This window comes from Fusobacterium massiliense, from assembly GCF_900095705.1.
In the GTDB taxonomy this organism is placed as follows: domain Bacteria; phylum Fusobacteriota; class Fusobacteriia; order Fusobacteriales; family Fusobacteriaceae; genus Fusobacterium; species Fusobacterium massiliense.
Genome location: NZ_LT608325.1, coordinates 1 through 57,671, shown reverse-complemented (window position 1 = coordinate 57,671; position 57,671 = coordinate 1). Strand labels below are relative to the sequence as shown.

General features: G+C 27.0%; 47 protein-coding genes, 2 pseudogenes and 1 riboswitch (1 of these 50 running past the window's edge). Of the genes and pseudogenes, 7 read left to right on the top strand and 42 right to left on the bottom strand.

Translation table 11 applies throughout. The annotated features are described in order from the left end of the window. The 10 genes from ffh to BQ2505_RS01360 all read right to left on the bottom strand — a co-directional run. Positions 1-736: the 5' portion of a signal recognition particle protein gene (gene ffh, locus BQ2505_RS01405; protein ID WP_074016042.1), read on the bottom strand. 608 nt of this gene lie to the left of the window's left edge; 736 of the gene's 1,344 nt are visible here — the first part of the coding sequence; it begins with the start codon at positions 734-736; the stop codon falls past the left edge of the window. A gap of 12 nt (positions 737-748) precedes the next feature. Beyond that, positions 749-1,060 carry a YlxM family DNA-binding protein gene (gene ylxM, locus BQ2505_RS01400; protein WP_074016041.1) on the bottom strand — a complete coding sequence of 104 codons (312 nt, stop codon included), beginning with the start codon at positions 1,058-1,060 and terminating at the stop codon, positions 749-751. Between the two features lie 89 nt (positions 1,061-1,149). After that, positions 1,150-1,671 (bottom strand): cob(I)yrinic acid a,c-diamide adenosyltransferase, encoded by a 522-nt coding sequence (gene cobO / locus BQ2505_RS01395; RefSeq protein WP_074016040.1) that lies wholly within the window; start codon positions 1,669-1,671, stop codon positions 1,150-1,152. A 12-nt stretch (positions 1,672-1,683) separates the two neighbouring features. After that, positions 1,684-3,036 carry an MATE family efflux transporter gene (locus BQ2505_RS01390; RefSeq protein ID WP_074016039.1) on the bottom strand — a complete coding sequence of 451 codons (1,353 nt, stop codon included), beginning with the start codon at positions 3,034-3,036 and terminating at the stop codon, positions 1,684-1,686. Further along, a complete protein-coding gene (gene ispF / locus BQ2505_RS01385; RefSeq protein ID WP_074016038.1) occupies positions 3,030-3,512 on the bottom strand; it encodes a 2-C-methyl-D-erythritol 2,4-cyclodiphosphate synthase in 483 nt (160 codons plus the stop codon). Before ispF ends, BQ2505_RS01390 begins: the two co-directional genes overlap by 7 nt. Further along, positions 3,506-4,486: a D-glycero-beta-D-manno-heptose-7-phosphate kinase gene (gene rfaE1, locus BQ2505_RS01380; protein ID WP_074016037.1), complete on the bottom strand. Its 981-nt coding sequence runs from the start codon at positions 4,484-4,486 to the stop codon at positions 3,506-3,508. The genes ispF and rfaE1 overlap by 7 nt, the downstream gene beginning before the upstream one ends. Positions 4,487-4,706: 220 nt before the next feature. Continuing rightward, positions 4,707-5,243: a TlpA family protein disulfide reductase gene (locus tag BQ2505_RS01375; protein WP_074016036.1), complete on the bottom strand. Its 537-nt coding sequence runs from the start codon at positions 5,241-5,243 to the stop codon at positions 4,707-4,709. Between the two features lie 24 nt (positions 5,244-5,267). Beyond that, positions 5,268-6,620: an alanine/glycine:cation symporter family protein gene (locus BQ2505_RS01370; RefSeq protein ID WP_074016035.1), complete on the bottom strand. Its 1,353-nt coding sequence runs from the start codon at positions 6,618-6,620 to the stop codon at positions 5,268-5,270. Positions 6,621-6,884: 264 nt separating this feature from the next. Further along, positions 6,885-8,375, bottom strand: coding sequence for a cobyric acid synthase (locus tag BQ2505_RS01365; protein WP_074016034.1), 1,491 nt, complete (start codon positions 8,373-8,375; stop codon positions 6,885-6,887). 58 nt (positions 8,376-8,433) lie between these two features. Further along, on the bottom strand, positions 8,434-9,249 hold the full coding sequence (locus BQ2505_RS01360; protein WP_074016033.1) for a M48 family metallopeptidase: 816 nt from the start codon (positions 9,247-9,249) through the stop codon (positions 8,434-8,436). Between the two features lie 192 nt (positions 9,250-9,441). Here BQ2505_RS01360 and BQ2505_RS01355 point away from each other — a divergent pair, with 192 nt between their 5' ends. The 4 genes from BQ2505_RS01355 (at position 9,442) to dnaE (ending at position 18,182) form a co-directional block, all read left to right on the top strand. After that, positions 9,442-10,155: an MBL fold metallo-hydrolase gene (locus tag BQ2505_RS01355; RefSeq protein ID WP_074016032.1), complete on the top strand. Its 714-nt coding sequence runs from the start codon at positions 9,442-9,444 to the stop codon at positions 10,153-10,155. Next, on the top strand, positions 10,155-12,854 hold the full coding sequence (locus tag BQ2505_RS01350; RefSeq protein WP_074016211.1) for a DEAD/DEAH box helicase: 2,700 nt from the start codon (positions 10,155-10,157) through the stop codon (positions 12,852-12,854). The genes BQ2505_RS01355 and BQ2505_RS01350 overlap by 1 nt, the downstream gene beginning before the upstream one ends. 131 nt (positions 12,855-12,985) lie before the next feature. After that, positions 12,986-14,761, top strand: a complete 1,776-nt coding sequence (locus BQ2505_RS01345) for a hypothetical protein (protein WP_074016031.1) — start codon at positions 12,986-12,988, stop codon at positions 14,759-14,761. Between the two features lie 10 nt (positions 14,762-14,771). Beyond that, complete coding sequence (gene dnaE, locus BQ2505_RS01340; protein ID WP_074016030.1) at positions 14,772-18,182, top strand: DNA polymerase III subunit alpha; 3,411 nt, start codon at positions 14,772-14,774, stop codon at positions 18,180-18,182. Between the two features lie 165 nt (positions 18,183-18,347). Here the strand turns inward: dnaE and rpmF are convergent, their stop codons facing one another. The 26 genes and pseudogenes from rpmF to metK all read right to left on the bottom strand — a co-directional run bounded on the left by rpmF (position 18,348) and on the right by metK (position 47,115). Beyond that, entirely contained in the window at positions 18,348-18,527 is a 180-nt protein-coding gene (gene rpmF / locus BQ2505_RS01335) for a 50S ribosomal protein L32 (protein WP_074016029.1), read from the bottom strand. Positions 18,528-18,757: 230 nt separating this feature from the next. Further along, positions 18,758-19,852 carry a redox-regulated ATPase YchF gene (ychF, locus tag BQ2505_RS01330; protein WP_074016028.1) on the bottom strand — a complete coding sequence of 365 codons (1,095 nt, stop codon included), beginning with the start codon at positions 19,850-19,852 and terminating at the stop codon, positions 18,758-18,760. A gap of 31 nt (positions 19,853-19,883) precedes the next feature. Further along, positions 19,884-20,639 carry a triose-phosphate isomerase gene (gene tpiA, locus BQ2505_RS01325; protein ID WP_074016027.1) on the bottom strand — a complete coding sequence of 252 codons (756 nt, stop codon included), beginning with the start codon at positions 20,637-20,639 and terminating at the stop codon, positions 19,884-19,886. A 25-nt stretch (positions 20,640-20,664) separates the two neighbouring features. After that, positions 20,665-21,267: a chemotaxis protein gene (locus BQ2505_RS01320; RefSeq protein ID WP_074016026.1), complete on the bottom strand. Its 603-nt coding sequence runs from the start codon at positions 21,265-21,267 to the stop codon at positions 20,665-20,667. A 9-nt stretch (positions 21,268-21,276) separates the two neighbouring features. Then, the gene (locus BQ2505_RS01315; protein WP_074016025.1) at positions 21,277-21,918 is read right to left on the bottom strand and encodes a ComF family protein; all 642 of its coding nucleotides are present in this window, start codon (positions 21,916-21,918) and stop codon (positions 21,277-21,279) included. Continuing rightward, the gene (locus BQ2505_RS01310) at positions 21,893-22,120 is read right to left on the bottom strand and encodes a zinc ribbon domain-containing protein (RefSeq protein WP_074016024.1); all 228 of its coding nucleotides are present in this window, start codon (positions 22,118-22,120) and stop codon (positions 21,893-21,895) included. The genes BQ2505_RS01315 and BQ2505_RS01310 overlap by 26 nt, the downstream gene beginning before the upstream one ends. Further along, complete coding sequence (locus tag BQ2505_RS01305; RefSeq protein WP_074016023.1) at positions 22,104-22,463, bottom strand: YraN family protein; 360 nt, start codon at positions 22,461-22,463, stop codon at positions 22,104-22,106. The genes BQ2505_RS01310 and BQ2505_RS01305 overlap by 17 nt, the downstream gene beginning before the upstream one ends. After that, positions 22,460-23,068 carry a ribonuclease HII gene (locus tag BQ2505_RS01300; protein WP_074016022.1) on the bottom strand — a complete coding sequence of 203 codons (609 nt, stop codon included), beginning with the start codon at positions 23,066-23,068 and terminating at the stop codon, positions 22,460-22,462. Before BQ2505_RS01300 ends, BQ2505_RS01305 begins: the two co-directional genes overlap by 4 nt. 25 nt (positions 23,069-23,093) lie before the next feature. Then, on the bottom strand, positions 23,094-24,050 hold the full coding sequence (locus tag BQ2505_RS01295) for an RluA family pseudouridine synthase (RefSeq protein ID WP_074016021.1): 957 nt from the start codon (positions 24,048-24,050) through the stop codon (positions 23,094-23,096). Between the two features lie 65 nt (positions 24,051-24,115). Continuing rightward, a complete protein-coding gene (gene ybaK, locus BQ2505_RS01290; protein WP_074016020.1) occupies positions 24,116-24,601 on the bottom strand; it encodes a Cys-tRNA(Pro) deacylase in 486 nt (161 codons plus the stop codon). A 25-nt stretch (positions 24,602-24,626) separates the two neighbouring features. Continuing rightward, a complete protein-coding gene (locus BQ2505_RS01285; protein ID WP_074016019.1) occupies positions 24,627-25,427 on the bottom strand; it encodes a PrpR N-terminal domain-containing protein in 801 nt (266 codons plus the stop codon). Positions 25,428-25,654: 227 nt separating this feature from the next. Continuing rightward, positions 25,655-26,188 carry a membrane lipoprotein lipid attachment site-containing protein gene (locus BQ2505_RS01280; protein ID WP_074016018.1) on the bottom strand — a complete coding sequence of 178 codons (534 nt, stop codon included), beginning with the start codon at positions 26,186-26,188 and terminating at the stop codon, positions 25,655-25,657. A 3-nt stretch (positions 26,189-26,191) separates the two neighbouring features. Further along, positions 26,192-27,040 (bottom strand): hypothetical protein, encoded by an 849-nt coding sequence (locus BQ2505_RS01275; protein ID WP_074016017.1) that lies wholly within the window; start codon positions 27,038-27,040, stop codon positions 26,192-26,194. A gap of 67 nt (positions 27,041-27,107) precedes the next feature. Next, a complete protein-coding gene (locus BQ2505_RS01270) occupies positions 27,108-27,614 on the bottom strand; it encodes a hypothetical protein (RefSeq protein ID WP_074016016.1) in 507 nt (168 codons plus the stop codon). After that, positions 27,614-28,738, bottom strand: coding sequence for a hypothetical protein (locus BQ2505_RS08790; protein ID WP_074016015.1), 1,125 nt, complete (start codon positions 28,736-28,738; stop codon positions 27,614-27,616). Before BQ2505_RS08790 ends, BQ2505_RS01270 begins: the two co-directional genes overlap by 1 nt. A gap of 685 nt (positions 28,739-29,423) precedes the next feature. Continuing rightward, positions 29,424-30,092, bottom strand: coding sequence for a hypothetical protein (locus tag BQ2505_RS01255; RefSeq protein WP_074016014.1), 669 nt, complete (start codon positions 30,090-30,092; stop codon positions 29,424-29,426). Beyond that, on the bottom strand, positions 30,079-30,309 hold the full coding sequence (locus BQ2505_RS01250) for a hypothetical protein (RefSeq protein ID WP_074016013.1): 231 nt from the start codon (positions 30,307-30,309) through the stop codon (positions 30,079-30,081). Before BQ2505_RS01250 ends, BQ2505_RS01255 begins: the two co-directional genes overlap by 14 nt. 349 nt (positions 30,310-30,658) lie before the next feature. Then, complete coding sequence (locus BQ2505_RS01245; RefSeq protein ID WP_074016012.1) at positions 30,659-31,327, bottom strand: hypothetical protein; 669 nt, start codon at positions 31,325-31,327, stop codon at positions 30,659-30,661. Continuing rightward, positions 31,314-31,808, bottom strand: coding sequence for a hypothetical protein (locus BQ2505_RS01240; RefSeq protein WP_074016011.1), 495 nt, complete (start codon positions 31,806-31,808; stop codon positions 31,314-31,316). Before BQ2505_RS01240 ends, BQ2505_RS01245 begins: the two co-directional genes overlap by 14 nt. A 345-nt stretch (positions 31,809-32,153) precedes the next feature. Continuing rightward, the gene (locus BQ2505_RS01235; protein ID WP_074016010.1) at positions 32,154-32,828 is read right to left on the bottom strand and encodes a hypothetical protein; all 675 of its coding nucleotides are present in this window, start codon (positions 32,826-32,828) and stop codon (positions 32,154-32,156) included. Beyond that, a pseudogene (locus BQ2505_RS09075) lies at positions 32,815-34,779 on the bottom strand (hemagglutinin repeat-containing protein); the annotation flags it as partial. The gene BQ2505_RS01235 and the pseudogene BQ2505_RS09075, both read right to left, overlap by 14 nt. Before the next feature lie 333 nt (positions 34,780-35,112). Next, a pseudogene (locus tag BQ2505_RS09070) lies at positions 35,113-40,196 on the bottom strand (two-partner secretion domain-containing protein); the annotation flags it as partial. Positions 40,197-40,204: 8 nt separating this feature from the next. Beyond that, a complete protein-coding gene (locus BQ2505_RS01215; RefSeq protein WP_074016006.1) occupies positions 40,205-41,809 on the bottom strand; it encodes a ShlB/FhaC/HecB family hemolysin secretion/activation protein in 1,605 nt (534 codons plus the stop codon). Positions 41,810-41,943: 134 nt separating this feature from the next. Further along, the gene (locus tag BQ2505_RS01210; RefSeq protein ID WP_074016005.1) at positions 41,944-43,740 is read right to left on the bottom strand and encodes an ABC transporter ATP-binding protein; all 1,797 of its coding nucleotides are present in this window, start codon (positions 43,738-43,740) and stop codon (positions 41,944-41,946) included. A 10-nt stretch (positions 43,741-43,750) separates the two neighbouring features. Continuing rightward, the gene (locus tag BQ2505_RS01205; protein WP_074016004.1) at positions 43,751-45,490 is read right to left on the bottom strand and encodes an ABC transporter ATP-binding protein; all 1,740 of its coding nucleotides are present in this window, start codon (positions 45,488-45,490) and stop codon (positions 43,751-43,753) included. 470 nt (positions 45,491-45,960) lie between these two features. Next, positions 45,961-47,115 (bottom strand): methionine adenosyltransferase, encoded by a 1,155-nt coding sequence (gene metK / locus BQ2505_RS01200; protein WP_074016003.1) that lies wholly within the window; start codon positions 47,113-47,115, stop codon positions 45,961-45,963. Between the two features lie 181 nt (positions 47,116-47,296). After that, positions 47,297-47,394, bottom strand: a riboswitch (SAM riboswitch). A 133-nt stretch (positions 47,395-47,527) separates the two neighbouring features. On the opposite strand from metK, the gene BQ2505_RS01195 reads away from it, so the two are divergent. Next, positions 47,528-48,373, top strand: coding sequence for a WYL domain-containing protein (locus BQ2505_RS01195; RefSeq protein WP_074016002.1), 846 nt, complete (start codon positions 47,528-47,530; stop codon positions 48,371-48,373). A gap of 181 nt (positions 48,374-48,554) precedes the next feature. Here BQ2505_RS01195 and BQ2505_RS01190 read toward each other — a convergent pair whose 3' ends face one another. Further along, positions 48,555-49,748, bottom strand: coding sequence for a dicarboxylate/amino acid:cation symporter (locus BQ2505_RS01190; RefSeq protein ID WP_074016001.1), 1,194 nt, complete (start codon positions 49,746-49,748; stop codon positions 48,555-48,557). A 360-nt stretch (positions 49,749-50,108) separates the two neighbouring features. On the opposite strand from BQ2505_RS01190, the gene BQ2505_RS01185 reads away from it, so the two are divergent. Then, entirely contained in the window at positions 50,109-51,449 is a 1,341-nt protein-coding gene (locus BQ2505_RS01185; RefSeq protein ID WP_074016000.1) for a glucose-6-phosphate isomerase, read from the top strand. A gap of 279 nt (positions 51,450-51,728) precedes the next feature. Here BQ2505_RS01185 and tuf read toward each other — a convergent pair whose 3' ends face one another. The 5 genes from tuf to BQ2505_RS01160 form a co-directional block, all read right to left on the bottom strand. Next, positions 51,729-52,913 (bottom strand): elongation factor Tu, encoded by a 1,185-nt coding sequence (gene tuf / locus BQ2505_RS01180; RefSeq protein WP_074015999.1) that lies wholly within the window; start codon positions 52,911-52,913, stop codon positions 51,729-51,731. 93 nt (positions 52,914-53,006) lie between these two features. After that, positions 53,007-55,088, bottom strand: a complete 2,082-nt coding sequence (gene fusA, locus BQ2505_RS01175; protein ID WP_074015998.1) for an elongation factor G — start codon at positions 55,086-55,088, stop codon at positions 53,007-53,009. A gap of 40 nt (positions 55,089-55,128) precedes the next feature. Then, positions 55,129-55,599, bottom strand: coding sequence for a 30S ribosomal protein S7 (gene rpsG, locus BQ2505_RS01170; RefSeq protein WP_074015997.1), 471 nt, complete (start codon positions 55,597-55,599; stop codon positions 55,129-55,131). Positions 55,600-55,620: 21 nt separating this feature from the next. Further along, positions 55,621-55,989, bottom strand: coding sequence for a 30S ribosomal protein S12 (gene rpsL, locus BQ2505_RS01165; protein WP_074015996.1), 369 nt, complete (start codon positions 55,987-55,989; stop codon positions 55,621-55,623). A 400-nt stretch (positions 55,990-56,389) separates the two neighbouring features. Then, the gene (locus tag BQ2505_RS01160; protein ID WP_083232309.1) at positions 56,390-56,773 is read right to left on the bottom strand and encodes a cupin domain-containing protein; all 384 of its coding nucleotides are present in this window, start codon (positions 56,771-56,773) and stop codon (positions 56,390-56,392) included. A gap of 173 nt (positions 56,774-56,946) precedes the next feature. On the opposite strand from BQ2505_RS01160, the gene BQ2505_RS01155 reads away from it, so the two are divergent. Beyond that, a complete protein-coding gene (locus BQ2505_RS01155) occupies positions 56,947-57,573 on the top strand; it encodes a transposase zinc-binding domain-containing protein (RefSeq protein ID WP_083232308.1) in 627 nt (208 codons plus the stop codon). Positions 57,574-57,671 lie beyond the last annotated feature (98 nt).

Sequence of the window (57,671 nt, the reverse complement as noted above, 5' to 3'; positions counted from 1 at the left end):
AGATAATCCCGTCAACACTCAAAGCATCGTTGAAAGATTTAGCTAAATTAACTGCATCTTGACCTATCATGGCATCTACAACTAAAAGAATTTCTTGTGGTTTTATAACTTTCTTTAATTCCTTTAATTCTTCCATCAAACTTTCATCTATATGAAGTCTTCCTGCTGTATCTACTATCATATAAGTTGCATTTATTTCTTTTGCTTTTTCTAAAGCTCTAGTAGCTATACCTATTACATCTTTGTTATCTTCTTCAGAATAAACCTCAACTCCAATTTGTTTTCCTAATACTTGTAGTTGTTTTATAGCTGCTGGTCTATAAACATCGACTCCAACTAACAATATTTTTTCATTTTGTTTTTTTAAAAGATTAGCTAATTTTGCTGCAAAAGTTGTCTTCCCTGCTCCCTGTAAACCTGCTAACATAACAATAGTTGGATTTCTAAGCCCCTTTGTTATTTTTGAGCTAGTTCCTCCCAATAATTCAACTAATTCATCATTTACTAACTTTATAAATTGCTGAGCTGGATTAACTCCTCTTATAACCTCTGTCCCTATTGCTTTTTCACTAATCTTATTTGTAAAGTCTTTAACTACTGCATAGTTTACATCAGCCTCTAAAAGAGACATTTTTACTTCTCTTAAAGCTTCTTTTATATTATCTTCACTTAATTTTCCGTGACCTCTTATCTTTTTGAAAATATCTTGAAATCTATTTCCTAAATTTTCTAGCATTCTTACCTCACATTAAAGAAACTCATTTATAATTTTTTCTAAATACTCAGAGCTAAAATTATCTTTCAAACTGTTAAGCTCTTCTAACAATTTCTTTTTTTTCTTATAAAATTGTAATTTATTTTCATATTCATAAAGAATATTTATTCCTCTTTTAATATTATCGTGAATTGCCTGTCTACTAACATTATTATTCTTAGCAATTTCAGAAAGAGATAAATCATTATCAAAATGATCCTCTAAATATTCTCTTTGTCTGTCACTTAAAAGAGATCCATAAATCTCTAAAAGATTAGCAATTTCAATAAATTCATCTAGTATCATAATAATCACCTAGCAATTATATGATATAATCTAAAAAATGTCAAGTATTTTATCTTTACATATTTAAAAACTTGTAAACATCTTTTTTATTATTTTTCTATACCTTTTCTTGCCATAACTCCTTTTTGAAAATAATGTTTAACTTCTTTCATTTCAGTCACTAAATCTGCTAATTCTATAAGCTCATTTGGAGCATTTCTTCCTGTTAATACAAGCTCTGTTGTTTCCGGCTTATTTTTTATTAAAAACTTTATTTCTTCTACTGAAATTAAATCATATCTTAGAGTTCCCAATATTTCATCAGCAATAACGATATCGTAATCTGCAGATAAAAGAGCATTTTTTAATGTTTCATAGCCTTCTCTCATAAGTTTTATATCTTCATCAGTAACAAACTCTTTACTTTTGATAAAAACTCCTCTTCCATACCTTACATGAGTAACCGTTTCAAACTTTTCTAAAGTATGAAGTTCTCCATAATCTCTTCCTTTCAAAAATTGACAGAAAAAAACTTTAAAATTACTTCCAACTGCTCTAGTAATAAGTCCTAAAGCTGCCGTTGTTTTACCTTTTCCATTTCCTGTATATATTTGCACATAACCTTTTTTCATATTTTCTCTTTTCTAATTTAATTCTCTCGTTACATTATTTACCCATTTTTTACTTTTATATCTCCAAATAATAAAAGGTAATTTTATTATTTCATCAGACATTATTAAAAAATATACAAACTTAGTTGGTAGCTTTAAATAAAAAGCTGCAAAAGCTGAAATTAAAACAGAACCACCCCAAAGAGGTACAACATCTGCTACCAAAGCAAATTTAGTATCTCCTCCAGCTCTAAAAACTCCAACAACCAAAACTGCTGATACTCCTTGAATCAATATATAATACAACATAATATTTAGAGTGAAATTTAAATAATCTGCAACTTCTGAGTTAAGACTAAATTTTTCCACTATAAATGATTTTATAAAATAAAGAAGTATAGACCCACTTAAACTTGATAAAAAAGAGTATATCAATAATTTACTAGCATAAATTTTTGCTGTCTTAAAATCCTTTTTTCCAATTTCTTTCCCAACCATAATTGCCGTCGTATTTGCAAGACCAAAAGCAAATACTAAAGCTAATTGTTTTACAACAGAAGTTATAGAATTGGCTGCTACTATCCCATTCCCTAATCTTCCTAAAATAGCAACTCCAGCTGCTGTTCCTCCAGCCCATAAAAGTTCATTCAATATTGTTGGTAAAGAATACCTATAGAAATCTTTTTTTAATATAGGATCTAAACTCCTGATATATTCCCATTTTATTGATACAAAATTATAATTTTTAGAATTATAGTAAATCACAATAGCAAGTTCTATAAGTCTAGCTATCAATGTTCCTATTGCAGCTCCTCTAATTCCCATCTCTGGAAAACCTAATTTTCCAAATATCAAAAAATAGTTTATTAAGAAATTACTTAAAAATGAAGTTGCATAGATTACTGTTGATATGACAACTCTTTCAACACTTCTTATTGTAACTAAATAGACTATGGTTATTGAACTAGTTAGATAAGAAAAACTAACTATTTTTAAGTATTTTACTCCTTCCAGAATAGTAAGCTTATCATTTGTAAATATACTCATTGCTTTCTCTGATAGAAAAAAAGCAAAACTAAAAAAGAATACACTTAAAATAAAAGCTGTTCTTATGCCTATTGCCATAACTTTATCTATAGATTTTATATCCTTTTTCCCCCAATATTGAGCTGTTAAAACTGTGGCACCGGATCCTATTCCAAAAAATAATAAAATTAATATAAACTGAATCTGACTTGCAAGAGATGAAGCTGATAAAGATATCTCATTATATCTTCCCAACATTATTACATCTGTACTTGAAATTGCAACATTTATTAAATTTTGTAATGCCATAGGAAGTAAAAAAGCTAGTACAGTTTTCCTAAATGTTGATGTATCTAACATTCCTTACTCTCCAATAAAACTACACAATAAGATTTAACTCCACTTTCATCACCGGTAAATCCTAATTTTTCCTCTGTTTTTGCTTTAACATTTACAAGTTCTGAATCTATATTTAAAATCTTTGCAATATTTCTTTCTATTTCATCAATATATGGTCTTAATTTTGGTTTTTGCATAACAATAACACTATCTATATTTACTATTTCATATTTTTTATCTTTCATCATTTTATCTATTTTTTTCAATAAAATAGAACTATCTATTCCTTTTAAATTTTCATCATTGTCTGGAAAATGCAATCCTATATCTCCTAAACCTAGAGCTCCTATTATAGCGTCAGTTATAGCATGTAGAAGTACATCTCCATCAGAATGTCCTAAAACTCCTTTTGTATGTGGAATTTCTACTCCACCTAATATTAATTTCCTACCTTCAACCAATCTATGAACATCATAGCCATTTCCTATTCTTAACATTTGCAAGTCCCTCCAACATTATATATACTGTTATATGTTGAAATTAATTCTTCCTTATCTACAATAGAAGTTCCTATTTTCCCAACAACTATTCCTCCAGCAGCATTTGCAATTTTGGCAGCTTCTTCCCAAGTTGCCCCTGCAGCTCTGGCTAGTGTAAATACTGAAATAACTGTATCTCCTGCACCTGTCACATCATAAACTTCCTTTGCATAGGTAGGAATATTATGAATATCTTTATCATATAAGGTCATTCCTTCTTCACTTCTTGTTATTAAGACAGTATCTAAGTTAAATTCTTCTTTTAATTTTTCCCCAACAACATCTATATCTTCTGTTGACATAGCATTTATAGCTGAGTATGCCTCTTTTTTATTTGGAGTAATAGATGATGCTCCTTTAAAATTTTCTATATTCTTAGGCTTAGGATCTACTGTAACTATGACATTATTTTCCTTACATAGTTTTATAATTTTTTGTGAAAGAGTTTTTGTTAGTAAACCCTTATTATAATCAGATAAGATAACTGCATCTAACTTTTTTATTTGCTTTTCTAAATTACTTATTATTTTTTCTTCTTCAACTTCATTTACAGAAAATTCTTCTTCCCAATCCAATCTCAAAAGTTGTTGATGTCCTGCTATAACTCTTTTTTTAACAATAGTTGGTCTATTATCAACTTTTAATATTAAACTACAATCAACATTTTTAGAAAAAGCATTTATTAATTTTTCTGCATTCTTATCATTTCCAACAAGTCCACCACAATAGACATTGGCTCCTAATGCTGCTAAATTATTAATAACATTTGCTGCTCCACCTAACACAAATTTTTCTTCTGTTACTTTTACTACTGGTACTGGAGCTTCTGGAGAAATTCTTTCAACTTTTCCCATTATATATTCATCTAACATCAAATCTCCAATTACAGCAATTTTTATATTTTTAAAATTTTCTATTAAATTTCTTATCATAATAGCCTCCTATTTTAATATGATTTTATTATATCAAAAAAATTATAAATAAAAAAGTCTCTTGATAGCCGTATGAGTTCTACGAGCTCAACGAACACAGGCTCTTCGAACTAATACGGACACCAGAGACTAATTTTCGTTTTTTAATTTTATACTTTTCTATAGATAAAAAAAGTTTTTTATCAAAGTAATGATAAAAAACTTTTTTGAAAGTAAAATTTTATTTTTTTAATGTTTCTTTAAGAGCTTTTCTTAATTGTTCTTCAGAAATTGCTCCTCCAATATATCCTTCTAAATACCCCTTTTTATTTACTACAAAACTTGTTGGGAAAAATCTTATACCGTATTCTTGGAAAGATCTTCCTGTTTCATCAAATAAAACTGGATAAGTAACTTTTTTCTTAGATAAAAATTTAATAATTTCTTCTTTTTTGATATCTACATTTCCTGGATTGTCTTTTGTTTTAGGTCCTGCTACACCTAAGAATATAACATCTTTTTTGTTTTCTCCAAACTCTTTATATAACTTTTCAAAAGCTGGTAATTCTTGAACACAATATCCACACCAAGTTGCCCAGAAGTTAATAAATACAACTTTTCCTTTGTATTCTTCTAAATTATGTTTTTTACCATATTGATCATATAAAACTATATTTGGAACCTTTACATCTTCTTTCTTTTTAGCAGTCTCCGAAAACACACTAAAACTCATAACTATAAAAACTAATACTAATAAAAACTTATTTCTAAATCTCATTTTAAAACCTCCTATATTTTTACTTTATTTTTTTAAAATTTCCTCATAACTTTTCAAAGATTCTAAAGCTGGTTTAGCTATAAAAATAATTGTAATAATATTTATTACAGTCATAATTCCAAGCCCAAAATCAGCTAAAGACCAAATAAACATATCTTGTTTTATTCCACCTATGTATATCATAACTATTAATAAAATTTGATATAGAGCATTCAAGTATTTACTTTCATGTATAAAATAAACTGCACTCCTACCATAGAAAGCCACAGCAAGTATTGTACTTACACAAAAGAAAAACATTAAAATTACTACAAATGGTGCTCCCAAGCTTCCAATATGATGAGTCATCGCTGCTTGGAATAATCCCATTCCAGATAAACCATTTATAGTTTCAGCTGGTACAAGTAAAACTATAAAAGCTGTTGCACTACATATTATTAAAGTATCTATAAACACTCCGAATGCTTGAACCATTCCTTGTTTTGCTGCAATTTCTGTATCAACTGCTGCAGCTGCATAGTTAGAGTTTCCACTTCCTGCTTCATTTGAAAATAGACCTCTTCTAACTCCATTCATAACAATAGCACCAAATGTTCCACCTAAAAATTCTTTTCCTCCAAAAGCTTGATAAAATATATTTCCTATCATCGATGGTATTGCTGTTAAATTTGAAGCAAGTACATATAAAACTGCAAGTATATACATAACTGCCATTATAGGAACTATTTTATTCAATGAATTTATTATTGAGTCTTTTTTACTTTTACTAAAAAATATTATGTATGCTACCATAACAGCAACAATTATTGAAGATAAAGTTTGTATATTTAAACTTCCAATATTATAAGTGTAAACACTTGAAATTGATTCTGTTATAGAATTTGACATAATTTGAGTTACACCAAAATAACACACAACAGAAGCTAAAGCATAAATAACTCCAAGCCATCTCATTTTTAATCTCTCAGCTATAACAAAGGGAGTTCCACCAATGTATGTCCCATCTTCTTGTTTCTTTCTATAAATAACTGCCAAACTTGATTCGATAAAAGCTGTTGCTGAACCTAACATTGCCACAAGCCACATCCAAAATATTGACCCTGGTCCTCCAACAGATATTGCTGCAACGACTCCAGCTATATTTCCAGCTCCTACTCTACAAGCTGTTCCCAAAAAAAATGTTTCAAGGGAACTCACTCCATTTTCTGTTTTATCATTTTTAAATAATACTTTTATAATTTTAGAAAAAAGTCTAAACTGCATGAATTTTGTTCTAAAAGAAAAATAAATTGCTGCTCCTATCAACATAAAAACCAAAATATTCTTTCCCCACAAAATTCCATTTACAGCATCAACTATGCTATTTATACTTTCCATTCCTTCTCCCTATCCTTCTTAATTTTAATTATTTTAGAGTATAACATACTTATTATAAAAAAGTCTATTTTTTTTATCTTATAGGAAAGTATAAAATTAAATAGCAAAATTAGTCTCCGACGTCCGTATTACTCTGAAGAGCATTTCGATGAGCTCGGAAGAGTCATACGGCTGTCAGCAGACTTTATTTATTCATTGAGAAAGATAAATTCAAGTAGTAATATGATATTAGTCTTAATTTCAATACTAATTCATATAGGACTTTTATACATCTCTATTTAAAATAGCATATAAACTTTTCATATCTAAATTATCTCTTATGAGCTTTGCCAATTTCTTATATTCTCTATTTTTAAATTCTGAAAAAGACATTTCCACCTCTCTTAATGGAATATTTTTTTTAGCTCTTATAAGATTTAAAAAATCATTTGTAAACTTTGAATTATCAAAAATCCCATGAATATATGTTGCAAATACATTATCCTTACAAATAATTAGTTCTGTAAAAGTTGATACTCCTTGATGTATTTCATATCCCTCTATCTCATACCCATTGAAATTTTTTAATATTCCACTTTGATTTAAAATATTCTTTTTCACTTGAACTGTTTTTTTGATTTCACCAAAAGTAGTTTCATAATCAAAAAAGTTAAAACCATCTATTTCTGTTACAGAACTTTCCAAACATTTAGGATCATATATTTTTGCCCCCAACATTTGAAGACCACCACAAATTCCAACTATAATTTTCCCTTCTTTTTTTAGTTTTACAATTTTGTCATATAGACCTCTAGCTTTTAAATCTTGTAAATCTGTTATAGTATTCTTACTACCTGGAAAAATTATTATATCTTCGTTTCCCAAATCTTTTTCATCGTAGACATACTTTACTTTCACATCATCATATTGATTAAAGGCATAAAAATCAGTAAAATTCGACATTTTTTTTGTTTTTATAATACTTATCTCAATATATTTTTTATCTTTTTCTATTAAAGATTTTTTCTCGACCGTCATCTCTGTCAAGCTATCTTCTTCTTCTACTTTAAAATCTCCGTAAGGAATAAGTCCCAAAAATTTTATATCTAAACCTTGCTCCTTAAACTTTTTATCCATTATTTCTATTGCAGGTTTTAATAAATCTGAATCTCCTCTAAACTTATTTATTATGTAACCTTTTATTCTTGCTCTATCCTCTTTCTCTAATAACATAACTGTTCCATAAATTGAAGCAAAAACTCCACCTGTATCTATATTTCCTACCAAAACTACTGGGGCATCAACAAGTTCTGCCATACCCATATTCACTAAATCGTATTCTCTTAAATTTATTTCAGCAGGACTTCCTCCACCCTCAAGAACAGCTATATCAAAATTATTTTCTAAAATTTTATAACTTTCTAATGCTATTTGTTTTAATTCTTTTGATTTCGAAAAATAATCCTTAGCATTAGCTGTATAGGCTACTTTTCCATTAATTATAACCTGTGAGTTATTATCTGAATTCGGTTTTAATAAAATTGGGTTCATAAAAGCTCTAGGCACTTCATAAGCTGCCTCAGCTTGAACAACTGTTCCTCTACTCATCTCAAGCCCTTCAATATCAACAAAAGAATTTAATGCCATATTTTGTGACTTAAAAGGAGCTACTCTATAACCATCTTCAGCAAAAATTCTACATAACCCAGCAACAAGAACAGTTTTTCCAACTGAAGAGCCTGTTCCTTGTATCATAATATTTCTATGCTTTAACATTTTTTATTCTCCTTTTGAATAAAATTCTAAAAGCTACTATACTTAGCTAAATAAAAAATTATCTGGCTCTGTAATACTTCATAGCTTCCGGCAAAAATTTCTTTAGCTCTTCCACTCTTTTTTCACTTGAAGGGTGTGTTGATAAAATTTCTAAAGTTTGACCACTTCCACTCATTTTCATCATTCTTTCTTCTGCAATTATAGCTTCTTCTGGATTATACCCTGCCATAGCCATAAATATCATTCCGTATTTATCTGCTTCATACTCTTGTGTTCTATTAAATTTTAAAAGTCCTATTGCCAAACCTTTTTCTGCCAAATCATTGCTTACAAGTCCTGTCAACCCATTTGTTGCACTGTCCAATATTTTTTTACCAGCCATTATATATCCGGCGAAAGTTTGACCACTAGCTCTTTCAGCATGATGACCTCCAATAACATGTCCTATTTCATGCCCCATTACATAAGCAATAGCTCCATCTGTTTGTAAAACTGGTATTATAGCTGTATAGAATGCTATTTTCCCTCCAGGTAAAGCAAATGCATTTATTTGATTACTTTGAATTAAATTATATTCCCACTTTAAATTCTTTAATATATCTTGCATTTGATTTTCTCTTAAATATTCATCTACTGCTCCTGTTACTCTTCTTCCTATTTCAGCAAGTCTACGACCTTCTGCTGTATTGTTAGCAAGTAAATTTTCTTTTTTTAAATCTCCTATCATTTTATTATATTGTGCTGTTGAACTTTCAATAATACTTTCATCACTCACAAACTTTAATTGTTTTCTTCCTGTTAGTGGTGCTGTTGAACAAGCAACAAGTAATAATCCTAGTCCTAATATCAAAAATATATTTATTTTTTTCTTCATATTTTCACTTCCTTTTTTCTAAAATTAAATTATATTTATTTTTCATAAGTATATCATATTTATATACTTTATTGCAAAATTTAAAAATTGCTGAAATATATTTAATAATTAAATAAAAAAATATAAAAACACTTTTAATATTTTGTAAAAAATGATACAATTAAATACTATTTATAATTAAAGAGGTATAATATGATTTACTATATTTATCATAGTGGCTTTGCTATGGAGCTTGATACAAGCATTCTTATTTTTGATTTTTATAAATTTCCAGAAAATAAAATTTCTGAAAAAAAATATTTTTTTGATACTTTTATAAAAAGAACTGATAAAAAAGTATATATTTTTTCTTCACACAGTCATTATGACCATTTTAATAAGGAAATTTTATCTTGGCTAAATATTAATGAAAATATAAAATTTATTCTTAGTGATGATATAAAAACTTACAAACATAAGAATTTCTATTTTACTAAAGATGGTGATAATTTAAAAATAGATAATTTGAACATACATACTTTTGGTTCAACTGACCTAGGGTCGTCTTTTTATATCAATGTTGACAACAAAAATATTTTCCATTCAGGAGATTTACATTTTTGGCATTGGGAAGATGACACTAAAGAAGAAGAACAAACTATGTACAATAACTATATGAAAGAAATAGAAAAAATAAAAGCAATGAACAAAATTGATATTGCATTTGTTCCTGTTGACCCTAGACTTGGAGTTAACACCTTGGAGGGAGTAGAAATTTTTTATAAAAATTTAGAACCAAAAGTAATAGTTCCTATGCATTTTTCTGATAATTATAGTTTTATGGACAAATTAAAAAATATGTTTTCTAATATTGAAAATGTTAGTATTATTGAAATAAAGGAAGATATGAGTGTGATTTTAAAGTGATTGAAAATATAAGATATTATGTTTTAGTGGAAAAAGAAAATGGTCTATTCTTGAATTTATTTGATGAAAATAAAAATATGGTAGATAATTTTTTTAGCTTAAATGAAAATAAAATAAATAACTATATTATAGAATATCAAAATAAAAAAGCATTTTTTATAAGTTGGGACAAGTTTGATGAAGATAAAAATTCCCTGAAAGTTGAGGAAGACTTATTAGAATTACTTTTAGAATCAAGTGATTTAGTTGATGTAAATTTTGAAAAAGTTACTATAGTTGGTCTTAAAAACATTACACTTGTTGCAAGAAACAATCCAAAAAATAATGATAGTATTGATATATTTTTCGAAATAGATGATAATATAATCTCCAAAAATAATATTGTAGGGAATTATATATATTTCAAAGGTTGTTTTTATGAATTAAACATTATAAAAAATACTCTATTTTCTGTAAAAGATATTTTTGAAAATATAGATAAATACGATTTAGAAAGTTATTTTACATTAATTTTAAAGAATTATAAGAATATAAATATAAGATATGAGGATTATGACACAGTTAATATGACTCCTAAAAAAACAATTCCTCAGATTATAATTGAAAAAGTTTCTTTTGATAATAGCCTTTACTTAAAGTTTGACTCAATAGTTTCAACAATGGATTACCTTTTCTTCGAAAAGAATAAAATAGAAAAAGTTGCAACTATAAATGAAATAGAAAAAAAAGTTGAAATTTCAGATTTAAGCTTAGAAACATTAAAGTCTAGTATGCAAGAATTTGTAAAAGTTATAACACAACTACAAAAAAAAGCAGGTTTAAAATCTTCTTTTTATATAGATACTGAAAATTTTATTATCTTAAATGAAGATTTAGCTAAAGAATTTGTTAGAAAAGAATTACTTCAATTAGTTTCTAGATACAGTGTTATTGGAACTGACAAATTAAAAAAATATAATATAAAAGCTGTTAAACCTAAAATTTTTGGTAGCTTCAAATATGGAATTAACTATTTTGAGGGAGAAGTTAAAGTTGAAATCGAAGGAGAAAAAATTTCAATACAAGAACTTTTTAATAAATACAATAAAGATGAATACATTGTCTTAACAGATGGCACTAATGCTTTAGTCAATAAAGAATATATGAAAAAATTACAAAAACTCTTTAAAGATGAAGACGATAAAATTAAAGTTTCCTTTTTTGACTTGCCATTAGTTGAAGAATTATTTGAAAATATTACCTTTGAAAAAGAAAATAGTAACGAACTATTTTTTAAAGGAATAAATGAAATTTCTTACAATGAAAAAGATATTCCTAAATTAAATATCTCGTTGAGAGATTATCAAAAATATGGATATAATTGGTTAAAATACATTACTGACAATAATCTTGGTGCTTGTCTTGCTGATGACATGGGACTTGGAAAAACTATTCAAGCAATTGCTTTAATTACTAAACTTCATGAGAAGAAAAAGAAAAAAACTTTAGTTGTTATGCCTAAAAGTCTTATATTTAACTGGGAAAATGAGATTAAAAAATTTGCCCCTTTTCTAAAAGTCGGGATACATTACGGCTTAAATAGAGAATTTAAAAATTTAAAGTCAGCTGAAGTTATTTTAACTACTTATGGGACAGTTAGAAACGATATTGAAAGTCTTATGAAAGAAAAGTTCGATTTAATTGTTTTAGATGAAAGTCAAAATATTAAGAATGTCAATTCTCAAACTACAAAAGCTATATTATTATTAAATGCTCCTAAAAGAGTGGCTCTAAGTGGTACTCCTATAGAGAATAATTTGTTAGAACTTTATTCGTTATTTAGATTCTTAAATCCATCTATGTTTGGTTCAATCCATGAGTTTCAACAAAATTACATTCAACCAATACAAACTTTTTCAGATAAAAGTTCTATAAAAGAATTAAGAAAAAAGATTTATCCTTTTATTTTGAGAAGAGTTAAAAAAGAAGTTTTAGAAGATTTACCAGACAAAATCGAAAAACTTCTATATATTGATATGTCAGATGAGCACAGAAAAATATACGAAGAAAAAAGAAAACATTTCTATTCTTTATTAGAAAGTAATAAAAATAAAAACGGAGAATTTGATAGTTTTTTCATTATTCAAGCTATTAACGAATTAAGACATATCATAAGTTCTCCTGAATACATAAATAAAAAAGTTTTTTCAGAGAAAAAAGAAATTTTAGTAAACAATGTTACAGAAGCCGTAAAAAATGGACATAAAGTTTTAATATTCGTAAATTACTTATCTTCTGTTGATTCTATTTGTTCTTCACTTACTAAAAATAATATCAAATTTTTAAAAATGACTGGTGAAGTTAAAAATAGACAAGAATTGGTCGAAAAATTTCAAACTGATAACAGATATAAAGCCTTTGTTATGACACTAAAAACTGGAGGTGTCGGTTTAAATCTTGTTGCAGCTGATACTATTTTTATTTATGACCCTTGGTGGAATAAAACTGTTGAAAATCAAGCTATTGATAGGGCTTATAGACTTGGACAAGACAAAACAGTTTTTGCTTATAAAATGATTATGAGAAATACTATTGAAGAAAAAATATTAAAATTGCAAGAAATGAAAAGTAAGTTATTAGATGAGTTAATATCTGAAGATAATTTATATACAAAACATCTTACTCAAAGTGATATTGAATTTATTTTAGGAAATAATTAAAAATAAATAAAGTCTCTTAATAGCCGTATGAATTGAGCTCAATAAACATAGGCTCTTCGAACTAATATAAATATTAGAGACTAATTTTTGCTATTTAAATTTATACTTTCCTATAGAACAAGGAGCAAATAATGATTGATATTAATTATAACTATGAAACCTTAATAAGTCTATATAATAGGTATTTCATAGAATGGATAGCCGATGGTATTATCGGTAAAGACTTAAATATCTTTGATATTTCAAGCATTGGAACTAAAGATGAAAATAGAGAAAAAGATTATGAAACATTAAAGAATTTAATAAATGAGATATTTTCTGATGAAAAAGTATTCAATGTTATATATAAAACTTTTCCTGAAAAAGTTAAAGAAATTTTTTCATATACTGTATGGAAAAAGAACTATCCTATAGACCTTAATGAATTAGAAGTTTATTTTAATATTTCAAATAAATTCGATGCTGCAAGTTTTACACTTAAAGATGAATATCTTTTCTTTAAAGTTCTTAATAACCCTAACAATCAAGGAAAAGAGCTTATTTTAGACTATAAAATAGCAAGACTTTTAAGAAAATATACTGATAAAAAACCTAGTGAATATTTTATTGAAGCAGAAAATAATGAAAATGAAATAAATTTTAAATTTTACAAAGATAATAACGAATATGAATTTATAAACAATATGAATTTTTATCTAGACTTTTTTAACTCTGGAGAAGTTTCAATTGCAAGTAATGGAAAAATTTTAAAAGACTCTAAAAAAAATATGCAAAAGCATTGTGAAATTACTGAATATTATAACGATGTTAAGGGACTTGAGTTTTTAAAAACAGAAACTATTTGCTTATTATTTATTTTATTAAAAAAACAATATAGAGAAAAATCATATTTTAACTCTAAAAATATAAAAAATATAATTGAAGATTTTTTTAATACTAATTTATTTAATACAGAAGATAGTTACATTTATACTAATTTATTTTTAAATTATTTAAAAGGAACAAAAAATATTTGGAAAAATCCTGAGAAAATAAAAGAAACTACTTATACTTTAGTTCAACTTTTAAGAGAATTTCCTGAAAATGGTATTGTCAGTGTTGAAAAAATAATTAGAGCATATATTTTAAGAGAAGAAAACGATTTAATAGCTCCAAAAGATATTACAGATTATATTTATATAAATGAAGCAAACGGCCAAAGAGCTAAGATACAAAATGATATTGATTATGTTAACTATATTATTGAACCATTTGTAAAAAGCTATCTTTTCTTACTTTCAATTTTTGGAGTATTTGAAATTTTTTATGAAAAACCTTTTTTTAGAAAAGGACTTTTTTTAAAAAATAATTATCTTTCAAAATATGATGGCTTAAAATATATAAGATTAACTGATTTAGGTAAATATATTCTTGGTTATAAAGAGAATTTTGAAATACTTGATAAAAAAGAGAAGGTAGAAATTCACCTTGATGATAAAAGACAATTTATAACTATTGTTGGAGAAGCTCCTGCTAGAGTTATGTTTTTTGAAAAAATATCTATAAAAATTAAAGGAAATATGTTTAAATTTACCTATGATAGTTTTCTAAAAGGAATAAAAACTTATGAAGAACTTATTGATAGGATTGAGAAATTTAAAGAAAACACTACAAGAGAACTTCCTTTAAACTGGCAGGAATTTTTTGAAAATTTAGAGAAAAAATTCAATTCTATTAAATTAATATCTGATTATGTTGTTTTAAAATTAGATGATAATAAGGAGTTAATACAATTAGTATTAAAAGATTCAAGAATAAAGAAAATATGCTTAAAAGCTGAAGATTATCATCTTATTGTTAGCAAAGAAAATTTAAAAGAACTTGTAAAAATATTTGGAGAATATGGTTATTACTTAATTACTGATTAAAGGTGAGATTATGAGTACATCAAATTTTGTTCATTTGAATTTACATACTGAATACAGTCTTCAAAATGGAGTAAACAGTATTGATAGCTTTTTAGACAAAGCTGAAAAACTTGGTATGAAAGCTCTAGCTATAACAGATTATGCCAATATGTTTGGTGCTATTGAATTTTATCAAAAAGCAAGAAAAAAAAATATTAAGCCAATTATAGGTATTGAAGTTCCTCTTTACTATTCAGAACAAGGTGAAATCTATACCTTAACTTTACTTACAAAAAATTTTAATGGTTATAGAAATTTAGTAAAAATTTCTTCTGAAATATATAAAAATAGTTCTAATGGAAACCTAAAAGTAAATATTGATATTCTAAAAAAATATAATCAAGATATTATAGCACTCTCATCTTCTTTAAGTGGAGAAATTTCACAAGCCATATTAAAAAAATTACCTGATGAAACACTAATAAAAATTATTGAAAATTACCAAAATATCTATGGTAATGAAAATTTTTTCTTAGAAGTTCAATCTAATGAACATGAAGAGCAAAAAATAGTTAATGAAAAATTATTTGATATTGCTTCAAACAATAATATTAACTTAGTTGCTACAAATAATGTTTACTATATAGAAAAAAATGGATATGAATTACAAGATATAATTATATGTATCCAATCTGGAGTTAAAGTTAAAGATAGAAATAGAAAAAGATTTTTTTCAAAAGAACAATACTTTAAATCTGAAGAAGATATGAAAAATTCTTTTGATGATAAATTTCTAACTGCTATTAAAAATACAGTTATGATTGCTGAACTATGTAATTTAGAAATAGAATTTGGGCACTTACAATTTCCTTATTATATTGTTCCTAATGAATATAAAAATATGGACGATTTTTTAAGTAAACTTTGTCATAGTAATCTAAAAAATATCTATAAAGAAAATCTTACTAAAGAAATTGAAGAGAGATTAGAGTATGAACTTTCAGTAATATTTAAAATGGGATACTCTGGATACTTTATTGTTGTTTGGGATTTTATTAAATATGCAAAAGAAACTGGAATCCCTATTGGACCTGGTAGAGGTTCTGCTGCTGGTAGTTTAGTTGCTTATTGTCTAGGTATAACTATGATAGACCCTATAAAATATAATTTACTCTTTGAAAGATTTTTAAATCCTGAAAGAATATCTATGCCAGATATAGATATAGATATTTGTCGGGAAAGAAGGGGAGAACTTATAGAATATGTAACTAATAAATATGGTCGAAATAGAGTTGCTCATATTATAACTTTTGGTAGAATGAAAGCTAAAGCTGCCATAAGAGATGTAGGAAGAGTTCTTGATGTAGATTTAAAAAAAATTGATAAACTTGCCAAACTTCTTCCTGCTAATCAGGCTTTGGAAAAATCTTTAAAAGAGGAAGTTGAAGTAGCTAAACTTTATACTACGGATATTGAATTACAAAAAGTTATAGATATCTCTATAAAAATAGAAAATAAAGTTCGACACACATCTACTCATGCTGCTGGAATATTAATCACAAAAGAAAATCTTGATGAAACTGTTCCAATTTATTTAGATGAAAAAGAAGGAGTTATTGCAACTCAATTTCAGATGAAGGAATTGGAAGAACTAGGGCTTTTAAAAATAGATTTTCTAGGATTAAAAAATTTAACAAATATACAAAGAACTGTTGACTATATAAAAAAATATAAAGATGAAAATTTTAGCCTATACGATGTTCCAATAGATGATAAAAAGGTATACGATATGCTAAGTTTAGGAGATACAACTGGTGTTTTTCAATTGGAATCTAATGGTTTGAGAGCAATAATTCAAAGATTAAAACCTAATAAATTTGAAGATATTGTTGCACTTTTATCTTTATACAGACCTGGACCTCTTCAATCTGGAATGGTCGATGATTTCATTGATCGTAAAAATGGGATTGAAATAATTGAATATCCTCATAAGAACCTAGAATTTATTTTAAAAGAAACTTATGGGGTTATTCTTTATCAAGAACAAGTTATGAAGATTGCAAGTTTCATGGCTAATTATAGCTTGGGAGAAGCTGATCTTTTAAGAAGAGCCATGGGAAAAAAGAATTTTGAAATAATGCATGAAAATAGAAATAAATTTGTATTAAGATCTGTTGAAAATGGTTATAGTAAAGAAAAAGCCGAAGAAATTTTTGATTTAATTGATAAGTTTGCAGGTTATGGCTTTAATAAATCTCACTCTGTTTCTTATGCTATGATTTCATATTGGACAGCATACTTTAAAGCTCATTATCCTCATTATTATTATGCTGCTCTTTTAACTTCTGAAATTTCTGAAACAGGAAATATTGCATATTATTTTAACGATGCTAAAGAGCATAAAGTTAGAATATTTCCACCTAATGTTAATAGACCTAGTATTTATTTTGACATTGCAGATGATGGTATTACCTTTTCTTTAGCTGCAATTAAAAACTTAGGAATCAATATAGTTAAAAGAATAGTTGAAGATTTTGAGAAAAATGGAAAATATACAACTCTTGATGAATTTGTTAGAAGAAACAAAAAAAACTCTGTAAACAAAAAATCTCTTGAAGCTTTAATTTTATCTGGTGCACTAGATGAGCTAAAAGGAAATAGAAAAGAAAAGTTTTTATCAATAGATAAGGTTATAGAGTATACTCAGAAAAATTTAGTAGCATTTGATGAAATACAACAAATGAATTTATTTGGTGCTGCTCATAAAACAATAGATAGTTTTTCTCTAAGTTCATCTGAAGATTTTTCTCTTGATGATAAATTAAAGAATGAAAAAGAATTTTTAGGATTTTATATAAATTCTCACCCACTAGATAAATATAAAAATTTAGTCAATCTATATTCTTTAGATACTACTAACAAATGTAAAGAAATCTCAAATGGAAAAATAAAGACATTTGGCATTATTTCAAACCTAAAAAAAAGTGTTACTAAAAATAAAGAAAATATGGCTTTTTTTGATTTAGATTGCTATGATGTCCCTATTAATTGTATTGCATTTCCAAAAGTTTATGAGAATTATTTATCAGAATTTATTGAAAAGAATGTTGTTTTAATATTAGGGAATATTCAAATTGATAATTACAAAGGTAGAGAAACTAAAAAAATTATTGTTAATAAAATTATTTCTCTTAAAGATATATTTAATCTTAACGAACAAACTTTGTATATCATGCTAAGAAGTCCTAATATCCAAGATAAAATTAGTATTTTAAATGATTTATTAAAACAGAATAAAGGAAAAACTAAAGTAGTAATTTTTCAAAACAATAAAAATAACAAGTATATTTCTAATGAAAGAATCAATTTATCAAAACAATTCCTTTATGATTTAATTCGTCATGTTGGAATTGAAAATGTAAAAATTTCAATAAAAGAATAAAATAAAAAAGTCTCTAACGTCCGTATTAGTTCGAAGAGCCTGTGTTCATTGAGCTCGTAGAACTCATACGGCTGTCAAGAGACCAATTTTTATATTAAATTTATACTTTCCTATAAAAAAATAAAAATGGTGTTGATTTCTCAACACCATAATTTATTTATTATATTATTCAGCTGTTTCTAAAACTTGGCTTCCTTTGTAATCTCCACATTCTAAACAAACTCTATGTTGTCTTTTAGGAGCTCCACATTTTTCACATGTTACTAAACCAATTGAAGTTAATGCATGATGAGATCTTCTCATATTTTTTTTAGCTTTAGAAGTCTTTTTCTTAGGTACTGCCATTTCTTTCCCTCCTCTTTGTCCCTGTTAATTATACCATACTATAATACAAGATTTTTTGTTTTATGTCAAGTAAGTTTTTTTGACAAGCATCTTTTTCTGTTAATATTAATAAATTCTCTTGATAGCCGTATGAGTTCTACGAGCTCAATGAACATAGGCTCTTCGAACTAATACGGACATCAGAGACAAATTTTAGTTATTTAATTTTATACTTTCCTTATAAATTAATCTTACACGTTAAATAAAAATTCCATTAAATCTCCATCTTGAACTATATAGTCTTTTCCCTCTAGTCTTAAAACTCCATTTTCTTGAGATAGTTTCCAACCAGAATTTTTAATAAAATTATCATAAGATACAACTTTGGCTCTTATGAAACCTTTTTCAAAGTCTGAGTGAATTTCTCCAGCAGCTTTAGGAGCTGTATCTCCAATTCTTATAGTCCAAGCTCTAACTTCTTTTACACCTGCCGTAAAATATGTTTGTAGCCCTAGCAATTTAAATCCTGCTCTTATAAGTCTATTCAGTCCAGCTTCTTTAACTCCTAAAGTTTCTAGAAATTCTTTTTTACTTTCTTCGTCCATCTCTTGTAATTCAGCTTCAACTTTTGCCGAAACTATAACAACTTCTGAACCTATTTTTTCTGCATATTCTTTAACTAAATCTACATACTTATTTCCATTTGCTAAGTCATCTTCAGCAACATTGGCAGCAAATATCATGGGCTTTAAAGTTAATAATTGATAATTCTTTAAAATTTGTTTTTCATCATCTGTTAAATCTAAAGTTTTTAAAAGTTTAAACTCTTCCAAATGCTTTTTAGCTTTAGGTAATACAGTCATCAATTCAACAGATTCTTTAATTTTATTTCTTGCTAACTTCTCATGTTTTTCTATAGCTTTATCGACAGTTTCTATGTCAGCAAAAATTAACTCTGTATTTATTACTTCTATATCACTTAAAGGATCTACTGTCCCACTTACATGAATTACATTTTCATCATCAAAACATCTTACAACTTGACATATAGCAGAAGTGGCTCTTATATTTGATAAAAATTTATTTCCAAGACCTTCCCCTTTTGAAGCTCCTTTTACTAATCCAGCTATGTCTACAAATTCAACAGTTGCTGGGACTATTCTTTCTGGATTTATAATTTTTGCAAGTTCATTTAATCTTTCATCAGGAACAGTTACCATTCCTACATTTGGCTCTATCGTACAAAAAGGATAGTTAGCTGCTTCTGCTGCTCCTGCCTTAGTTATAGCATTAAATAAAGTAGACTTTCCAACATTTGGTAGACCTACAATTCCGATACCTATCATCAGTATTTTCCTCCAACTTAAATTTTATTTTTTATTTTCCTGCTTTTATTATTTCAAAGAAAGAATCTGCTTTTAAAGATGCCCCTCCAACAAGTCCTCCATCTATATCAGCTTGACTCAATAAGTCTTTTGCATTTTCTGGTTTCATAGATCCTCCGTATTGGATAGTTATTTCTTCAGCAACATCTTTACCAAACATTTCTGCTAATACATTTCTAATTTCTTTATGAGTTTCTTGTGCCATTTCTGGAGTTGCAGTCTTTCCTGTTCCTATTGCCCATACTGGTTCATAAGCAACTATCACTTTTTTAGCTTCTTCTTGACTAAGACCTGCAAGCCCTCCCTTAATTTGTCTTGTATTAACATCTAAAGTTTTTCCACTTTCTCTATCTTCTAATTTTTCTCCTATACAAAAAATTGGAGTCATTCCATACTCAAGTACAGCTTTTACTTTTTGATTGATAAATTCATCAGTTTCCCCAAAATATTCTCTTCTTTCTGAGTGTCCTAATATTACATATTCAACACCAATATCTTTTAACATTTTAGGAGAAACTTCTCCTGTATAAGCTCCTTCTTCTTTAGGATAAACATTTTCAGCAGCAATTTTTACATTTGATCCTTTAACAGCTTTAACTGCATCAGATAAGCAAGTAAAAGGTGCTCCTATTACTATATCCACAGTGCTCACATCTTTTGTTAAATCTTTTAATTGTGTTAATACTTCAACAGCCTCTTTATTAGTTTTATACATTTTCCAGTTTCCAGCTATAACAGTTTTTCTCATTTTTTCCTCCTAATTTTTCTTTATATTAAAACAATATTTTTTTATTTTCTTCTTCTTCTAATATAGTATTTTTATAGTAATCTATATTTTCACAAAAACTCTTCAAAATATCTGAAATACAAATATCTAAATTTAAAACATAGCCAATATAATCGTTTTTTTCTTTTAGCTCTAACAATACTTCTACTTCTTCCCTAACAGTGAATAAAATTTCTTCTAAATCTGAAAAAGGAAAAGTATAAGTTTCAGTTAATAAATAAATTAAGTCTGCAAACCAAACTAAAAAAGCATTTGTTTCTTCTATGTCAAGCATTGAGATTTCTTCATTTTCTTCTAATAATTCTTGCAAATTATTTTTTACTTCAAAAAATGTTTTTGTATATTCTTTCAAATTTTCAAGTGATTCCAATGTTAAATCTACATATGACTTTGTTTCTACTTCTATTATATTATTATCTTTAGTCATATCTATGACTACACCATCATACAACAAAGTTCCATTTATTGAAATACTTTTTATTATTTTTTCTTTTTTCTCTAGAGTTTTATTTATAGATTTTAATATTTTTTCAAAATCTTTAGTCCGTTTTCCTAATCTAGTTTTTTCATTATCTATATAAATATCCATTGTATCTCCTTAAATAAAGTGTTTTGATATAGCTATTGAAAATATAACTATCTCAACCCCCTCATTATTACTTTTTATTTCCTTACTTATTTCATTAATTGTAGCTCCACTAGTTACAATATCATCTACTATTAAAATTTTCTTATTTTTCAAATTTAATTCTATTTTAAAAGCATTTTTTATATTTTTTTCTCTCTTTTTATAGCTATCCAAAGAATACATATGCTTAGTATCTTTAACTCTCTCTATTTTTTTATAAGTTATTTGAAGAGTAGATAAAAGATAATCTATTTGATTAAAACCTCTTTCTAATTCCCTATTTTTACTTACTGGTACTGGAATTACAACATCTATATTTTCTTTTTCTATTAATTCTTTTAATGGTTTCTCTATTAAGTATGCTAAATCATTTACCATCGTTTTTCTATTTCTTAATTTATAATCAGATATAATTTGTCTTATTGCTTTATCGTAGATATAAACATAGAAAAAGTTGTCTTTATTTTTCAAGCTTGAATTTTCTTTTAATTTTTTTAAACAAGTATAACAGATATACCCATCTCTGTCTAATTCTTTATGACAATAAGAACAGTTATTATCAAAAAATATATATCTTAATACTTTTTTAAAAACTTCCCTCCAACTTAACATCAGCATCACACTCTTTTTTTATACTATCTTCATCAACAACTTTTGCCGAATAAAATTCTGTATATCCACAGTTTAAACAAGTTTTAGCATAATATACATTGAGTTCTATTTTTATTTTATTTTTTCTTTTTTCCGGTAAGATAATACTTTTCTCATCACATTTTCTACATCTACATTTAGGACAACTAAATTCCAATTTCATCACCCCATGTAATATTCTTTATCCAATCTAGCTCATCACCCAAATAGCTCATACAATCTATTCTAATGAAATAATTATTATATTCTTTTGACTGTAAATATAATTCAGCTAGTCTAAATATTTTTGTAATCTTTTTCTTATCCACAGCTTCATAGCCATAACCATAAACTTTGTTTTTTCTATACTTTACTTCAATAAATACAATATAATTTTCTTTTTTAGCAATTATATCAATTTCACCATATCTATTTTGATAATTTCTATCTAATATCTCATATCCACTATTTTTGAGAATTTCAACACTTTTATCTTCGTATTTATCCCCTACTTCTCTTTTATTCATAGTATTTTTGTTAAAAATGTTTTCCTATGAACATCTTTAATAACTCCAAATTTTTTAATTGCTTCTATATGAGCTTTTGTACCATAGCCCTTATGTTTTTCAAATTTATAATCCGGATAAATACTTCCTAACTCTATCATAATTCTATCTCTTGTTACTTTAGCAATAATAGATGCTGCTGCTATAGATAGGCTTTTACTATCTCCTTTTACTATTGGATTTTGCATATCATGATACTCTTTTATTTTAAGGTTTCCATCAACTAAAACAGTATAGGCATTGCTTTTGTTTATCTCTTTTTTTAATTCTTCTATAGCTTTTCTCATTGCTAAAAAATCTGCATTTAATATATTAATCTTATCTATCTCATCAACATTAGATATTCCAACTGCTACATAGAAATGTTTTTGTATTATCTCAAATAACTTTTCTCTTTTTTTTTCTGTTAACTTTTTTGAATCATTTATTTCATCTAATTCCTCTGAATAATCCTTTAAAAATACTGCAGCTGCTACAACAGGTCCAGCCAGTGGTCCTCTCCCAGCCTCATCTACTCCTATAACATTTTTATATTCTAAGTCAAATAAATATAATGGATTATCCATATTCTCCTCCAAAAAACTAAACCTTTTAGTTTTCTACAACATATCTCTGTATATTAAATTTTAATTTCTCAGCTATTTCAATAAAATCATCAAATAACTTTCCTTTAAAGCTATAATTCTTATTATCTAAAGGATTTAAAAAGTCAAGTTTGTATGCATGTAACATCTGTCTTTTAGCATTTTTATCTGCACTTCCATAAACAGAATCTCCTAGTATAGGGTGATTTAAACTTTTCATATGAACTCTTATTTGATGAGTTCTTCCAGTTTCTATAGCAACTTCTACTAAGGAATATCCCTGTACCTGTTCCACAACTTTATAATTTGAAATTGCAATTTTGCCATTTTTTTCAACAATTGCCATTTTTTTTCTATTTTTACTATCTCTTCCTATTAAATTCTCTATTCTTCCTGTAAGATTTTCTTCAGAAAAATTTCCTTTAACGATACAAAGATAAGTTTTATGTATAGTTTTATCTATAAACATAGAAGCTAGTTTTGCATGGGCTATATTGTTTTTTGCAACTATTATAAGTCCACTGGTATCCTTATCCAATCTATGAATAATACCCGGTCTCATATGCCCATTTAAAGAAGATAAATTATTTTTTGCATAATAAAGTAAAGCATTTACAAGAGTTCCATTGTGATTCCCATAAGCTGGGTGTACAACCATTCCATATTTTTTATTTATTACTATAAAATCTTCATTTTCATAGACTACATCTAACTCAATATTTTCTGGTTCAATATCTATATCTTCATCTTCAGGAATGGAAAGTTCAATTCTCTCTTTCGTTTTTATCTTTTTCCCACTTTTAGTTATAACCTTGGAATTAATCTTTGCAAAACCTTCATTTATAAGTTTTTCTATATAAGATCTTGTGGCTTCCTCAATCTGTTCTGCTAAGTATTTATCTAATCTAAAGCCTTCAAAATTTTCATCTACTTCAAATTCAAAAATTTCTTTTATATTTTCCATATTCCTCTTCCCAAAAATGTTATTGTTAGCCTTATTATTTATATTTACCTATTTTATCATATTTATTATATAATTTCTATATTTTCTATAATATCTGCTACGACTAACTTTAAATAATCTATTAATATTTTAGATTCAATTTCTATTTGAAGACCTCTCATTCCACCACTTACCAATATCTTATTATTGTCTAAAGCACTTTCATGAATGTAGGCTTTATGTTTCTTTTTTATTCCAATAGGAGAACACCCCCCTCTAACATAACCAGTTAAACTTAGTAAATCTTTTACATGAACCATTTCTAATTTTTTGCTCCCAGAAATTTTTGCTAATTTTTTTAAGTCTAGTTTTTCCATTCCTGGTATGCAAGCAACTATCATTTCTTTTTTTTCATTTAATAGAACTAAAGTCTTAAAAACTCTAGTTATATCTTCATTTGTTTTTAATGCCACACTCACAGCATCTAAATTATTTTCATCTACTTCATATTCTCTAACACTATGCTCTATCTTGTGTGTTTCCAACTCTCTGATTGCATTTGTCTTTTTCATTTTTTCCCTCATTATTTACTATAACTTACTCTATTGTTATATTAAATTTTTTCAATTTTCTCCACAATGTTGTTCTACTCATCCCTAAACTTTCTGCCGTTTTAGTTAGAGAAAATCCATTTTTCTTTAATCCATCTATCAATTTATCCCTTTCAACATCGTTCATTTGAACTTTATCCAAAACATTTCTTTCTAATTTACCTTCAGTTTCAAGGTAATTATTAATTAGATTTTCTATATTTGATAAAACTTTTCTTTTTAAGCTTTGAATTTCCAGACTCTCAAGCATTTGTCGTGCTAACTCTATATACATTTGAACTGAATCTTCGGATATTGAAACCTCACATGATAGTAATCCATATTTATTTGCATATCTTTGAGTAAGTACATTTCCTATTAAAATTTCATAATTTTTTCTTTTTAAATCTTCTACTATTTTTTCACATTCTTCTTCACTAGAAAAATTTTTAAAAACTATATTTTCTGAAATCATTTTTGATAATGATATAAGACTTGCTGGATATTCAATATAATCTACAAAAGCCACCTTTTTATTTTTTATATTTATTTCGCTTAAAAGCTCTATATAATCTGAAATATTATTCTCTACACATAATATTGGAACATCTATCTCTTCTTCAATTTTCATTTTTATTGCTAATTTTGTTAAAATAATTTTCACTCCATTTTCAACTATTTTTTTTGCTTCTTCAACAGAGTTATTCAAAGATGTTTCAACTACTAAAATTTCATCATCATCTAAATATTTTTTTATATTTTCTACTATCTTTTTACCAGAAACTAAAAAAGCTATTTTCTCTTTCATATTTACTCCTATTTTAATTTTGTTTCATTTTTGTTGCTTTTAATTATATCATATAAGTTTTTAAAAAAATAGAGTTTACTAGATACCATTTTCATATGAACTACTCTATAACTATCACAATATAAGGTTTATTATCTTCATCTAATTTTATATTATGAAAAACAGAAACTCTATCTTCTAACTTATAAATAGCTTAAGAATTAGTTTAAGCTCTTTGAAAAAATTATTTATTTCATATTTTTCTTTTTCCACTTTCTATATTCATCTATTGTTCCATTAAATAATAATTTTTTTGTATCTTGATTTAAGGTATCTAAAATTTCATTTATACTATATACTTGTACATATCTTTTAAATTTAAATGGAGGTATATTAATTCTTTTTCCATTTTCTAATTGAATTTTTCCTATATAAATAGTAAATGTATCACTATTTATTTTTATTCCCTGACTTAATATTTCTAAATTACTGCTTTTTTCTTGATTTTTTATTTTATATTTTTGCTCTCCTTCTATTATAATTTCTGGTTCTAAAAATTTTATTCCTTTATTAGTTGTCTCTTTTCTTTCAAATAATGAAATATAATCTAAATATGAGTTTAAATCAGAATTATTTTGTACATTTCCATGAAGTTCTATTGTTTCATTAATTATTTTTTCATTTTGACCTATTGTAATTGGATAATAATTGTTCCAAACTTTAATAGATGTACAACTTGTTAATATAAAAATTACAACAAATAAAAATATTAATTTTTTCATTTTTTACCTCCTTGAATTATAATTAAATTTCTTGTCTTTATCTATCATTTCTTTTATGATAAATGTAGTATTAGGAATAGGGTCTTTATTTTTATCAGTTTTCCTTTTATATGTTCTAGTTTCTTCATCATATTCATAATCTTTAAGATTATAGTTAGCAACTGGATGATTTTTCCCGTTTGAATTAGGTCTATTCCCTAAATATTTTGGAACTGGGTCATCTTCATTTACTTGTGTACTAAAATTTATTAATGGAAGTGCTTTCCATTCTTTTTTTCCTTTATTTTCTTCATTTAGTCTTTTTTTCATTAAATTTATAAAAGTGAATTTTGAATTTAAATCATTAACCATATTTGGTGTTATTGCAATTCCAACTAAACTTGAATTTTCTAAATTATATGCTAATAATTCTTTCCCTTTATCACTCTTATATAATGAATTTATTGCTGCCTTATATCTTATTGTTCCTTGACTATGAGCTTTAAAATTTTTCATTATTTCTGGCTTTTCTTTGAATATTTTCTTTACATCATTTCCAGCCCAATTAAGTCCTAATTTATTCCCAAATAATCCAATCCCTGCTTCTATTCCATCTACTACTATGCCGTTAGTTGGATTAAATACTCCAACTCTTTCTACTGTTTCTCCTCTTCCTATTCTTCTCATTTCATCTTCTGTTAGTGTTCCTGCTGCTAGTCCTTCTACAAAATCTCCTTTACTATTTCCTACTCCATTCATATATACTTGTGCATTTGGATTATTTCTTTTGACTTCTTCGTAGCCTTCATCTGTATCTAAGAAATGTATCATTGCTGCTGCTCCATATATTGAACCTTGGCTATACCAATTCATCGTATTTAATTCTTTAACAAGTAACCTAAGAAAATTCTTAGGCTACCTATAAAAAATTAATTATTTCTTATTTCTTTTGCTTCTTATAATCTTCAACTGTTCCACTAAATATTTCTTTTCCTCTTCCTCCTGCATTTATTGTATCTAAAATTACACTATATCTTTCTACATATACTGTCTTCTTAAATGAAAGTGGTGGTATATCTATTATTGTTCCATCATCTAACTGTACTTTCCCTATATAGGCTTTAAAATCATCTCTTATTACTACTCCTTGTTTATATATATGTATATTTTCCGAATTAGGAGTGGTAGCTATAATATACTCTTTACCATCACTTACTATTTTTATTGTTGAAGATAATATCTTAACATCATGAGGTTTTTCAGAAGAATCTCTTTTATCATATATCCATATGTAATCTAAAGGTGAGTTTTCTTTTTGATCATCTACTAAACCTGTTGATATAGAAATTCTACTATTATTATAATTTACCGAAGTAAACCTATACACATGTAATATACATGAAGTAAAAACTAATAAAGACGTTAAACTTATTAATATTTTTTTCATTATTTACCTCCATACCACTTTTTTTGAGCTCTTTTATCTTTCCATCTTTCTATTATACTTCTCATATCTTTTCCATCCATTTCGCCTATCTTATAGTTATAATTTGGTACTGCTATTTCTTCTTCCTTACCATTTCTCATTATTTTAATTGTTTTTCTTTTATGTATACTTGATTCTTTATCAAGTTTATAATTATCATCATTATACCCAATATTATCATGTTTATGTCCATTTGTGTTTATTGGCATTCCTTGAGCTGCTATAGATGATACCCAGTCTCCTATGTTTCTCATATAATATAATTGTGCTCCTGTATTTAGTTCTTTCATCCTTTTATCTAATTTTCCATAACCTAGTGCTGTTATTGCTATTCCTTTTATACCTACTGTTCCTAGATTTTTTCTTGCTATTGCTTTTCCTTCATCTGTATCTAAGAAATGTATCATTGCTGCTGCTCCATATATTGAACCTTGACTATGCCAATTCATCTTTTCCATTATCCACGGATTATCTTTAAACATTTTTTCTAGTTTCTTTGCTCCCCAGTTTTGATTTCCTAGTAAACCTCCGAATTTTGTTACTAACGTTTCTGTTGCATCTACTAAAAGACCTCCACTTTCATTATGAATCACTACTGATTTTATTGTCTTTCCTTCTAGTAATGCCTTATTTTCATCTGCTGTAATTGTTGAAGCTAATCCTCCTGCTATTGCCTCCATTTTATTATTAAATACTCCATTTAATGTTACTACTTTTCTTACATCTTTTTCTACTGTTTCGCCAGGTTTTAATTCTCTTGTTTTTATACTTAATAATGGAGTTCCATCTTTATCAAATATTATATTTCCTTTTTTGTCTTTCATTATTCCTTTTTCTGTTAGATATAATTTTTGTGTTCCATCAAAATAACGAATTTTAAATTTTTGTAATTGTCCTGCTATACCTCCACCATATTCCTTTGTTGGTATTAAACCTATAAATTTATTACCTAAATTATGATCTAGTACTTTTTCTACCTCAAATATAAAGTTTGACATACCATTAGATAGTTTATTCTCTAAATCATACTTTCCACCACTCATCTTATCTAAATCACTACCTAGACTCTTTCCATATTCTCCCATTATATCTGATACATCACTCCATTTTCTCCTATTATCTTTATACTCAATTCCAACTGTTCCAACATTGATATCTCTAGTTACTATTTGAGCCTTACTTTCATCTCTATTGATGTTTGGATTAACTGTATTTTCTCCAACTATTATTGTTCCTGCTCCTATTGTAGCTCTATTTATTTGTTCTCTATCTGTTGCTCCATAGTTTGCTCCAATAGACTTTGATATATTCCATTCAGCTTTATCATTTTTACTAAATGAAGCACTTCCATTAATACCAAAGTTATATCCTTTATCCTTATCATAAATATCTGAATATTCTAATTCAGCTGTTCTTAATGTAGTATTTCCTCCTCCTATTACCGAACCTATTAAATTTGTTTTTTCTTCAACAGTAATATTCGCACTATTCTTTCCAATTATTGAACTTTGTTCATTTACCCATGATTTATCTTTTCTTCCGTATTCTACTCCTGCTCCTACAGATGAATTTCCAACTGAAATATTGAAACCGTTATGTCTTGATTTCTCTTTATCTTGTAAACTTTCAAGATGTAAATTTGCTACATTTATATTTACATCATTGCCTATAATATTTCCACCTTTTATAGCAAAATCTTGTCCTTTAACTTTAATTTCTTAACAAGTAGCCTAAGAAAACTCTTAGGCTACCTATAAAAAATTAAATTATTTATTTTTTTATAATTTTTAAATTACCATAATTTTTCTCAAGATTATTATACATTTTTTTCAAAGTATTTGGATCCTTTGGATAATCTTCTGCCCAACCTCTATAATACACATCATAATTATTCCCATTTATGTCATTTACAAATCTTCTAAAAATAGTTTTTTTAAATAATATTGGTGGTATTTTAGTTCTTGGTCTTATTATTTTTCCATCTGTATCAATAATTTCTATTTCTCCTATATCTAATATATATTCATTATACTCTGTATTTGTTATTTCTATTGGTAAATCATAGAAATAATTATTATCAGAATATTCTCTTATTTTTTCTTTAGGCATTATGTATTCTTTTCCATTTACTGTCATTTTAAAGTCATTATAAAATTTTATTTCATAATTTTCATCACCTCCTTTAAGGGCGTATATTCGCTCATCATTTATAAATCGAATTCCATATTTATTATTTATTATATTATCCATTTTATCTATATCTTCTTTAGGTATTCCCATTCTATTTATCTTACCATCCTCTATTATTGCATAAGCATCTATATAAGTTCCAGTTAAAAAATGTGGTTTAAATAATCCCCAAAAATTATTACTAGAACAAGCACTAGTAGTCATAATTAAAATAATCGAAATTATAAATTTAAAACTATTTTTTATCATTTTTATCAGCTCCTTTATTTATTGTTGGATTATATTTTTCTTTATCAAAATATTCTTTTGGATTAAATAATCTTAATATTTTATCCACTCCTATTAATGGTAATTGCCATGTTCTATATTTTATTTTTGTAGTTATTTCTTTTAATACTCCTTCTCCATATTTTTCTTCTATATATTCCAATCCTGCTCTCCATTGTATATTTCCTTGACTAAACATTGTAAAATCATCTATTCTATCTCTATTTAAATATATTGTTTCTCCAACTTCTTTTGCTGCATTACTATATATTTTTCTTCTCCCTTTTATTCCAAACTTATCATAAGCACTTTCAACTAAATCACTCCAATTCCCATGAGTCTCATTTTGAAATAATATAAATTCTTTCTTTTCTCCATTTTTTAGTTCAGAATATTCTAATTCACCTGTTCTTAATGTGGTATTTCCTCCTCCTATTACTGAACCTATTAAATTTGTTTTTCCTTCAACAGTAACATTCGTATAACTTTAATCTCTTAACAAGTAGCCTAAGAAAATCTTTTAGGCTACCTATAAAAAATTAAATTATTTATTTTTTTATGATTTTTAAATCACCATAATTTTTCTCAAGATTATTATATATCTTTTTCAAAGTACTTGGATCTTTTGGATAATCTTCTGCCCAACCATTATAATATACATCATAATCACTTCCAGTTATATCATTTACATAAGTTCTATTTATGGTTTTTTTAAATAATATTGGTGGTATTTTAGTTCTTGGTCTTATTATTTTTCCATCTGTATCAATAATTTCTATTTCTCCTATATCTAATATATATTCGTTATAGTTTGTAGGTGTTATTTTTACTGGTAATTCTAAATCATAATCGTCTACTGAATAGCTTATTTTTTCTTTAGGTATTATGTATTCTTTTCCATTTACTGTCATTTTAAAGTCATTATAAAATTTTATTCTATAATTTTCACCACCTCCTTTAAGAGCATATATTCGATCATCATCTATAAATCGAATCCCATATTTATCATTTATTATATCATTCATTTTATCAATATCTTTCTTAGGGATTCCCATTCTATTTATTTTTCCATTTTCTATTATTGCATAAGCATCTATGTAAGTTCCAGTTGAAAAATGTGGTTTAAATCCCCAAAAACTTTTGCTATTACTAGAACAAGCATTAGCAATTATGACTAAAATAGTCGAAATTATAAATTTAAAACTATTTTTTATCATTTTCATCAACTCCTTTATTTATTGTTGGATTATATTTTTCTTTATCAAAATATTCTTTTGGATTAAATAATCTTAATATTTTATCCACTCCTATTAATGGTAATTGCCATGCTCTATATTTTATTTCTGTAGTTATTTTTGTTCCAGCTGTATAACTACTATGTGGCTCCCATATACCATATTTTATACCCTTATTTATTTTATCTTGTAGATTTTTATCTCTACTAACTATTGACATTCCATTAAATCCAACTGCATTTGCTACTATATCCAAATTATCATTTTTTATCTCTACATTTGTAGAATTAGGATTTTTTATCATTTCTTTATTTCTCAAAAACATTATTAAATCTTTTGCGTTATATGGAGAACCTAATGAATGATATCTCTTTGTTGTTATTTCTTTTAATACTCCTTCTCCATATTTTTCTTCTATATATTCCAATCCTGCTCTCCATTGTATATTTCCTTGACTAAACATTGTAAAATCATCTATTCTATCTCTATTTAAATATATTGTTTCACCAACTTCTTTTGCTGCATTACTATATATCTTTCTTTTTCCTTTTATTCCAAACTTATCATAAGCACTTTCAACTAAATCACTCCAATTCCCATGTGTTTCATTTTGAAATAATATAAATTCCTTCTTTTCTCCATTTTTTAGTTCAGAATATTCTAAATCACCTGTTCTTAATGTAGTATTTCCTGCTCCTATTACTAAACCTATTAAATTTGTTTTTCTTTCAACAGTAACATTCGTATAAATTTAATCTCTTAATAAGTAGCCTAAAAAAATCTTTTAGGCTACCTATAAAAAATTAAATTACTTATTTTTCTTACTTTCCCTAAAACTTTTTTGTAATTCTTCAATAGAATTGTATATCTTTTTCAAAGTACTTGGATCTTTTGGATAATCTTCTGCCCAACCTCTATAATACACATCATAATTATTCCCATTTATGTCATTTACAAATCTTCTAAAAATAGTTTTTTTAAATAATATTGGTGGGATTTTAGTTCTTGGTCTTATTATTTTTCCATCTGTATCAATAATTTCTATTTCTCCTATATCTAATATATATTCATTATAGTTTGTACGTCTTATTTTTATTGGTAATTCTAAATCATAATCATCTACTGAATATCCTATTTTTTCTTTAGGCATTATGTATTCTTTTCCATTTACTATCATTTTAAAGTCATTATAAAATTTTATTTTATATTTTTCACCACCTCCTTTAAGGGCATATATTCGCTCATCATCTATAAATCCAATTCCATATTTATCATCTATTATATTATCCATTTTATCTATATCTTCTTTAGGTATTCCCATTCTATTTATCTTACCATCCTCTATTATTGCATAAGAGTTAATATAAGTTCCAGTTAAAAAATGTGGTTTAAATCCCCAAAAACTATTGCTATTACTAGAACAAGCATTAACAATTATAACTAAAATAGTCAAAATTATAAATTTAAAACTATTTTTTATCATTTTCATCAACTCCTTTATTTATTGTTGGATTATATTTTTCTTTATCAAAATATTCTTTTGGATTAAATAATCTTAATATTTTATCCACTCCTATTAATGGTAATTGCCATGCTCTATATTTTATTTCTGTAGTTATTTTTGTTCCAGCTGTATAACTACTATGTGGCTCCCATATACCATATTTTATACCCTTATTTATTTTATCTTGTAGCTTGTCATCTCTACTAACTATTGACATTCCATTAAATCCAACTGCATTTGCTACTATATCCAAATTATCATTTTTTATCTCTACATTTGTAGAATTAGGATTTTTTATCATTTCTTTATTTCTCAAAAACATTATTAAATCTTTTGCATTATATGGAGAACCTAATGAATGATATCTTTTTGTTGTTATTTCTTTTAATATTCCTTCTCCATATTTTTCTTCTATATATTCCAATCCTGCTCTCCATTGTATATTTCCTTGACTAAACATTGTAAAATCATCTATTCTATCTCTATTTAAATATATTGTTTCTCCAACTTCTTTTGCTGCATTACTATATATTTTTCTTCTCCCTTTTATTCCAAACTTATCATAAGCACTTTCAACTAAATCACTCCAATTCCCATGTGTTTCATTTTGAAATAATATAAACTCTTTCTTTTCGCCCTTTTTTAGTTCACTTAACTTTGAATCATTTAAACTTCCCATTAAATGATGTTTTTCAATTTCTCTAAATGCATCATCTGAATTTGTATTCATTCCATTTATATGTACTACACTTCCTTTATCAAAAATTGCATTATCATCTAATCTTTCTGGATCATATTTTATTATGTTTCCATTTAAGTCTTTTTCAACGATATATTTATATCTTGGTGTATTTGATTTAAAAAAGTCATATTTTTCATATAATTTTAGTTTTTGATTTAGTCCTTCTATTGGCTCTATTACAATATTTTTTAAATATTCTCCTAAAATATCTTGAACACTACCTAGACTCCAATCTTTCGTATTGTCTGTGTATTCTAATGAAATATTTCTTACATTCACATCTTTTGTTATTTCTTGTGCTTTACTTTCATCTCTATTGATATTTGGATTAACTGTTTTACCACCAACTATTACTGTTCCTGCTCCTATTGTTGCTCTATTTATTTGTTCACTATCTGTTGCTCCATAATTTAATCCTCCATTTTTTGTTATTGCTATCCTTTCAGTTGTAGTTTGAGTCTTTTTATCCCATTTTCTTTTTTTACTAAATGAAGCACTTCCATTAATACCAAAGTTATATCCTTTATCCTTATCATGAATATCTGAATATTCTAATTCACCTGTTCTTAATATGGTATTTCCTCCTCCTATTACTGAACCTATTAAATTTGTTTTTTCTCCAACAGTAATATTCGCACTATTCTTTCCAATTATTGAACTTTGTTCATTTACCCATGATTTATCACGATTTCCATATTCCATACCTAAACCAGCTGAATATTCTTTTCCTATTCCTGAAGATGAACTTCCAAATGAAGCATTATACCCTTGATGTTTCGATTTTAATTTATCTTGTAAACTTTCAAGATGTAAATTTGCTACATTTATATTTACATCATTACCTATAATATTAGCTCCTTTAGTAGATAAATCTTTACCTTTAATATCAATATTTTCTCCTATTATTTTACTGTTTCTATAACTTTCTGCCTCTGATTTATCTTTTGTTATATTTGCTCCTATATTAAATTGATCTGTCAATAAGTTATAGCTTCCACTTAATGACTTTGTGCTTTCACTATTTTCTTCAGTAGACTTTCCAGCAGAGATATTAATATTTTTACCTGCATTAATAGAGATATTTTTTGAAATAACATCAACCATTGTTAAGTTCATATCATCTCCACTTTTTAAAGTAAGATTATCCTGAGATATTAGTTTACTTCCAACACTATTAGTTATATTTGAATTTTCTTTTGTATTTATGAAACTTCCACTTAGATATATCCCTGTTTCAGCATTCCCACTTTTAGGTCCATTAGCAATTAAGTTTGCCTCTTCTACTGCCTCTTCATTTCCTGCTAATGCTTCATTTAAATCTTTTCCACTTAATAGTTTTTGCGCTATTTTTGGCATATTTAAAAGTTCTTTTGAATTTTTAACTACATCTAATGAAGATTTTAAAGTTTCTTTTATCCCTTCAGTTTTTACTCCTAGTGCTAATTTTAGTTCAATTTCTTTTGAAGAATAATTTCTCTTAAAAGTATCTTTTTTATCAACTATATTTAATTGCTGACCAGCATTAATTAACATATTTTCACTACTAAAATTACCAGCTTGTATAGTTGTGTCATTTTCACTTTTAATATATAAATCTTTTCCAGCATTAATATTACTTGAAGCAACTGTTGTTTTATGTATTCCTTCTTTTGTTTGACTTCCTTTTATTTTTGCTCCTATTTCAAAATTTAAGCCTTTAAAATCTGCAAATAATGATGTTCTATATTTTGTTTCTTTTTTGTAATTTTCTTCAATATTATCTCCAGCCAATATATTTACATCTTTTTTTGCCAAAATATTAATATCTTCTTTTGAGGCTGTATTTGAAGCAACTATATTTATATTTTTTTCAGATACTAAATTTACTTCTTTTCCTGCTTCTACATTTGAAGATATATTTTTATATTTCAAATTATCTTCTAAACTCATTCTTCCACTTAATTTCATAAATCCTGTTTTAGTTTTTTGATGTACTTCTGATGAGCCTTGTTTTCCACTTATAATATTAATATCTTCTTTAGCTCCTATATTTAATTTATTCTCTGCTAATAGATTACTTCCTACTACTGTAGTATTTTTCTCACTTACAATATTAACATCCTTTCCTATTATTTGTGTTGGGACAAGTTTTTCATCATATTTGATATCTGTACTTGATTCTGAACGACCAAAACCTTTACTCTTACTATGGCTTTCTTTATGTAAAATAGAATCTTTTCCAGCTACTATTGAGATATCTCCCTTAGCTTGTATACTTGCCTCATTAGTTGCAACTATATTTGAACCATTTATCCCTATATCGCCTAATGATGTCAAACTTATATCCTTAGCTTTTAAATTACTTCCTACATTAGTTTTCTTCTCATCTAATACATAATCTTTTCCACCATCTCTTACCTTTTTATCAATAGCTTCAAGATTTCCTATAACTAGATTTTTTCTTGCACCTATTTCTATTTTATCCTGAGCTTTTACATCTGCTCCTGTATTCTCTACATTATTAGCAATAATAGAAATATTATTTCCTACAATATTTCCACTACCTCTAACATCAGTGTAAACATCATGATAATCGTTATCGTGAATTGATAATTTCTTACTATTCTTTATATCTCCATTTTCGCTAAAAATATTAATATCATTTTCTGCTAAAATATTTCCACCAATGTTTTCTATATTTTCCTTTGCTATTAAAGCTACATTATTTCCATAAATTCCTGTATCTGAATATGCTGCATTTTGATAAATATTTTTAGATTTTATTAATACATTATTTTTAGCTATTATTTTTCCACTATTATCTACAATAGAGGCATTATTTACAACAAAATTTCCACCAGCTTTAATAATATTACCTTGTTCTTCAACAATGGATTTTAGAGTATTTTCACTTAAATATAGCTTAGGTATTAAGACTTTTTCTCCATTGACTACTTCTTCCACATACCATAATATATCTGATTTTAAATTATTTATTTGTTCTTTAGATAGCGCTATTCCTAAAGATAAATTCAAATCTTTTTGAGCTGCTATTGCATTATCAAATAGTTTTTTTCTTTCTTCATTGACATCATTTGAATACAAATATCTTTTTCCAGTACCTTCTAATACTGCTCTAGTTATTAATCTATTTTCATAAAAAGAATCTCCTAAAAGCCTTATATCTCTATCAGGATTAAATTTTATTCTTGAGAAAAAATACTCCGAACTTAAATAGAATCCCTTATCTATCATTTTAGGATTTGTTTCTATTAAATATGAAAATTTTGGATTATCTACTTTTTTATTTACTATGAACATTCCATTGTCATTTTTTGGAATTTCTATATAGTCTTCTACACCAACAGCTGAATCTTTTTTAATTTTTTCTACTACTGAATTATTAGTTATTTTAAATGTGTCATCTATATTGGTATTTTTAATATTGCTATCTTTTTCTACTTTCTTTACATCATTAATATATCCAGATTTATGATCTTGATACTCTCCATTACCAACTTCTTTTGCATTAACAGTGAGATCTCCACCTGCAATTATCTGTGTTGGCTTATCTGAATATAGAGTTTGTTTATATGCAATTCCTGTAGAAAAGTTAGCATTCTTTCTACTATGTCTTCTACGAACTCTTTTCTTATAGCTATAGTTTCTTTTAAAATATAGTTCAATATCAACTTCTTTACCTTCTCTTGTATTATTAAGTTCTCCAGCATTGATAATAATATTTTTTCCAGCTAAAATATCTGCCTCTTGATTTAGAAGTTTATTTGTTATATTAAAAATTAAATTTCCTTCTGTCTTTAAATATGCTTTATTAGATTTATAATTACTTACTCCTACTTTAGCACCATCTAAATACGATTCACCTTCCCATCTTTTATGATGTCTACTACTTTTGTTCCATTCTTCTTGTAATTGTTCTTCTATCCTTTGCTTCATTTCAGAAGGCAATTTACTTATATCGACATTACTTTGAGCTCCATTAACTTTTTTATAGCTATGACTACCTGTTAAATAGCCTTTATTTGTAAAATTATTAGCTGTTATTTCTCCATCACCAGCAGCTTCTATAGTATTTAAATTTGTAATATCGCTAGTAAAATTCATATTTAAATTACCAAACGAAGATACTTCACCTTTATTTGAAAAGTCTTTTCCTTCTAATTTTAATAATTCTCTTGCATACAATAGTGAATTTTCATTGTTTTTAAAGCTATTATTTCCTTTTATTTCAGTGTTTCCACTACTTGCCATTATTGAATTATTTTCTAAATTATTGGCTTCTAACTTTAAATTTTTTCCAATTAGTTCATATTCATTTTTATAGTTTCCATTTACTTTTATATCTAAATCACTATTAGTTATATATGAGTTATCTCTTTCTAATTCATTTGTTTGTATTTTTAATAATTTTCCTGCACCTATATTTGTTGTTAAATTAACTTTACTTGAGCTTATATCTAATTCATCTTTTGAAAAAATGACTCCCTTAGTTTTATCATTTTCTAAAATGTCACTATTTATTATAGCTTTTCCATTAGTTACAATCTCATTTTTATTACTTAAGTTTTTACTTTCTATATTTAATTTATTTTTAGAAAAGACGATACCATTATTTTTAATATCTTTAATATTTATTTTTAAAATATCATTTGATTGAATTCTTTTATTATTTATTAGAGTTCCATCATTTTTTAAATTTTTATTCTTAATTGTTACATCATTAACAGCTAATATATCCCCATTATTCGTTATTGTATCTCCTACTAACATCATTTTTGATGCTTGAATAAGTGAGTTATTATTTAATACTCCACTATTTACAATCATATCATTTGTTGCTATTAATTTATCAGTACTTTCTAGTTTATCTGTCTCTATATTTACATTTTTTCCAATAAGTTCTTTATTATTTTTAATATCTTTTGAATTTATTAATATATCCTCATTGGATTGAATTTTTCCATCATTTATTATTTTTTTATTTTGACTAATACTCATATTACCAATAGAAAGGATATTACCATTATTCAATAAATCTACTGCTTTCAAATCAATTTCTTCTGATGAATATATCATTCCTTTATTTACTAAAGTTTTTGTCATAATATTTTGCTTATTTGCTGTTAATATTTTCGTATTATTATCTAATTTATCAGCTACAATTTCTAATTTTTTTGCAGTAAGTTCATTATTTTCTATATTATTAGCTATTAACTTGATATCCTTATCTGAATAAATTTTTCCTTTTGACTTTAACTCTTTTGTATTAATAGAAATATCGCCATTTGCAAGTATATTATTACTTTCTATGTCTGTACTGTCTATATTGATTTTACCAGAACTTGCTATATCTCCTGTATTATCTATTTTTTGATTTACTATTTTGTTTCTTTTCCTGAATAAATTTTTCCACTATTTGTTAATATTTTATTATTGATATTCAATGATTCTTTTGCCACTAATTTATTGCTATTATTTATACTATTTGACTTTAAGCTTATTTCTTTTTCTGCAACAATCATTCCTTTATTATCAATATTTTTAGAATTTATGTCTATATTATTTTTAGCTTGAATATTAGCAGTATTTGTCAAATCTCCTTTTATATTTAGATCTTTATTTGTAGAAATTAAATTTGAGCTATCTATATTTCCATTTATTGTAATATCCTTATTAGCTTGTATTTATCCGGAATTTGTTATTTTTCCACTTTCAATATTTATGCCATTTTCTGCAAGTAATTTTTCACTTATTTCTGTTTCTGTTGAAGATATTTTAATATCTCCTTTTGCTTGAGTATCCTTTAAATATACCTTTCCCTTAGAAGATATTACAACATCTCCTTTTTCAGCATACATTGGAGCTTCTGTTTTTACTCCCACTCCATCTTCATTTACTACTATATTTATTCTTCCAGCATAAATTGAACCTAGTTCTCTTGCATCCAGTGCGTATTCTGGTTTATTTGATTGTCCTTGACTTCCAAGTTTTAGATTTACTTCTTCTCCACCATAGATAGGTGCTGAAAGTTCTGCTACTCTTGCAATAAGTTCAGCTTTATTTATATTTCTTAAATCAAGACCTTTTCCAGCTATCTCTATTGTTCCTTTTTCTGGATTTTGTAAATTATTCTCACTTCCTGTTGTTAAAGTCACATTGCTAGTATTGATAAATCCTGCACTATTAACAAATATTCCATTAGGATTCGCTAAGATGTAGTTAGCTTTTTTACCTGCTATTTCTTGGTAGCCTTCTATTCTACTTCTATTTACTCCACTTACTTCATTTAAAATTGTATTTGCTTCTCTTCTCTCATTTTGAAAATTAGGATTACCATAAATCAATCCTCCAAGTTGCGAGTTTACAATATCAACTGAATTATTTAAAATAGCTCCTCTCCCATCAACATTATATTCTTTATATACATTGTGAGAAATTCCATTGTTATTAGGAGCTTCTATATTTACAAGAGGTACACCATTTATGGCTTTATCAACATTCAGATTTTTACTTCTATCTATGTCGGGAATTATTCCATCAGCTAAACTAACTATATGTAAAAATAGCATAAATATTGCTATTACTCTTTTTAAACTTCCTTTCATTTTTCCCCCTAGAATCTATATGTTATACTTGTATATGCTACTGGCTTATTATTTCTAAAATAGCTTGGTTTATCTATTGGCTTTGCTATACTGAAACTTCCTTCAAAACCTTTAAAATATCCCCTTATCCCTATTGCAACTCCTTGAAGAGTTTCTACTTTGTAATCATTTACTTTATTATTAAAAACTCTACCATAGTCATAGGCTATATATGGTTCTAGAAATTCATTTCCTTTATATCCTATTTCATTTCTAATATAGAAACCTTTATCTCCTTGTGTAGATTCATCTTTAAATCCTCTTACACTTGTGTCGTCGCCTATTCCTATTTTTTCTTGTGAATACAATATATCTTTTGAATACTGTCCTACAATATTTGTTTTATAGTAAAAATTATTCATTGGTTTATACCAAGATATATTCATATTGTATTTTCTAAATTGTGCTTTTGGTGTATATTCTTCTCTGTACCATTCTTCACTATCATTGTTAGCTGCAAATCTTTTTAACCCAAAGCTTACTCCTAAATTTGTATTCAATAGTCCTGAAAATATTCTTCCTGTATATGTTGTATCCACTGTTAAGACAGATAGTTTTCTTGAACTCAAAACCAATCGCACATCATCAATATAGTTTTTAGAATCTTTTAAGATTATTTTTGCTCCTATGTCTATTTTATGATTTTCATTTCTGTGTAACATTTTTCTTATTCCAAATGTCTGATTTTCTGTATTTCCTGTTGCTTTGTATGTTCTTCCTAATGCTGGGATACTTCTAAGATATTGAGAACTGTCATAGTTATAACTAAAAGTCCAATATTTAAAAGGAACAGATACTCCAAAACTGAAATTTTTAGTATCTCTTTCTTTGTATTGTCTTTGTAGTTTATTTTGATAAGAAAAAGCTAAACTTTCATTCAACCCAAATATATTATGAGTATTTAAGAAATATCTAAGTCTATGTCTTGAAGTCTCAAACTGTCCTAAATCATTATAGTTTACTCCAAAACTTATGGGCTTATTATCTCTTTTAATATATATGTTGCTATATCCATTTTTATCACTAGCTTTAATATCCAGCTTTGAATTATTCCCTAGATTATCAATTCCTTGATCCAAATCTTTAATATTTAAAATATCATTTTCTCTTTGTGGAAAAGTTATGAAAGTTTTTAATTTATTTTCTTTTTCATTATATATAACTTTAGCTATTTTTCCTTCTAAAACAAAAATGGATATCTTACCAACTTCAAAATCAGACTTGCTTATGTCAAGTCCAACTTTTGTAGTAATATATCCATTTTCAATATATTTATTTTCTATTTCATTTATCAATGTATAAACATTTTTATTTTTACCTATATATTTTCTTAAAATAGCATTTATTTGAAAAGACTCAAGTATAGTATTTCCATCTAAATCAATAGAATTTATATTTAGAATTAAATTATTTTCTTCTTTATCTTTGTTATTTTCAGACATATTAAAATTTTGACTTTTTATTAAGTTATCAAAACTTTGTTGTTCTTCTCTTCTTTTTTCTATATCTATTTCATCTACTGCATAAGTAAATGAAAACACAGATAAAAATATGAAAATAAATTTTCTATACACAAATTATCCCTCCTACCAATTATATGTTTTATGAATATTTGTGTCATTAATATATAATATAATTTAAAATTTGTCAACTTATTTCAAATAAAAAGCATTATTATATCCTTGTTAAAATAAATAAAATAATTATTTTACTCACTAAATTGTGTATTATATAAATTAGCATAAATTCCATTTTCTATCATAAGTTCATCATGGTTTCCTTGTTCAACTATATCCCCATCTTTCATAACAAGAATCAAATCGGCATTTCTTATAGTTGATAGTCTGTGAGCTATAACAAAACTTGTTCTTCCTTTCATAAGTTCTGATATTACAGTTTGTATATCTTTTTCAGTTTTAGTGTCTATACTTGATGTTGCTTCATCTAATATCATTACTTTAGGGTTAGGTAAAATTGTACGAGCAATAGTTAGAAGTTGTTGCTGGCCTTGAGATACCATTCCATTTTCACTTGTTATAACTGTGTCATAACCTTTAGGTAGTTTTCTAATGAAACTATCACATTTTGCCAACTTAGCTGCATTTATTATTTCCTCTCTTGTTGCATCTGGCTTTGCATAAGCAATATTCTCTGCAATCGTACCCTTGAGAAGCCAAGTGTCTTGCAATACCATACCAAAGTTTTCTCTCAATTCTTTTCTTGTAATCTTAGAAATATCTACCCCATCAAATAAAATTCTTCCTTTGTTGACATCATAAAATCTCATAAGTAAATTTATTAGAGTAGTTTTCCCTGCTCCAGTTGGACCAACAATGGCAACCATTTGTTCAGCTTTAGCTGTAAAATTAACATTTTTCATCAAAAGTTTATCTTTACTGTAACCAAAAGCTACATTTTCAAAAGTTATCTGACCTTTACTTTCTTTCAATAAATTTGTATCCTTTTCTAGCTCTTTTTCCTCTGGTAATTCTAAAATATCATAAACTCTTTCAACTGAAACTAAAGCATTTTGAATAGAATTTATAATATATGCTGCCGTTGTAATTGGTTCTGATATTTGAGTAACATACTGTAAAAAAGCTTGAGCAAGTCCTAGTGTAAGAGAACCATTAATTACCAGAATAGCACTTACAACAGCTGCTATAATAAAAGCAATTTGGGTTACAAATCTTATTGATGGAAAAATAGAAAATATTGTAAATTCTAAATTTTTCCCTGCTAAATACTGGTCATCAATGACTTTATCTAATTTTTCTAAAATATCTTTTTGTTTATTGTAAGACTGAATAACTAAATTTCCAGTTAATACTTCCTCTGTCATTGAGCTTAATTCTGATAATGTTGACATATTTCTACTAAAAATTCTTTGAGTTATCCCTGAAACAAATATAGTTAAAATAATACTTATCAATAATATTAGCAAAACTATTAGTGCTAACTTTATATTTATATACAATAACATTACTATAACCAAAGTTATTATTACAAACGAATATATAAATCTTGTAAAACCACTAACTATTACTTCTGCTACTTTTTCTATATCAGAAGTTACTTTACTTAATATATCTCCAACTTGATTTGTATCAAAAAAATTCATAGGTAACTTTGTTAATTTTTCACTCAATTTTTCTCTTAGTGATAGAGCTATTTGCTCTCCAATTATTGCTGATATATACTCTTGAATATAACTTAATATAAATATTGATATTGCTACTAATCCTAAGACAGAAACAGGTCTAGTTATTGCATTAAAAATAGCTGTCCATTTATCTAAAATTTGTTTATTTCCCATTATTTGAACAATTATATCAATTGCAATAGCTGATGTCCAAGGAATAGATACAACTAATATTGTAGAAATAATATTACATATAATAGAAATAAAAAATGGTATTTTCTTTTCACTTAGAAGTTTTATGAAATTTCTACTTGCTTTTTTTAAATCTTTTATAGAATCTTCATTTTTTTTGTTTTTAGCCATTACAACCCCCTTAATCTAAAATTCCCTGTGATTTTGCAAGTTCTATATACTCATTATTATTTTTTAACAACTCTTCATGAGTACCCATTCCTGTTATTTCTCCATCTTTTAAAACTATTATTTTATCTGCATCAATAATGGTATTTAATCTTTGTGCAATTATAATGGTTATTTTATTTTCTAAAAAGACTTTCAATTCTTTACGAAGTTTTGCATCTGTTGCATAATCTAGTGCAGAGAAACTATCATCAAACAAATATATATTTGCTTGCTTTGATAAAGCCCTAGCTATTGATAACCTTTGTTTTTGCCCACCAGAGAAATTTGTCCCTCCTTGAGATACAAAAGAATCAAAGCCCTTTTCTAAAGAATTTATAAATTCATAAGATTGAGCTACTTTTGCAACTTTCATCATTTCTTCCTCAGTAATATCTTTATTAGCAAACTTAAAATTATCTCTTATTGTCCCACTAAAAATGTATGCTTTTTGAGGAATATAGGCAATATTATCTCTTAAAACTTCCAAAGATAACTTTTGTATATCTACATTATTTACTAATATTTTTCCATTTTCTATATCATTTAATCTCAACAATACTTTTGCAATAGTACTCTTACCAGAACCAGTTGCTCCCACAATAGCAAATCTTTCTCCAGCATTTATTGAAAATGAAATATTTTTTAATATTTGTTTTTCTGCTCCCTTATATCTAAAACATACATTATTAAATGTCAAAGATATAGGATTTTTTTCTACTAAATCTTTATAATATTTTTCTTCACTAACATCATCTTCATCTTTTATTTCACTAACAGTATTTAAAACTTCTTCTATTCTTTCAATAGAAACAACAGCTTTTGGCATTTGTACCAACATCATTGACGACATAATTAATGCCCCTATCGTTGTTAAAGAATATTCTATTATAGCTGTTATTGACCCTATCTCTAAAGTTTTTGATGCTATTTTTAAGCCACCAAAAAATACTATAAGAGTTATTATAATACACATAAAAGCAAATGCCATTGGAGAAAGTATAGCAAACTTTTTATTTATAGTTATGTAATTATTTGTGTAGTCTGCTGATAAATTATTAAATTTATCTCTTTCTTTTTCTGAGTTATCAAAAGCTCTTATTATTTTTACACCAATAAATGTTTCTCTTAAAACTAAAACCATTCTATCTAATTTTTTTTGAACTTTTAAGATAAATGGTAATGATTTGTAGAGAGTAAAAATAATTGCTATTGCAAATGTAATTATTGCTAAAAATGGTATTAAAGCCAGAGTAGGTGATAATCTTATAGTTAAAAAGATTGAAATTATTGCCATTATAGGACTAGGCAATATCATTTGTAGGAAAGATGCTATCAATTGTTGAGCATTACTATTATCGTTTGCCACTCTTGTTACTAGAGAAGCTACTCCAAATTCACTAACTTGATCTAAAGTTAATGTTTCTATATTTTTAAGCATAGTTTTTCTATTCTTTTTTGAAAATCCTGTTGCAAATATTGCAACAAAATAGTTTGCTATAATTCCTGATAAAGTTCCAAAAACCAATATAGCTATCATTTTTATACTTATCGAATATACTTCTTCAATATTTTTTTGCATAATTCCATTATTTATCATATTTGAAATCTGAAATGGAATAGCTAAAGTTGCAAGTGTATTAAAAATTAAAAATATAATTGCAACCATTAAAATACCAAGATTCTCTTTTATATAAATTCTTAATATTTTCATAAATCCCCCTCTATATAAATAAAGTCCCTTGATAGCCATATGTTTTTTTAGTAGCTCTTTCAAGCAATACGGATATCAGGGATTAATTTTAGTTTTTTTATGCTTTCTTGTATATAAAAAATTTTTCTTACTTTGACCATTCGGTCATTTGAAATTATATTATCATACAATATTATTTATGTCAAGTTTTATATTTACAAAACCTATTCTTTTCATTCTAATAAATCAATTTTTTTACAATTTATACTTTCTATTATTAACCATTTTTTACATAAATAAAGTCTATGATATCCGTATTAGTTCAAAGAACCTGTATTTATTGAGACTTATACGGCTGTCAAGAGACTAATTTTTGATATTTAATTTTATCTCTTTTCTATAAAATAAAAAAATAGTGTCTCAAAACTTTTTAATAATTTATCAACACTATTTTTTATTTTAGTATAATTTTTAATATATTTTTTTGAAAACTATTTATTACTTACAATTTTTTTTAATTCTTCGACTTTATTTAATCTTTCCCAAGGAATATCTATATCAGTTCTTCCAATATGACCAAAAGCTGCTAAATCTTGATACTTAAATTTATTTTCTCTAAGTTCTAAAGATTTTTCTATTCCTCTTGGTGATAAATCAAAAACTTTTGCAACAGCTTCTGAAATTACATCTTCCGAAACAGTTGAAGTCCCAAATGTTTCAACTTTTATTGACACCGGATGAGCAACTCCTATTGCATAAGAAAGTTGTAACTCACACTTATCTGCAAGACCAGCTGCAACTATATTTTTTGCAACCCATCTGGCAGCATAAGCTGCTGATCTATCTACTTTAGATGGATCTTTTCCTGAAAAAGCTCCTCCACCATGTCTAAAATATCCACCATAAGTATCAACTATAATTTTTCTTCCTGTAAGACCAGTATCTCCATGAGGTCCACCTATAACAAATCTTCCTGTTGGGTTAATATAGTATTTTATATTTTCAGAACTTAAATTATATTTTTCTAAAACTGGTTTTACAACTTTTTCAATAACTGTTTCTTTTATTTCAACATTACTAACATTTTCATCATGTTGTACAGAAACCACTATAGAGTCTACATGATCAACTTTTCCATTTTCATCATATGCTAAAGTTACTTGAGATTTTTGATCCGGTCTAGCCCATTTAATTTCCCCATCTCTCATCATTTTAGTTAATCTTACTAAAATTTCTCTTGAAAGAACTAAAGCTAAAGGCATAAGCTCTTCAGTTTCTCTTACTGCTCCTCCAAACATAATTCCTTGGTCTCCAGCTCCTCCAATGTCAACTCCCATAGCAATATCTGGTGATTGTGAATGGATACTATTTAAAACTCCACAATCTGCATCAAAACCCATTCCTGTTCTATATCCTATTTCTCTAATTTTATTTCTAACTATATCTTGAACATCTATGTATGTACTTGTTGTAATTTCCCCTCCTACTATTACTTGTCCTGTTGTACAAAAAACTTCACAAGCAACTCTTGAATTTGGGTCATCTTTTAAACAAGCATCTAATATTGCATCTGATATTTGATCAGATACTTTATCTGGGTGACCAGGTGAAACAAATTCAGATGTAAAATATGTAAATTTTTTCATATATCCTCCTAACTTTTTATACAAGTAAACAACATCTCTTGACAGCTGTATGAATTCTACGAGCTTAGAAAACACAGGCTCTTCAAACTAATACGAATATCAGAGACTATTAATTATTAAATTTATACTTTCCTATGTAATAACAAAAAAATCTCTATCTTGAAAGATAGAGAATTAAAATACATTATCTCTTCTTCCATCTAAACAGGAATTAGCACCACACTTATGCAGGTTGCTGAGATATCTTTGGGCCTGTCCCTCAATCTCTCTTGATGGTTTTCTACTCATAATAATATCATTTTTTATTAAAAAAGTCAAAATTTTTTTATATTTTTTACTTTATATGTATATTGAAATCTTATGATTAATAAGGTATAATGACAAAATACAATTTTAATTTTAGGAGGTTCAAATGAAAAAGATTAGAGTTACTATTCCTGAAGATATTTGGGATATTATAAAAATCGATCAAGAAGATTATGGAATGAATAACAATAAATTCTGTAACTATATCCTAGAAAAATTAAAATTTAATAAAAAAATTGAAACAGAAAATCTTCTTCAATCTCAAGGTAGAACATATAAAAAAATTATTCAATTTGATTTGAATGTTAGTAATAAAGAAATATACTACGATATTTTAAAAACCAATGGTGTTGAAATAGAAGCTGAATACTTTAGAGAATTATTTGAAATTTATTGTGCAAAATTTAAATATCAAAGAGAACTTTTTATCTACGAGGATAGACTAAAAACTATTTTAGATGCTATAAAATCTGAAAATAAAATAAAAATAAAAAATTTTTCTAAAATTTTAGATGTTGAACCTATTTTTATACGTAGAGAAGCTAACGGAAATGAAAATTTTCTATTTTGCTATGTTGATAATCTAAGTTCTTATCAAAATTATAAGCTAAAAGAAACTGAAGTAATCTCCATTCTACCTGATAAAATTAAAAAGAGAGATAAAAAACTAATTGAAAATTTAAGAAAGAAATATGATCCTTTCTCTGCTAACACTGAAATAATAAAAGTTAAACTAACTTCTATTGGAGATAGCCTACTAAAAACCTTTACAGAATATAGACCTAAACTCATTAAAAAAGAAGGAACTATTTATTCTTTTGAAGCTTCAAAAGAGCAAGCTAAAATTTATTTTGCTGGTTTTTTAAAAGAAGTTGAAATTTTAGAACCTTTATCTCTAAGAGAAGACATAAAAAATGAGTATTTAGAAGCTATAAAAAATTATAACAGATAAAATATCTTGATATCTGTATAACTTTTACAATTTCAATAAACACGGACTCTTCGAACTAATACGGACGTCAGAGACTAACTTTTATTATTTAATTTTATACTTTCCTTATAAATAAAAAATGGAACTGCAATACACAGTCCCATTTTTTATATCAAACCAACCTTAATAACCTATATTTTTACTATGCTGTTTTATTTTTTTTAATATACCTCTTATAAAACTCATCAACATAAATTGCTATTGCATTATCTCCAGAAACATTTATAGCAGTTCCAAAACTATCTTGAGTTATATATAAAGCTATTAGAAGTGAACCTAGAGGTCCATCTGCATTTATACCTATTAGGAATAAGAAAGGCAATGCACTCATAACCGCTCCACCCGGTGCTCCTGGTGCTGCAACCATAGCTATTCCAAGCATACATATAAATGGGAACATTATTGACAATGAATGAGGCATTCCATTTAATAACAACACTCCCATTATACAACTTGTCAATGTTATCATACTTCCTGATAAATGGATAGTAGCACATAAAGGTACAACAAAATCTACTATTTCAGGAGTAGTTCCATTTTTTAAACCAGATTGAATGTTTACAGGAATAGTTGCCGCTGATGATTGAGTCCCTACTGCTGTAAAATATGCGGGTATTTGGTTTTTTATTAAAGTGAATGGATTTTTCTTTGAAACTCCACCTGCAATTGAGAACATCACAAGCATGTAGATATAGTGCATAGCAAATATACATAAATATATCTTTATGAAAACTGAAATTACAGTAAACACTTCACCTAAATATGACATTTCACTGAATATTCCTAAAATATGATATGGTAACAATGGAATTACAAATCCTGCTAATATCATAGTTATTACTTCTTCATATTCATTAAATAAATTAAATGTTACTTCGCCTTTTCCTTTAGTTCTCATAAAACTAATTGTTATTCCCATCATAAAGGCAAATACTATTGCTGCAGTTACATCTATAGGAGCTTTTAATGGTATTGTAAAATAAGGTGCTATTTCTCCTGTAAAATTTATATTTTGATGTGCTCCCCCTGCTAATAATTTAGGATATAAATTAGCTGCCACTGTATAAGAAAAAGTTCCAGCTATTATAGTAGAAATGTAAGATACTATTGCTGTAAACCCTAGAAGTTTTCCAGCTCCTTCAGTCAATTTTGCTATTCCTGATACTACATATCCAACTATCATAAGCGGTATAAAGAATGATAAAAACGATCCAAAGAATGTACTGAATGTCTTAAAAATTCTTACTATTCCTAGTGGCATATATTGTCCTATTAAAATTCCAACAATTATTGCAATAATCAGTCTAGGTACTAAACCTATTTTTTTCTTTTCCATAGTTTAACCTCCTACATTTAAAACTTCCTTTTTTAAATAAAAAATATAAATATAGTATGATTAATACACTATACATACATATTTTTTGTATCTATTTATAAAATATCATATTTTTAATTTTTAGTCAATCAGTTTTTCTCTTTATATTAAATATTTTTTATGATATTTCAATTATAGCTTTAACAAATAAATAAAAAATGATATAATTCTAAAGAAATAAAGTGTTTAAAAGTTAATCAATCTACATAAAATTTTTATTTTTACTATGAATTAAAAATTGTTTATAGTACTATATCATAATATATAAAAAAATCAAATACTTATTTTATGTTTTTTGAAAAAATTGGAGGGATTTTTATAATGAGAAAAGTAAATCTTGATTATTCTAATGTTTTTAAATTTGTTGACAAGAATGAGTTTAATAATATGAAAAATTTAACTGAAAATTTTGCACAAAAATTGCATTCAAAAACTGGAGCCGGAAATGATTTTTTAGGTTGGCTAGACCTTCCTATCAATTACGACAAAGATGAGTTTGAAAGAATAAAAAAATCTAGTAAAAAAATTCAAGAAGATTCAGAAGTTTTAGTCGTTATTGGTATTGGTGGTTCTTATCTTGGAGCTAGAGCTGTTATCGAATGTCTAACTCATAGTTTTTACAATTCTTTTAAAGGTAAAAAAACTCCTGAGATATATTTTGCCGGACAAAATATATCTGGAAAGTATTTAACTGACCTTATTGAAATTATTGGAGATAGAGATTTCTCAATAAATGTTATCTCTAAATCAGGAACTACAACTGAACCTGCCATAGCTTTCAGAGTATTTAAAGAACTAGCTGAGAAAAAATATGGAGATAAAGCAAGTGAAAGAATTTATGTTACAACAGATGCTAAAAAAGGTGCATTAAAACAATTAGCTGATGCTAAAAAATATGAAGAATTTGTTATCCCTGATGATGTTGGTGGAAGATTCTCAGTATTAACTGCTGTTGGTTTACTTCCAATAGCTGTTGCAGGAATTGATATCGATAAACTAATGGAAGGTGCTAAAGTTGCTAGAGAAGATTTTTCAAAAGATTTTGAAAATAATGATTGTTATAAATATGCAGTTATTAGAAATCTACTATTAAGAAAAGATTATAACATTGAAATTTTAGCTAATTATGAACCTAGATTCCACTTTATATCTGAATGGTGGAAACAACTTTATGGTGAATCTGAAGGTAAAGATAAAAAAGGTATCTTCCCAGCTTCTGTTGATTTAACTACTGATTTACATTCTATGGGTCAATATATTCAAGATGGTAGAAGAAATCTTTTTGAAACTGTTATTAATCTAGAAAGTTCCGATAAAGATATTATAATAAAAGCTGAAGCTGAAGATTTAGATGGACTTAATTACTTAGAAGGAAAAGGTCTTTCATTTGTAAATAATAAAGCATTTAATGGTACTTTACTTGCCCATATTGATGGTGGAGTTCCTTGTATGGTTTTAAATATCCCTGAACTTAATGCCTTCAATGTTGGATACTTAATCTACTTCTTTGAAAAAGCTTGTGCTGTAAGTGGATATATTTTAGAAGTTAATCCTTTTGATCAACCTGGAGTTGAATCTTACAAGAAAAACATGTTTGCTCTTTTAGGTAAAAAAGGATATGAAAGTCTTTCAGAAGAATTAAATAAGAGATTAAAAAAATAATTTTTTCAAATCAAATTCAAAAAAGTGTAATAAATTCTTTAATAAGAGTATTGCACTTTTTTATTTTTGATTATTTTATACTTCTCTACATAATAAAAAAATTTCTTGACAGCCGTATGAGTTCTACGAGCTCAACAAACACAGGCTCTTCGAACTAATACGGACTTCAGAGACTAATAACCATTTTTCTATAGAATAATAAAAACTGCATTTAAAATTTTTGTACACAAAACTTTAAATGCAGTTTATTTTTATCTATTTTTATTTATAGATAAATTATTATTTAGTTATTTCAGAAACAACTCCAGAAGCAACTGTTCTTCCACCTTCTCTGATGGCAAATCTTAATCCTTGTTCCATTGCGATTGGGTGGATTAATTCAACAGTCATAGTTATGTTATCTCCTGGCATTACCATTTCTACTCCTTCAGGTAATGTTACTGCACCAGTGATGTCAGTAGTTCTGAAGTAGAATTGTGGTCTGTATCCTGAGAAGAATGGAGTATGTCTTCCTCCTTCTTCTTTAGTTAATACGTATACTTCACCTTTGAAGTTTGTATGAGGGTGAATTGATCCTGGTTTAGCAAGAACTTGTCCTCTTTCAACTTCTTCTTTCTTAGTTCCTCTTAATAGAGCTCCAATGTTGTCTCCTGCTTGACCTTGATCAAGAAGTTTTCTAAACATTTCAACTCCTGTACAAGTTGTTTTAGTTGTAGGTTTGATACCAACGATTTCGATTTCTTCTCCAACTTTGATAACTCCTCTTTCAACTCTTCCAGTAACAACTGTTCCTCTTCCTGTAATAGTAAATACGTCTTCTATTGGCATCAAGAATGGTTGATCTACTGCTCTTTCTGGAGTAGGGATATAGTTATCTACCGCATCCATAAGTGCTAATATTTGGTCAACCCATTTTTGTTCTCCATTTAAAGCTCCTAGAGATGAACCTCTGATTACAGGAATATCATCTCCTGGGAATCCATATTCATTTAATAATTCTCTAACTTCCATTTCAACTAATTCTAGTAATTCTTCATCTTCAACCATATCTGATTTGTTTAAGTAAACAACTATGTATGGAACTCCAACTTGTCTAGAAAGTAAGATATGTTCTCTTGTTTGAGGCATAGGACCATCAGCAGCTGATACAACAAGTATAGCTCCGTCCATTTGAGCAGCTCCAGTTATCATGTTTTTAACATAGTCCGCGTGTCCTGGACAGTCAACGTGAGCATAGTGTCTTGTTGCTGTTTCATATTCTATATGAGCTGTATTGATAGTAATTCCTCTTTCTTTTTCTTCAGGAGCAGCATCGATTTGATCAAAATCTACTTTTTTAGCCCATCCTTTATCAGATAATACTTTAGATATAGCAGCAGTTGTAGTTGTTTTTCCGTGGTCAACGTGTCCAATTGTTCCAATGTTTACATGTGGTTTGCTTCTTTCAAATTTTTCTTTAGCCATTTTTTCCTCCTAATATTAATTTAAATCATTTCTTTAAAATTTTCACTACTAACTTTATTACTATAATTATACACTATTTTAGTAAAAAGTAAATTATTTTCCTCTTTCTTCTTGTATTGCTTTTTGGATAGAAGCAGGTACTTGAAGATATTCAGAAAATTCCCAAGAGTAAGTAGCTCTTCCTTGAGATTTAGATCTTAAGTCAGTTGCGTATCCGAACATTTCTGATAAAGGAACTTTAGCTGTTATTATTTTAGCCCCGTTTCTATCTATCATTCCAGATACCATTCCTCTTCTTGAGTTTAAGTCTCCAATAATATCTCCCATGTATTCTTCTGGAGTAGTTACTTCTACTTTAAATACAGGTTCTAATATTACTGGTTTAGCTTTTGCAGCAGCTTGTTTAAGAGCCATTGATCCAGCTATTTTGAATGCCATTTCTGATGAGTCAACTTCGTGGTATGATCCATCATATAATGTAACTTTTACATCAACTAAAGGATATCCAGCTATAACTCCTGATTCAAGAGCTTCTTTACATCCTTTTTCTACTGCAGGTATATATTCTCTAGGAATAACCCCTCCAGTAATTTTGTTAACAAATTCAAATTCTTTTCCTGGATTTGGTTCAAGGATAATTTTAACGTGTCCGTATTGTCCTCTACCTCCAGATTGTTTTGCATATTTAACTTCTTGATCCCATTGTTGAGTAATAGTTTCTCTGTATGCAACTTGAGGTTTCCCAACATTTGATTCAACCTTAAATTCTCTCTTCATTCTGTCTACGATGATTTCAAGGTGTAATTCTCCCATTCCTGAGATAATTGTTTGACCTGTTTCTTCATCAGTTCTAACTCTGAATGTAGGGTCTTCTTCTGCAAGTTTTGATAAAGCAATTCCCATTTTTTCTTGGTCATTTTTAGTTTTTGGTTCAACTGCAACTGAAATAACTGGTTCTGGGAATTCCATTTGTTCAAGAACTATTGGAGCATCTTCAGCACATAGAGTATCCCCTGTTGTTGTGTCTTTAAGACCAACTGCTGCAGCTATATCTCCACAGTATACATGTTCAATTTCTTCTCTTTTGTTAGCATGCATTTGAAGTATTCTTCCCATTCTTTCTTTCTTACCTTTAGTTGAGTTAAGAACAGTAGCTCCTTTTTCAACTATACCAGAATATACTCTGAAGAATGTTAATCTTCCTACGAATGGGTCTGTCATAACTTTAAATGCAAGTGAAGCAAAAGGAGCCTCATCAGACATTTCTCTGTCTATTTTAATTTCAGAATTTTTAGGGTCTGTCCCTTCAACCATTGCAACGTCAGTTGGAGCAGGCATATAGTTTACAATTGCATCAAGTAATGCTTGAATACCTTTATTTTTGAATGCTGTTCCACATACAACAGGAACTACTGTATTTTCTATTGTTGCGTGTCTTAATGCTTTTATTATTTCTTCTTTAGTAATTTCTTCATCAGCAAAGAATTTTTCCATTAGAACATCATCAGTTTCAACAATAGATTCAAGCATATAATGTCTTGCTTCTTCAGCTTTTTCTTTTAATTCTGCTCTAATTTCATTTACATTAAAATGTTGTCCATTGTCTGAATCTACTGGCCAAACAATTTCTTTCATTTCTATTAAATCTACTACTCCTTCAAATTGATCTTCTGCACCAATAGGAATTTGTATAGGTACTGGATTTGATCCTAATTTTTCTTTGATATCTGATACACACATATCAAAGTTTGCACCAATTCTATCCATTTTATTAAAGAATGCTATTCTTGGCACTTTATATTTATCTGCTTGTCTCCAAACTGTTTCAGATTGTGGTTGTACACCATCAACAGCTGAGAATACAGCAACAGCTCCATCTAATACTCTTAGTGATCTTTCAACTTCAACAGTAAAGTCCACGTGACCTGGTGTGTCTATTATATTTATTCTGTGTTCTCTCCAAAAACAAGTAGTAGCTGCAGAAGTTATTGTTATCCCTCTTTCTTGCTCTTGTTCCATCCAGTCCATTGTTGCTTGACCTTCGTGAACTTCTCCTAGTTTTCTTTCAACACCTGTATAGAATAATATTCTTTCTGTTGTTGTTGTTTTCCCAGCATCGATGTGAGCCATTATTCCAACGTTTCTAGTCATATCTAATGATACTTTCCTAGCCATTAAATTTTTCCTCCTCGATTAAATGAAAACATTTATATTATTATACTCTGTAGTGTGCAAATGCTCTGTTAGCTTCTGCCATTTTATAAGTATCTTCTTTTTTCTTTATTGTTGCACCTTCGTTATTTGCTGCTGCAATTAATTCTGCTGCAAGTTTTTCTATCATTCCGTATTCTTTTCTCGCTCTAGTATAAGTAGTTAACCATCTTATAGCTAAAGTTTGTTGTCTATCAGCTTTAACTTCAACAGGAACTTGATATGTAGCCCCTCCGATTCTTCTAGATCTAACTTCAATTTGAGGTTTTATGTTATCTAGTGCTTGTCTAAATACATCATACCCTTCTTGACCAGTTTTTTCTTTTATTAAATCCATTGCTGAGTAGAATATTCCTTCAGCTATTGATTTTTTCCCATCTAACATTATTGAGTTTATAACTTTAGTTACAACTTTATCAGAATATCTTGAATCAGGTAAAACATCTCTTTTTACCGCTGCTCTTCTTCTTGACATTTATTATTTCACCTCCTTAAATTATGCGTTTTTTGCTCCGTACTTAGATCTACCTTGTTTTCTTTTTGCAACACCTGCAGTATCTAAAGCACCTCTTATAATCTTATATCTAACCCCTGGTAAGTCCTTTGTTCTTCCTCCTCTTACTAGAACGATTGAGTGTTCTTGTAAGTTGTGTCCTTCACCTGGAATGTAACAAGTAACTTCTATTCCATTAGTTAGTTTTACTCTGGCAACCTTTCTTAAAGCTGAGTTTGGTTTTTTAGGTGTAGTTGTATAAACTCTTACACAAACTCCTCTTCTTTGTGGGTTTCCTTGTAAAGCTGGAGATTTTTTCTTTTCAGTTAAAGTTTGTCTTCCTTTTTTTACTAATTGACTTAGAGTAGGCATTTTACCCTCCTTTCTTATTTGATAATTATATTTTTAATAATAATAACTTATTCATTATAAACTTTTTATTTTTTATTGTCAATAGCACTTTTGATATTTAAGAAAATTTTTATCGATTTATAAAAAATTTTAAAAATAATTTCAGATATCCATATTAATTTTAAAACTTTTTTTATTAAGAATATAGAGCCATATAAAAGTTAGAATTTTTTCAATTTTTAAATTTGTACTTTCCTATAAAATAAATAAAGTCTCTGACGTCCGTATTAGTTCGAAGAGCCTGTGTTTATTGAGCTCGTAGAACTCATACGGCTGTCAAGAGACTAATTTTTGCTATTTAATTTATACTTTCCTATAGAAAAATAAAAGAGACTATTTAATAAATAGTCTCTTAGGTAAATTATTTGTTTTCCCCAGCTAAGTATATAAAAATATCACTATCTTCTAATGCTGTTGCAGATATACTTACATCTCCACCAAAATTTAAAGCTTTTTTAGGCTCCATTATATAAGTCTCTTTGTCATTTAAGTTAACTTCCATTTTTCCTGAAACAACTGTAAAGAAAAGTTCTTTATATTTATGAGTATGTGAAGGAATTTTTTCTCCTTTTTTTAGTTGTTTATGAACAACTAAAACTCCATCCTTATTATAAATTTTTCCATATTCTTTTAACTCTGTACCTACAGCTTTACTTTCTAACTTATTTGTTTGCTCAGTAGCTAGAGCAGTTGTTCCTATACTTACACATAGAACCATAATTTTAATAAGATTTTTAAATTTCATAAAAATTACCTCCTTAAATTGTTTACTAAAATTATAAACAATTTAATCACGGTTGTCAATTTTTATTTAATAAAAAAAGCTAATTGCAGATTTTTAAAAAAATCTTTTGCAATTGGCTCTCTTTTTCTGTAAAATTTATTTGGACTAAAACATACAGAAAGGACTAATATCTCATGATTAAAGAAATACTATCCATAGCAAATTTATCACAAATCTTAAATTTTATCAAGTCTTTTTTAACTCACAGCCATTTGGAGTACATTAAAACCTCTATCAATAAGTTTATGCTTTGTCGCGATACTAAAGCTGGTTTCATTAAATATACTTGTACTGAGTGTGGGCATTATCATACTATTCCTATTACTTGTAAATCTAGACTTTGTCCTTCTTGTGGATTTAAATATTCTGCTACTTGGACACAAAAGATGACTAATGATATTCTTAATGTTTCTCATAGACATATTCTTTTTACTATTCCTGAAGAGTTAAGACCTTTTTTCTTTTACGATAGAAACTTACTTTCTAAACTAGCTACTGCTGTCAATGAAACCATGGAATATCAATTTCATAATCTCTACAAGAAAAATAATAGAAAAAATAAACTTCCTAAATCTTCTTCAGATTATTTCACTAACTCTGATATCGTTCACTATGGACTTATCACTGTTATTCATACTTTTGGTAGAGATTTAAAATGGAATCCTCATATTCATGCGCTTGTTTCTCTTGGCGGATTTACTGAAAATTTTACTTTTAAAAAATTAGACTACTTCCATGTACCTTCTATTGCTGGACAATGAAAGTATCATGTACTTGATATTGTTAAAAATGGTAATTATCCTAATCCTAAAATTAAAAATTTAGCACTAAAAACTGTTTCTAAACTATATAAAGAAAA

Excerpts from the sequence above, each read along its gene's own strand:
- ychF (WP_074016028.1), bottom strand. The coding sequence starts at position 19,852 with ATGATAGGTATCGGAATTGTAGGTCTACCAAATGTTGGAAAGTCTACT.
- BQ2505_RS01210 (WP_074016005.1), bottom strand. The coding sequence starts at position 43,740 with ATGGCTAAAAACAAAAAAAATGAAGATTCTATAAAAGATTTAAAAAAA.
- ispF (WP_074016038.1), bottom strand. The coding sequence starts at position 3,512 with ATGTTAAGAATAGGAAATGGCTATGATGTTCATAGATTGGTTGAAGGT.
- BQ2505_RS01360 (WP_074016033.1), bottom strand. The coding sequence starts at position 9,249 with ATGAAGAAAAAAATAAATATATTTTTGATATTAGGACTAGGATTATTA.
- BQ2505_RS01275 (WP_074016017.1), bottom strand. The coding sequence starts at position 27,040 with ATGAATTGGTATAGCCAAGGTTCAATATATGGAGCAGCAGCAATGATA.
- BQ2505_RS01315 (WP_074016025.1), bottom strand. The coding sequence starts at position 21,918 with ATGTTAAGTTGGAGGGAAGTTTTTAAAAAAGTATTAAGATATATATTT.
- rpmF (WP_074016029.1), bottom strand. The coding sequence starts at position 18,527 with ATGGCAGTACCTAAGAAAAAGACTTCTAAAGCTAAAAAAAATATGAGA.
- BQ2505_RS01240 (WP_074016011.1), bottom strand. The coding sequence starts at position 31,808 with ATGTTTAGTCAAGGAAATATACAATGGAGAGCAGGATTGGAATATATA.
- BQ2505_RS01295 (WP_074016021.1), bottom strand. The coding sequence starts at position 24,050 with ATGGAAAATATAAAAGAAATTTTTGAATTTGAAGTAGATGAAAATTTT.
- BQ2505_RS01250 (WP_074016013.1), bottom strand. The coding sequence starts at position 30,309 with ATGTTTAGTCAAGGAAATATACAATGGAGAGCAGGATTGGAATATATA.
- BQ2505_RS01390 (WP_074016039.1), bottom strand. The coding sequence starts at position 3,036 with ATGTTAGATACATCAACATTTAGGAAAACTGTACTAGCTTTTTTACTT.
- BQ2505_RS01300 (WP_074016022.1), bottom strand. The coding sequence starts at position 23,068 with ATGGATAATCCATTATATTTATTTGACTTAGAATATAAAAATGTTATA.
- ylxM (WP_074016041.1), bottom strand. The coding sequence starts at position 1,060 with ATGATACTAGATGAATTTATTGAAATTGCTAATCTTTTAGAGATTTAT.
- dnaE (WP_074016030.1), top strand. The coding sequence starts at position 14,772 with ATGAGTACATCAAATTTTGTTCATTTGAATTTACATACTGAATACAGT.
- rpsG (WP_074015997.1), bottom strand. The coding sequence starts at position 55,599 with ATGTCAAGAAGAAGAGCAGCGGTAAAAAGAGATGTTTTACCTGATTCA.
- BQ2505_RS01355 (WP_074016032.1), top strand. The coding sequence starts at position 9,442 with ATGATTTACTATATTTATCATAGTGGCTTTGCTATGGAGCTTGATACA.
- BQ2505_RS01375 (WP_074016036.1), bottom strand. The coding sequence starts at position 5,243 with ATGAGATTTAGAAATAAGTTTTTATTAGTATTAGTTTTTATAGTTATG.
- tpiA (WP_074016027.1), bottom strand. The coding sequence starts at position 20,639 with ATGAGAAAAACTGTTATAGCTGGAAACTGGAAAATGTATAAAACTAAT.
- metK (WP_074016003.1), bottom strand. The coding sequence starts at position 47,115 with ATGAAAAAATTTACATATTTTACATCTGAATTTGTTTCACCTGGTCAC.
- fusA (WP_074015998.1), bottom strand. The coding sequence starts at position 55,088 with ATGGCTAGGAAAGTATCATTAGATATGACTAGAAACGTTGGAATAATG.
- BQ2505_RS01155 (WP_083232308.1), top strand. The coding sequence starts at position 56,947 with ATGATTAAAGAAATACTATCCATAGCAAATTTATCACAAATCTTAAAT.
- BQ2505_RS01255 (WP_074016014.1), bottom strand. The coding sequence starts at position 30,092 with ATGATAAAAAATAGTTTTAAATTTATAATTTCGATTATTTTAATTATG.
- cobO (WP_074016040.1), bottom strand. The coding sequence starts at position 1,671 with ATGAAAAAAGGTTATGTGCAAATATATACAGGAAATGGAAAAGGTAAA.
- BQ2505_RS01285 (WP_074016019.1), bottom strand. The coding sequence starts at position 25,427 with ATGAAAGAGAAAATAGCTTTTTTAGTTTCTGGTAAAAAGATAGTAGAA.
- BQ2505_RS01160 (WP_083232309.1), bottom strand. The coding sequence starts at position 56,773 with ATGAAATTTAAAAATCTTATTAAAATTATGGTTCTATGTGTAAGTATA.
- BQ2505_RS01245 (WP_074016012.1), bottom strand. The coding sequence starts at position 31,327 with ATGATAAAAAATAGTTTTAAATTTATAATTTCGACTATTTTAGTCATA.
- BQ2505_RS01185 (WP_074016000.1), top strand. The coding sequence starts at position 50,109 with ATGAGAAAAGTAAATCTTGATTATTCTAATGTTTTTAAATTTGTTGAC.
- BQ2505_RS01310 (WP_074016024.1), bottom strand. The coding sequence starts at position 22,120 with ATGAAATTGGAATTTAGTTGTCCTAAATGTAGATGTAGAAAATGTGAT.
- BQ2505_RS08790 (WP_074016015.1), bottom strand. The coding sequence starts at position 28,738 with ATGGGAGAATATGGAAAGAGTCTAGGTAGTGATTTAGATAAGATGAGT.
- BQ2505_RS01365 (WP_074016034.1), bottom strand. The coding sequence starts at position 8,375 with ATGTTAAAGCATAGAAATATTATGATACAAGGAACAGGCTCTTCAGTT.
- BQ2505_RS01270 (WP_074016016.1), bottom strand. The coding sequence starts at position 27,614 with ATGAAAAAAATATTAATAAGTTTAACGTCTTTATTAGTTTTTACTTCA.
- rpsL (WP_074015996.1), bottom strand. The coding sequence starts at position 55,989 with ATGCCTACTCTAAGTCAATTAGTAAAAAAAGGAAGACAAACTTTAACT.
- BQ2505_RS01320 (WP_074016026.1), bottom strand. The coding sequence starts at position 21,267 with ATGGATATTTATATAGATAATGAAAAAACTAGATTAGGAAAACGGACT.
- BQ2505_RS01305 (WP_074016023.1), bottom strand. The coding sequence starts at position 22,463 with ATGAATAAAAGAGAAGTAGGGGATAAATACGAAGATAAAAGTGTTGAA.
- ybaK (WP_074016020.1), bottom strand. The coding sequence starts at position 24,601 with ATGAAAAAGACAAATGCAATCAGAGAGTTGGAAACACACAAGATAGAG.
- tuf (WP_074015999.1), bottom strand. The coding sequence starts at position 52,913 with ATGGCTAAAGAAAAATTTGAAAGAAGCAAACCACATGTAAACATTGGA.
- BQ2505_RS01190 (WP_074016001.1), bottom strand. The coding sequence starts at position 49,748 with ATGGAAAAGAAAAAAATAGGTTTAGTACCTAGACTGATTATTGCAATA.
- BQ2505_RS01205 (WP_074016004.1), bottom strand. The coding sequence starts at position 45,490 with ATGAAAATATTAAGAATTTATATAAAAGAGAATCTTGGTATTTTAATG.
- BQ2505_RS01235 (WP_074016010.1), bottom strand. The coding sequence starts at position 32,828 with ATGATAAAAAATAGTTTTAAATTTATAATTTTGACTATTTTAGTTATA.
- BQ2505_RS01370 (WP_074016035.1), bottom strand. The coding sequence starts at position 6,620 with ATGGAAAGTATAAATAGCATAGTTGATGCTGTAAATGGAATTTTGTGG.
- BQ2505_RS01345 (WP_074016031.1), top strand. The coding sequence starts at position 12,986 with ATGATTGATATTAATTATAACTATGAAACCTTAATAAGTCTATATAAT.
- rfaE1 (WP_074016037.1), bottom strand. The coding sequence starts at position 4,486 with ATGATAAGAAATTTAATAGAAAATTTTAAAAATATAAAAATTGCTGTA.
- BQ2505_RS01280 (WP_074016018.1), bottom strand. The coding sequence starts at position 26,188 with ATGAAAAAATTAATATTTTTATTTGTTGTAATTTTTATATTAACAAGT.
- BQ2505_RS01195 (WP_074016002.1), top strand. The coding sequence starts at position 47,528 with ATGAAAAAGATTAGAGTTACTATTCCTGAAGATATTTGGGATATTATA.